Raw genomic sequence first — 57,671 nt, 5'->3', positions numbered from 1 at the left:
TGCCGACGGAAGTTTTTTAAACTTGAAAAATGTAAAATTCGATACACTTTTAAAAGAATTACCTGAAACCAATTTCTGCAGAATTAACAAAAAAGAAATCATAGCCGTAAAAGCAATAAAATTCTTCAACCACAATGAGATTGTTCTGCATCACATTGAAGAAAACAATAAAAATACAACCTTACTTTTAAGCGAAACTTATCGCTCTGATTTTTTGAAAAAGGTAAAATTATAAGCTCTTCGACTCCGCTCAGAGTGACAATACGGAATACTTAAGAATAAAATTTCAGCGATAATTGGAATTTGAAATTTCAGAATTTTGGATTTTATTTCATTGTCAGGCTGAGCGAAGTCGAAGCCCTTTTTAGTTTCACAAGCCTTCAATTTTGTTCAGAATAAAAGTCGTTTTTAGATGTTGTTATTAACTTATTACAAAGTTTTTCAGTCTTGTTACATAGATTGAAAATTAACTGTAAATTTACTTCATCACTTTGCTGTCAGTCCTGATATTTGCAGCAATAATTAAAAGAACGAGTTATGAATAACATTAAGAACTCTTTATTCTATGTTACAATTATTGGAGGATTTACAGCTCTGATATATTGGATAATTTCAAAAGGAGCAGCATTAGAAGCAGGTCAGAATATCATTAAAAAACAAATTGAAAGTAATCATTGGAATGATTTTCTCAATTCAATGGTCGAAAACTTACAACATCCGTTAGCTATTTTACTGGCGCAGATTGTGACTATTATTTTAGTAGCACGTTTATTTGGATGGTTCTTCAGAAAAATTGGACAGCCGTCTGTAATTGGAGAAATGGTTGCCGGGATTGTACTTGGGCCGTCTTTAGTAGGAATGTATTTTCCTGAATTCTCCGCAGCTTTATTTCCAAAAGAATCTTTAGGAAACTTACAATTTTTAAGTCAGATTGGTTTAATCCTTTTCATGTTTGTTATTGGTATGGAACTGGATTTGAAAGTGCTGAAAAACAAAGCGCACGATGCTGTTGTTATCAGCCACGCCAGTATCGTTATTCCGTTTGCATTAGGATTAACTTTGGCTTATTTCATTTATCAAACTTTTGCTCCAAAAGGGGTTGAATTCTCTTCTTTCGGATTATTTATGGGAATCGCCATGAGCATTACCGCTTTTCCGGTTTTGGCCAGAATTGTTCAGGAACGGGGAATGCAGAAAACAAAACTCGGAACCATTGCCATAACCTGCGCCGCTGCAGATGATATTACGGCGTGGTGTATTCTTGCCGTTGTAATTGCTATTGTAAAAGCGGGTTCACTTTCTAGTTCATTATACGTAATTGGTTTAGCGATTTTATATGTAATCATAATGTTGAAAATCGTTCGTCCGTTCCTGAAACGTGTTGGAGATTTAAATTCAACAAGAGAAAGTTTAAATAAACCAGTTGTTGCTATTTTCTTTTTAACACTTTTATTCTCGGCGTATGCTGCTGAATTAATCGGAATTCATGCTTTATTTGGAGCTTTCTTAGCGGGAGCAATTATGCCTGAAAACAATAAATTCAGAAACATATTTATCGAAAAAGTAGAAGACGTTTCGATAATTGTATTATTGCCTTTGTTCTTTGTGTTTACAGGTTTGCGTACCCAAATTGGTTTGTTAAATGATCCTGCATTATGGAAAATCACAGGATTAATTATTGCGGTTGCTGTAGTTGGAAAATTCTTTGGTAGCGCATTAGCAGCAAAATTCGTTGGACAAAGCTGGAAAGACAGTTTAGCCATTGGAGCTTTAATGAATACAAGAGGTTTAATGGAACTTGTTGTTTTAAATATTGGTTACGACCTTGGAGTATTGTCTACAGAAATTTTTACCATGATGGTAATTATGGCGCTGCTGACAACTTTTATGACGGGGCCGGCCTTAGACTTCATCGGATTTATTTTTAAAGATAAAATCACCGCCATTCCGCAGGAAATTGGAAATAAAAGTAAATACAAAATACTGCTTTCATTTGGAACTCCAGAAAGAGGAAAAAAACTGTTACAAATTGCCAATAGTTTAGTTAAAAAACAGCAGGATAATTCGATCGTAACGGCAATGCATTTATCCTTAAGTACAGAAATACATTCGTTTGACATAAAAGAACACGAACGTAAAATGTTGGTTCCGGTTATTGATGAATCTCATAAACTGAATCAAAATATGGTAAGCCTGTTTAAAGTTTCTAATGATATTGATACCGATATTATTGACGCGGCAAACCAAGGTGAATATGATTTGTTATTAGTTGGTTTAGGGCAGTCTATTTTTGACGGAACTTTACTTGGAAAAATTCTTGGTTTTACAACCCGAATTGTAAATCCGGATCGTTTAATTGACAAGTTTACCGGAAAAGAAGGTTTGTTCGAAAATAATCCTTTTGATGAAAGAACACGTCATATTCTTGCAAAAACCAAAATGCCGGTTGGTATTTTTATCGATAAAGATCTTGAAGAAGTAAATCAGGTATTCATGCCGATTTTTAGCCGTGAAGATGCTTTTTTAATTGATTTTGCTAAAAAATTAATCAATAATAATGGTTCGCAAATTACAGTTTTGGATGCCAGCGGTGAAGTAAAAAATACACGCGATATTCAGGAAACGATTAGATCTATCGAACAAATTGCACCAAATCATATTATGATTATGCATGACAGAACAATTAAAAAAGATTTTCTTGATGGTCAAAACTTAATGATTATAAGTTTAGACAGCTGGAAAAAATTAATTGAATCTCAAAGTACATGGCTGAATAATACACCTTCGGTTTTGATTTTGAAACCATAGATAGTTTTAAAATTTCAATATTTAAATTCCAAATTCCAATTTTTATGATTGGGGTTTGGGATTTTTTTTATGGGATTCTTTTGTCATTTCGAGGAACGAGAAATCGCACTAGAGAATCGACAAAGATTGGCGACATACTGTGTAGAGTTATGAGTGCGATTTCTCGTTCCTCGAAATGACAAACTTTGTCTGTAATTAAACTTTGCGGAGTTACGAGACGATCCTTCGACTTCGCTCAGGAAGACAAAAATATGAGAACTGCTTTGTGCTCTCATCAAAACTTGTTTTCTTAATAAACTTTGCGAAAAAACTTTGCGTCCTTTGCGGTTAAACTCGGTCTAATTGGAATTTGGAATTTTAAGATTTGGAATTTAAAATTTATAATCCCAAATCAAGAACATAAGAAATCTTAACTGCAATATTATCGTCAAATTCAGGTAATTGATTTGACCCATAACGATAGAATCCGCCGAGACCAAAACCTTTGTAGATTTTATTTAATTCAATTCCTGATTCGAAAAAGCCTTTGTCAAGAGTTTTATAAGTCGGGCCGACATGCTGTTCTGGTTTTTCCATATTTCCCCACGCCATTCTGGTAACTAAAACCAATGAAGGACGAACTTTTTTCATGATTTTAATTCTTTCAAAACCATGTTTAATTTGAAAAAACACATATTGGCTGGAGAAAAATTCATTAAAAAACATGGTTTCGAAACTGTTTCTTCCGGCAAAAGTAATACGCTGGATAATAGTTTCCTTGGTAAGGTTATTTGGCATGGTGTTATACAAATGCGTAAGCGGAACATCGTCTATTGCATAACCTCCCTGCAAAAGCAGACTTGTTTTTTGACCATTTAGGTATTTCTTTTCGTACTCCGTTTTGAAATCTATTTTTCCAAAACTAAAATCATTATCTAAAACATTTGGCAGCGATTGAGTGTACTGAAAAGTAAATCTTGGAAATCTTTTATCCGATTCGGTTCTTCCCGTTGGAGTCTGCATAAAATCGCTGAAAGGCGCCCAAACAATAGAAACCATTGCGGTTGTCATAATAAAACTTGAATACAACTGACCGTTGTAATTAAAAAGATAATCAAACTTAGGTTCAACATACGTCCTGGATAGTTCTAGAACCGCTTCTGTCTTCGGAATAATTTTCGTTTGTACATTCGCTTTCCAGCTAGTGTATTTGTAGAAAGTACTAATGTTGATTGGCCTCGGATCATAAATTTTAAAGACACGTTTATCAACAGCAAAAACAGTACTCGCAATTTCCCGAACATCATCTGTATAAGATCCGTTCAACCAAGTGTTCGTATTTTGGTCTAATAAAACTCCAGCGCCCAAATTATATTTAACAACACCATCTTTTGTACCGTACGCCGTATAACCTTCAATTCTAAAATCTTTAGAAAATTTATCATTTGTGATACCTCCAAGACCTAAACGAAAACCTTCGTAATTGTTGTAACTAATAATTTTCTTTAAATCTAAATCTACAGGCCCAATTGGAATGTAGCCATTAATGATTTTTCGGCCTAATCCTAAACGTTTTTCAATTCTTTTATTGATGGATAAACTGTCTAATAATTGATACGTTTTCTGGCTTTTTTGATCTAAAGTTTCTTTACGGTACTGGTTCCAGAATTCTTCCGGTTTTTTGCTTGCATCGTCTTTAATTTCAATATAAAGAGATGGGTTTTTTATTGGAGTTTCGGTATTGTAATGAATGTCGAAATTATTGCTTTCAGAAAGTAAATAGGTAAAATCTGAAGCGGCTTTTTTTCTCGGTTCAAAATCTTCGGCTACATCTCCGTCAAACTGAATTGTTCCGCCCAGAATTTTAATATCATCGTCATTTTTACCTTTTACAATTTTAAAAGTGGTGTTACTTTGAAACCATACTTTTTCATTCGGCACATAATCAAATTCGTGAATACCGCTAATATCTAAAACGCCTTTTATACGCATTACCGCTTTTGCAATAGCGAAATTTTGCGAATCGATATACAAAACACCTTCTAAGCCCGATGTTTTTCTTTTATGCTTATTTTTAAAGTAAATCATAAAGGTTTCACGGCCTTTTATGTTTACAGTATCAAGCAATTTGTAATTGTAGGTTCCCGGAGCTGTGTTCGAAATAGGATTTTCATATTTAGTTTCGAAAAGCTCATATTTGTTATCGTAAATCGAAATTGACTGTAAATTGAAAGCGATAACTTCGTAAATAGGATTTTTAAAACCGGCTATTTTGGTTCCCAGAACCGTTTCTTTAAGCTTGTTATTTCCGAATTGATATTGCGAAACTTTCTCGGTTTGAAATAAATGCTGTTTGCTTATTATTTCTTTGAATTTATAATCAGAAGAATCGATGTTGATTTTCTTTTTATTGAAATCCTTATAAACGGCAGATGAATCTATTCTTCCGTCAATCGAATCAGGATTGGCGGTAACAATAAGTTTGTTGTACGTTTTGTACTCAAAACTGCTTAATTTTTTCTGCGGATTATTATTGTTTTTATTGGCAATAACTTTTTTGATAATCGTTAAAGCAGGATTTTCATTAGAAACAATAACTTCTTTTAAATCATCTGTTTTTTGAGATAATGAAACAGAATAAAACTTTTTGTTTTCTACTATGGCAATAGTTTTAGTTTGAAAACCAATATAGGAAACAATAAAATTTCCGGATTGTGTAAAAGTTTTAAAAGTAAATTTCCCGTCAACATCCGTTATAGTATTGTTATTATCAAAAGTTTTAATAGTCGCAAAGGGAAGCGGCTTGTTGTTTGAATCTGTTACAATTCCGCTTATTTGAAATTGCGCCTGAATACTAAGCGTGAAAAATAAAGTCAATAAACAAAATAGCCTCATAGAGAATTATATAGATTCAAAAACGGAAAGAATTCAATTTTGGTATGCAAAAATAAGAATAAAAAAAATCCGTCTGATAATTTTACCAGACGGATTTTTTAATTTCAGTATCAAATACTTAAACCTTCATGATTTCAGCTTCTTTTGCAGCTAATAATTCATCAATTTTTTTGATATAAGTATTGGTTAAGTTTTGAACTTCTTCTTCTGCAGATTTACAGATATCTTCAGAAGTTCCTTCTTTTTCTAATTTTTTGATGTCAGTATTTGCATCTTTACGAGAGTTACGGATACCAATTTTTGCATCTTCAGCTTCAGATTTAGCTTGTTTAGCCAAATCACGACGACGCTCTTCTGTTAAAGGCGGAACGCTGATGATAATAACGTCTCCGTTATTCATTGGGTTGAAACCAATATTAGCAATTAAAATAGCTTTTTCGATGGCTTGTAACATGTTTTTTTCGAAAGGCTGCAAAGTAATTGTTCTTGCATCAGGAACACTGATTTTTGACACTTGAGAAAGTGGCGTTGCAGATCCGTAATAATCAACAAAAACACCTCCAAGCATAGCTGGAGAAGCTTTTCCTGCACGAATGTTTAGAAATTCTTTCTCTAAGTGGGCAATCGAACCGTTCATAGATTCTTCAGTACTTTCTAATATAAAATCGATTTCTTCAGTCATTTTTTTTATTTTTTATGTTTTTGAAGATTGTTTTAAAGAGTATTGTTTTTTAATAAATCTAATAATCTAGAATTCTAACAATCTAAGTAGTCTAAATATTTACTACAGTTCCGATGTTTTCTCCTTCGCAGATTTTTAAAAGGTTTCCAATTTTGTTCATATCAAAAACAACAATTGGTAATTTGTTTTCCTGGCTTAAAGTGAAAGCCGTTGTATCCATTACATTTAGTCCTTTTTTAAGAACATCATCAAATGAAATAAAATCAAATTTTACAGCCGAAGCGTTTTTTTCAGGATCAGAATCGTAAACACCATCAACTCGGGTTCCTTTTAAGATCACATCAGCATTGATTTCGATTCCTCTTAAAACTGCTGCAGTATCAGTTGTAAAATATGGATTTCCGGTTCCGGCACCAAAAATTACAATTCTTCCTTTTTCTAAATGACGATCTGCTCTTCTTTTGATATATGGTTCTGCAATAGATTCCATTTTTAAAGCAGTCTGCAAACGCGTTTTCATTCCCTTGTCTTCAAGTGCGCCCTGCAAAGCCATTCCGTTAATAACAGTAGCAAGCATTCCCATATAATCACCTTGTACTCGGTCCATTCCTGCGCTGGCACCGGCAACGCCTCTAAAAATATTTCCTCCTCCAATAACGATTGCAATTTCTACTCCCTTTGCATGGATCTGCTTAATTTCATCTGCATATTCGGCTAATCTTTTAGGGTCAATTCCGTATTGTAAATCACCCATTAAGGCCTCACCGCTAAGTTTTAGAAGAATTCTTTTATATTTCATATTTCGTGTTGCGTTAATTTGTGCAAATATAGACATATTCTGATTTTTAAAAATAATGTTGATAAAAAATTAATTGTACTTGAGATTTAATTTTATAACGACTTTTTTTATTTTTTCTTTCGAATGTGATAAAAGTCATTCGAGGTTCTTTTTAAAATCCGTAATTTTATAGTAAGCAAAATAAACCTCTATGAAAAGTACTGTAGCCAAAGCATTATTCAACAGTCATTCTTATGCTGAATATCGAAAATTAGTTACTGATTTATTATCTGAAGGAAAATCAACAGGAAGCGAACAGTCTGAAAGTCTGACTAATTATTCCAAATTGAACGAAGCCAGAATGAATCGATTAGAAAAAACAATCAAAATCTCTGAAGAAGTCATTTCAAAACTGCAGCATCTGGATAATCATTATATCTGGCTTGTAATTTCAGAAGGCTGGTGTGGTGATGCAGCGCAGATTCTTCCCATTTTAGATAAAATGGCGAACGAGTCTAATAAAAAAATTGATCTTCGAATTGTACTTCGTGATGAAAACGACGAATTAATGAGTCAATATTTAACAAACGGCGGAAGAGCAATTCCAAAAGTTATTGTGATTTGTAAAGAAGCCGGAATTGTTCGTACAGATTGGGGACCAAGACCAAAAGGCGCAACCGAATTAATGAACAATCATAAAAGAGACGTCGGTCCAATTGATGAAAAAATTAAAACCGATTTGCAATTATGGTATCTCGCTGATAAAGGAATTTCTGTGCAGGAAGAGTTGATCGAAATCATGGAAAATATCAAATATAACCGACTTTAATTGTTGATTACTTTTGTAATACTTGTCTGAAACCCTTTAGTGGTAAAGCGTTGATAGTAAATGCTATAATGTTTTTAAAAAATGTAAGAAATTATTTTTTTTATTAGAAAATTTTGTATCTTGCTATAACCAATCCCACTTCTATTATATATTTTTTGATTTACTCTTTTTATTGGTGTCTATTTTCTACTAACAATTAAAAATGCACTATTATGAAAAAGTTATTCGAAAGGTTTTATGATTTTTTCTCCATGTTCTTGTTTGGAGGTAAAAATGTTCCACACTATTGATTTGTAGAAAACAAATATGGTGTAACATTATTCTAGGAGTAGGCACATTACAAATTTCACATATGTAATGTGCTTCTTGTTTTATGAAGAAAGACTTTCTTCAAACAACGTAATATCAATCGCATTTTTTACGTCATAATCGCCAATCTTTGTTCTGCGTAAAACAGTTAAATGTGAGCCAGAATTCATTGCTTTTCCAAAATCGTAAGCAAGAGAACGAATATAAGTTCCTTTACTGCAAACTACTCTAAAATCAATTTCAGGCAATTCTATTCTTGTAATTTCAAATTCGTGAATCGTAGTTTTTCTGCTTTCAATTTCTATAGATTCTCCGGCGCGCGCATGTTCATATAAACGAACACCATCTTTTTTAATAGCCGAAAAAATAGGTGGTTTCTGGTTGATTTCGCCTAAAAACTGTTTTACTGTTTCGTGAATCAAAGCTTCATCGATATGTTCCGTTGGAAAAGTCTGATCGATTTCGGTTTCTAAATCATACGATGGAGTAGTGGCTCCAATATAAAATGTTCCCGTATATTCTTTTGCCTGACCCTGAAGTTCAGAAATTCTTTTGGTAAATTTTCCGGTACAAATTAATAATAAACCTGTTGCCAGTGGATCTAAAGTTCCGGCATGACCAATTTTAAACTTTTTTGGAAGTCCGACTTTATTAATTAAAAGGTATTTTAATTTATTGACCGCTTGAAACGAACTCCATTTTAAAGGTTTGTCTATCAATAAAACCTGTCCGTTTAAATATTCTTCGGGTGTCATTATATAATGGTAAGCGGGTGAATGAAAAAGTGAATCAGCAATAAGATGATTCCGGCAAGAATTCGGTAATAACCAAAAACTTTAAAACCGTTTTTAGTCAAAAATCCAATAAAGGTTTTAATAGCCAAAAGTGCTACAATAAAAGCAACTATATTTCCAATAACTAATATGTTGATTTGATCGTGAGATAATTCAAATCCGGCTTTATAATAATCGTAGCATTTTTTTACTGTTGCGCCCAGCATAGTTGGAACGGCAAGAAAAAACGAGAATTCGGCAGCCGTTGTTCTTGATAGTTTTTGAGACATTCCGCCCACAATACTCGCGCCGCTTCGTGAAACTCCCGGAATCATCGCGACACATTGAAATAATCCAATTTTTACGGCTTGTAAATACGTGATTTCTTGTGAAGTTTCGGCAGTATTTGGGTTGTTGAACCATTCGTCAACTTTCAATAAAATTAATCCTCCAATTAAAAGAGAAACCGCAACTGTAATTGGATTTTCTAATAAACCATCAATAAAGTCACTCAGTAATAATCCTAAAACTACGGCCGGAATAAAAGCAACTAAAAGTTTAAAGTAAAAATCAAGCGTTTGAAAGAAACGTTTAAAGTATAAAACAACAACCGAAAGGATAGCACCAAGCTGAATAACAATTGTGAAAAGTTTAGTGAAATCTTCGTGTGCGATCCCAAAAAAAGAAGAGGCAATAATCATGTGACCAGTTGAAGAAACAGGTAAAAATTCTGTAATTCCTTCAATAATGGCAAGAACGATAGCTTGTAATGTGTTCATTAGAAATTTTAGATTTCAGATTTTAGATTTCAGATTGTTCTTTTCGCTGCGCTCAAAGTTTTAATTGAAATCTATAAACCTAATTTATTTAGATTTTTTGAAAATAGAATAAATCGTGATTCCAAAACCAATTAAAACAGTAGTTGGAGCTAAACGAATACGTCTAAAACTAAAAACATCCTCATTAAAAACATTCGGATTATCGCTTCCACCGCCAGACATTAAAATAAATCCTAATGCAATTACAGCAATACCAATTAATAGAATTTTGTAATTGATACTGTCAAAAAGGAATTCCTGTTTTTGCTGTTGTTCTTCTTTAATATTGTTGTTTTTCATTTTGTCATTGCGAGGAACGAAGCAATCTTATCCTCTGTTTTATATGAGTTTATTTTTAAATCTAAAATCTACAGTCTGCAATCTAAAATTAATAAAGATCGTCAGTTCTCAAATTAAGGAAACGCTGTGTTGCAAAGTGCGTGCTTACCCAAGTAATTAAAACTCCTAATCCGAAAACGGCCAATAAAACCAATCCAATTAAAGCTTTATCTTCTAAAATTCCTAAACCAGGGAAATTAGTTTCTACATAGAATAAAAGTCCAATTAAGCAGATAATTGCCAATAAAGCGCCAAGCATTCCTAATTTTACGCTGCGTGTTACAAAAGGCTTACGAATAAACGATTTTGTAGCACCTACCATCTGCATGGTTTTAATAATAAAACGGTTGGAATGAATAGACAAACGCAGCGAACTATTGATTAATAAAACAGCAATTACAGTAAGGAAACCACTGATAATCAAAATCCACATACTTACTCTTTTTATATTGTCGTTTACCAGATTTACTAATTGTTTGTCGTAAACAATGTCTTCAATCATAGTGTTTTGACGTAATGCGCTTTCGATTTTAGAGATACTGTCTCTTTCAACATAATCCGCTTTCAAGTGAATGTCGTATGAATTCAATAAAGGATTTTCGCCTAAGAATGTCAGGAAGTCTTCTCCAATAATATCAGTATGTTCTTTTGCTGCTTTTTCTTTGCTTACATAAACATAAGAAAGCGCAAAAGGAGCTCTTTTTAATTCTGAATCAAATGCTTTGATAATACTGTCATTCGCTTCGTTTTTAAAGAAAACCGTCATAGCGATTTTTTCTTTAAAATCATCTGCCAGTTTTTTAGAATTGATAATGAATAATCCCAGTACTCCCAAAAGGAATAAAACCAAGAATACACTTAATACAACCGAAAAATAAGAGGAAATTAACCTGCGTTTTTGAAATTTATCAAAATTAGAACTCATAGATACTTAAATTATGTGGTAAAAATAATAAAGAATTTCTTTATTTAAAGTTAATAACAAACTTTTATACTATAAATGTACGATTTGATATTGAATAGTTAAGGGAATTTAACCGCAAAGTTCGCTAAGGTTTACGCAAGGTTCGCAAAGTTTAAAGAGAATGGCCACAGATTAAAGGATTAGCACAGATTAGAAAAAATCATTTTAATCCTTTTAATCTGTGGCAAAAAAATGCTCAATGTTTGCAAGGTTATTGCGTTTATAACCGTATAACTTAGATAAAAATCTTTGCGAACTTTGCGGTTAAATATTAGATTTTGCTGGTTTCCCAAACTAGAGATAAATAATACAATCCGCCAATTGACGGTCCGCCAAGAATAGAAGTATAAGGTTTATTTAAAATATTCGTTCCGCCTAATTTTGTAGTAAGACCAGTTTTTTTGAAATTGTAATTGATTTGTGCATCCATTGACCAATAAGCCGGAACAGTTCCGCTGACTAAAAAAGAAACATAATCAAAATTGTTTTGATAACGCGCCGTAGCACTTGCGCTAAGATTTTTCCAGATGTTTTGAGCCATTAAAGTTCCGTTTACATTAAATTCCGGCGTGTTGAAGCCATCTTCTAAACCATCTTTATCATCAGTTCTGTCGAGTTTGGTGTAAGTAAGATTGGTTAAAGCCGTAAAAGTTTCATCAATTCGATATTTTAAACCTAAACTTCCACCATAATTGTAAATCTTACTTTTAGAATTAGTCCACAAGCGGTAACGATTTTGCGTGTTTTTTGAATATAAAGCAGTCGGAATTTGATTTGGATCTGTAGTATTTGGAATACTGGCTTCGACCTGAGCGATGAAATTTTTATACGAGTTATAATAGAAATCGGCATCAATAAAAAGATTTCGGTTTAATGTAATTCCTCTAAAACCAAATTCAAAAGACTTTACAAATTCAGGCTGTAAATAGGTATAAGGATTTTTTTGAATTGTATTTTTATTCTTTTCAATAGCCTGCGCCTGCGTTAAACCGTTTGTGTTCACATCGCTGTTTACCTGCGCCTGAAATTTATCGATAGAAGCTTTTGTGTATGAATTCTCAAAAATACCATCAGACATAATTCGTAAACCGCCAACACGTTTTACGCCGCCGGAATTCACGTTAGAAAACCCTTCGAAAATACTCGGAAATCGATATCCGTTTTGATACGAAGCTCTAAAATTAAGCGCTTCTTTTGGAGAATAAACAGCCGTGAACTGCGGTGTAAATTTAGCATCAAAATAATCAGCTTTATCAATTCGTATTGTTGCGCCTAAACGTAATTTGGAACGAAATAAATCTTTTGTCAATTGAGTAAAACCTCCCGTTTTTTGATACGTCAGGTTTTCATCAGCATGAACAGGATTTATAAAATAATTTCCATCGGGAACAATAATATAATTTCTATAATCGAAACCGCTTAAAAGTTTAGCCTCGATTTTTTCGAAGAAACCAACAAAAGCTTTGTCCCAATTGAACAAACCTTCACCATGAACTAAAGTCGATTTTACACGCAAAGCCGCGCCAATATCCCAGTTATTGATATCGATTAGTTCGTTTTTTTTGTTTTCATAAGCCTCAGTTCCCGGTTCAAATCGACCTTGATCAGACTGCGTTCTGGCAATTCTGTGAGCATCAGCAATTGAAGCGCCATTTGTAACCGCATTTTTATAAGCAGTGCTGTAATCAGCAAACCATTTATCATCAGATTTATAAGCGCGATCCATGTTTTCGGCTAAAGAACGCATGTTGTATGAGTTTCCGGTATTTTCGGTTGTAGCATACGCTTTTACCTGAAAAATAGGAGTGTGATAATCTACCGCAAACTGGTTTAAAGTATAATCGTCAAGCCTAAAACGGTTCGAACGCTGATAAATAGTATTGATTAAAGCGGTTTTATACGTTACAGAAAGTTCATTTCCTTGCTTTGGACGAAAATAAAATCCAACATCAGCTTTATAGTTTTTGATATCATAATTAGAAATTTCTGTTTCGCGATAACCCGTTCTGGCAACAACATAATTTTTACCGTTTAGGTTTAATGTTTTTCGGTTTGCTGATTCATTTCCGTAACCATTTACTTCATCGTAAGCCGGATTATCGGCACCAAATAAATTGGTAGAAGCATTTGCATTTGGAGCTAAATCGGTTCTGTCATCCGCAGCCCAATCTGTTCCTCCAGTTGAAGAAGCATTAATCTTAAAAGCGAATTTTTCATTGAAAGCTTTTGCCAATCTCAAATTAAACTGCGAATAAACTTTTGGTGAAAACCGGTCAATGTTTCCAACATGATTTACACCAGTTAATTGCTGCACAGCGATTCCCTGATACTCAAAAGGATTTTTAGTCTGGATATTGGCCAATCCATTAATAGCATTCATTCCGTACAAAGCCGCGGCAGTTCCCGGAATAATTTCAATTTTATCAATATCAAGTTCATTGGCACCCAGCGCATTTGCAATTGGTGCGCCCAAATGCGGAGCCTGATTATCAATTCCGTCCACTAATTGTGCAAATCTAACATTGGTCGAATTCGCAAAACCTCTAGTATTAATCACTTTAAAACCCAAACTTGGCGTAATAATCTGAACGCCTTTTACATTTTCCAACGCTTCATAAATACTTGCCGATCCCATATTTTTGGCTTCCGCCGATTTTAATTGTTCAATTGTTATGGGCGAACGCATTAAATTTTCAGGACGTCGGGATGCTGTTATTACAACTTCGTTTAATTCTTCTTTTTTTATACTGTCTTGTTTTGCTTTAGAATTTTCGGTTTGAGAAAAACTTTTCAGGCTTATAATTAGAAAAAACAGAAATAGTTTTTGGTTCATGTTTTTGGTTTTATTTCAGTATGTTTCAAAATGAATACTGATGGTTAAAAAAAATGGTCTTGGTTAATTTGTTTTTTTTAATGATAATAATTGAGATTAAAATTTCAGATTTTGAGTTTCTTTTTCAGCAAAATCTTTAATACGTTTTTCGAGTTCGTAAAAAGTAATTATCGCTCTTTCTCCGGCTTCTGTCAATCTTGCGCCGCCGCCGCCTTTTCCTCCCAATAGTTTTTCAACAAGCGGACTTTCGGCACGCTGGTTCATTTCTTCAACTAATTGCCAGGCTTGTCGATACGCCATTTTCATTTCTTTTGCAGCATTTGTAATCGAACCTGTTTTTCGAATATTTTCTAAAAGCCAGATTTTACCAATACCAAGAAAGGCGCCTTCTGCTCCTTCAATCCAAACCCGAACTTCGATATTGTATTTCTTATTTTCTACCATAGATTTCAGTGCAAATAAGTATTTGTAATTGCAATAATACGTATTTTTACTTAATTGTAAATACGTAAAACGTAAATTTATTTGTTTGTCAATGAAATAGCTTTGGTACAAACGACAATAAATGTAAATTTGCGCCTAATAATTAATTTAGTGAAAAGCCTTAGAACCTTAGTAACTTAGAATTTTAGTCACTTAGAAATGAAGTACAATCCAAACGAAATTGACGCCAAATGGCAAAAATATTGGGCAGAAAATCAAACTTTTGCAGCAAAAAATAACTCTGAAAAACCTAAACATTATGTTCTCGATATGTTTCCTTATCCATCTGGAGCAGGATTACACGTTGGGCATCCGCTGGGTTATATAGCTTCAGATGTGTATTCTCGTTTCAAAAGACATCAAGGCTTCAATGTTTTACACCCAATGGGTTACGACAGTTTCGGATTGCCGGCAGAGCAATATGCAATTCAAACAGGGCAGCGTCCTGAAGATACAACACGTGTAAATATTGACGGTGGAGTAGATAAAGAAGGAAAGCAGATTGCCGGATACAGAAAACAATTAGATAAAATAGGATTTTCATTTGACTGGAGTCGTGAAGTACGAACTTCAAATCCTGATTATTATAAACACACACAATGGATTTTTATTCAGTTGTTCAATTCTTGGTATTGCAGAAAACAAGGACAGGCATTTGAAATTTCAGAGCTTGTAAAGGTTTTTGAAGAAAGCGGAAATGCATTGGTTGAAGCAGTATGCGATGACAATGTTGCGATTTTTACTGCAGAGGAATGGAATTCTTATTCTGAAGATCAAAAAGAAAAAATCTTGTTGCAATACAGAATGACGTATTTGGCAGAAACCGAAGTAAACTGGTGTCCTGGTTTAGGAACTGTTTTGGCAAATGACGAAATTGTAAACGGAGTTTCGGAACGTGGAGGCTTTCCTGTTATAAGAAAAAAAATGACACAATGGAGTATGCGAATTTCTGCTTATGCCGAACGTTTGCTTCAAGGTTTAAATGATATTGACTGGAGCGAATCTATAAAAGAATCTCAAAGAAATTGGATCGGGAAATCAGTTGGTGCTTTGGTGACTTTTAATGTGAAAAATCACGATGAAGTAATTGAAGTTTTTACTACAAGACCTGATACTATTTTTGGAGTTACTTTTATGACTTTGGCGCCAGAACATGATTTGGTGGCTAAAATTACAACTCCAGAACAAAAAGCTGCTGTTGAAGCGTATATAGAAAAAACAGCAAAACGTTCTGAACGTGAGCGTATGGCCGATGTAAAAACTATTTCGGGAGTATTTACAGGAGCTTATGCGGAACATCCTTTTACAAAAGAAGCTATTCCAGTTTGGATTGGTGATTATGTTTTAGCTGGTTACGGAACGGGTGCTGTAATGGCGGTTCCTTGCGGAGACGAAAGAGATTATGCTTTTGCTAATTTCTTTAAAGGTCAAAACGGAATGCAGGAAATCAAAAATATCTTTGCTAATGTTGATATTTCTGAAGCGGCTTACGGATCAAAAGACAATGTTAAAATCGCAAATTCTGATTTCTTAAATGGATTAAATTACAAAGATGCAACAGCAAAAGCGATTTATAAATTAGAAGAAATAGGGCAGGGAACAGGAAAAACAAATTACCGTTTGCGTGATGCAGTTTTCTCTCGTCAGCGTTATTGGGGAGAACCGTTCCCAGTTTATTATGTAAACGGATTGCCGAAAATGATTGATACGCAGCATTTGCCGATTATTTTACCGGAGGTTGAGAAATATTTACCAACAGAAGACGGTTTGCCTCCTTTAGGAAATGCAGCTGTTTGGGCTTGGGATAGTGTTAAGTGTTCAGTAGTTAGTACGCAGTTGATTGACAATGTGACTATTTTTCCTCTGGAATTGAATACAATGCCAGGTTGGGCAGGAAGTTCGTGGTACTGGATGCGTTATATGGACGCACACAATGAAAACGAATTTGCAAGCAAAGAAGCTTTGGCTTACTGGGAAAGTGTAGATTTATACATTGGAGGTAGCGAGCACGCAACCGGACACTTATTGTATTCTCGTTTCTGGAACAAATTCTTAAAAGACAAAGGTTTTGCTCCAACCGAAGAACCATTCAAAAAACTGATTAATCAGGGGATGATTTTGGGGACTAGTGCTTTTGTTTCTAAGATTGGATTTAAAATTAGTGCTTTTAAAAAGCCAAAAGAATTACTTGAAGGAGAGAAAAAGACTTTAGCTCATCAAGTAAGTACTCAATTGGCGAGTGGAGATGAAGATTTTGAAAAATTTAATCAAATAGTAGAAAAAGTTGAAATTATAAACGATACTTATCTATCTACTGATGTTATTCAATATTTTAACATAACTTCTCAAAACGAAAATGACAAAGATTTTATGGAAATGCATCATAAACTTCTTCACCATTTTTTAGATGATGTTTATAAAGAATTGAGTGAAAATGGTTTTGATAAAAAGTATGATATAAAATTAAGCCCATTAAATGGAGTTAGATTATACAGATTGCATGTTCCTGTTAGTTTTGTTAATGGGAATGATGAATTAGATTTTGAAGACTTAAAAAAATCAGACTTTCAATATAAAGATGCTAAATTTTTAATGAAAAATGATAAGTTTTTTGTTTCTCGCGAAGTCGAAAAAATGTCAAAATCAAAATACAATGTGGTAACGCCAGATGATATTTGTGATGAATATGGAGCTGATACATTACGTTTGTACGAAATGTTTTTAGGGCCATTAGAGCAGGCAAAACCTTGGAATACTGCTGGTATTTCGGGAGTTTTTGGTTTCTTAAAAAAATTATGGAGATTGTATTTTGATGATAATGGTTTAATCGTAAACAACGACGAACCAACAAAAGACAACTTAAAATCATTACATAAAACAATCAAAAAAGTAGCAGAAGATATCGAGAATTTCTCTTTCAATACTTCGGTTTCACAGTTTATGATCTGTGTAAATGAATTGTCTTCTCAAAATTGTCATTCAAGAGCGATTTTAGAACCATTAGCTATTTTGGTTTCGCCTTATGCACCGCATATCGCAGAAGAATTATGGTCGCAGTTAGGACATACAACTTCAATTTCTGAAGTTGCTTTCCCAGCTTTTGATGAAAAACATTTAATTGAAACAAATAAAGAATATCCAGTTTCTTTCAACGGAAAAATGCGTTTCACAATCGAATTGCCTTTGGATTTAACCGCAGCACAAATCGAAGAAATCGTTATGAAAGACGAAAGAACGCAAAGACAATTAGATGGAAGAACTCCAAATAAAGTGATTATTGTTCCTGGAAAAATCATCAATTTGGTAGGGTAACCGAATTAGATTTCAATATAAAAATTCCAAATTCCAATTCTTGTTGGGGTTTGGGATTTTTTTTTGTGCTTATTTTTTTTGCCACGAATTGCACGAATTTTCACGAATTATTTTTTAGGGCAACGTTAAGTCTTTGCGAGGAACGAAGCAATCTCATATGCTGGATCAAGCTTCGTGTCTTAATTATAGTGAGGTTACTTCGTTCCTCGCAATGACAAAAATGTGAAAAAGCTTTGTGCTCTTTCTCGATAACTATCGGAATTACAAACAAAAAAACTTCCAAACTTTGCGAAAAACCTTAGCGCACTTTGCGTTACAAACCCACACCAACATTGGAATTTGGTCCCAATAGCTATAGGGATTCATTGAAGTTTTAAAAACTTTTGTAACATTTTAATAGTTCTCGTATCCAAAGAACGGATCCGATTATTTAACAACTTAAAACTATTAAAAATGAAAAAGTATATCATCTTAATTATCGCATTCTTATTCTCAGCATTATGTCTAAATGTTTTTGCACAAACAAAATCATATCCTTTCGAAGTTCTTAAAACCGGAAAAGGAAAACAATCCATTATATTCATTCCTGGATTTGCTTCTTCCGGCGAAGTTTGGAGCGAAACCAAAACCGCTTTCGAAAAAGATTTCACTTGTTATACACTTACAATGGCCGGATTTGCCGGAGCAAAACCACAGCCAAATCCTTCATTCGAAAACTGGAAAACAGGAATCGCCAATTACATCAAAGACAATAAAATAGAAAAACCAATTATAATCGGTCACAGCATGGGCGGTGGATTGGCGCTTGCCATAGCAGCAGATTACCCGGAATTAATTGGGAAAATTGTTGTTGTGGATGCTTTGCCTTGTTTGGCTGCTTTGACAGATCCTTCTTTTAAATCAAAAGAAAATAACGATTGTTCATCAACAGTAAATCAAATGACGGCAATGACCGAAACACAGTTTTATGATATGCAGAAACAAGCCATGCCGAGACTTTTGCAGGATATTTCAAAACTAGAAACGGTAATAAATTGGAGTGTAAAATCAGATAGAAAAACCTTTGCTCAAATGTATTGCGATTTCTTTAATACCGATTTGAGAGATAGAATCTCAACGATAAAATGTCCTTCGCTAATTTTATTAGAATCTTATTTTATAAATTTAAAACCGGCAATCGAAGGGCAGTATAAAAACCTAAAAACGGCTAATTTTCAATATGCTGATAAAGGTTTGCATTTTGTCATGTATGATGATACAGAATGGTATTTGGCACAATTAAACACTTTTTTAAAATCTTAAAATGGAATTCGAAGAAATCTATAAAACATATTGGGATAGAATTTTCAGGCTTTGTATGGGATTTGTAAACGATTATGACGCTGCACAGGATTTAGCTCAGGAAACGTTTATAATTGTCTGGCAAAAGCTGGAAACCTTTAGAAACGAATCTTCTATTGGAACCTGGATTTTTAGAATTGCGTCTAATAATTGTCTTCGACAGATTGAAAAACAAAAACGTTTTCCAAAATCAGATTTGCCAATTCATCTTTCAGAAGAAAAACAAACTTCATTAGAACCTCAAATTCAGTTTTTATACAAATGCATCGCTGAACTGCCCGAAACGGAACGTATCATTATTTCATTAGAATTAGAAGATGTCAGGCAGGCAGAAATTGCTAAAATTATTGGACTTTCTGAAGCCAATGTGCGAGTGAAAATTCACAGAATAAAAGAAAAACTGACTCAAAAATTTAAAGAAAATGGACAACGATAACAATATAGATTTTAAAGATTTATGGAAAAAACAATCCGTAAGTCAGCCCGATATGCAGGATTTGCTGGCACGAGTAAATAAGTTTAAAAGAGCGGGTTTAAGAAGTTTGTGGATTGCTAATATTTTGCTTTTCGCAACAACTGCGTTTATTGTTTTTGTATGGATCTATTATCAGCCGCAATTTATTTCGACTAAAATTGGAATCATTGTGACGATTCTGGCAATGATGATTTATTTATTTGTTTACAATAAATTATTGAGCAGCTATAAAAACATCGAAACAACGCAAACCAATCAGGAATACCTGCAAAATTTAATTCTGATTAAAAAGAAACAACAGTTTTTGCAAACCACAATGATGCGTTTTTATTTTGCCACGCTAACATTTGGGATTTGTTTGTATATGTATGAATATGCCAGCAGAATGACCTTTTTAGGAGCAAGTCTGGCATATGGCCTAACATTATTGTGGATGGCGATTAACTGGTTTTTTATTCTTCCTAAACAAATCAAAAAACAGCAGGCAAAAATAAATGCTCTGATTGAAAAGTTTGAAGAAATAAATAAGCAATTGTTATAAAGATAGATTTGTAGAGACGCACTTCAGTGCGTCTTTTGTGTTTTAATATGGTGTTTTTGTCTGAAAAAATGCCAAAATGACATTTTGTTAAAATGGTTCATAATTTGCAGTTTGTTTTGTAAATTTAAATTCAATCAAAAAGATAAAGATATGGGATATGAATATTTAATACTTGCCGGAGCGATAATGCTGTTTAGCTGGATGGTGAGTGCAAAACTTAAAAGTAAATTCGAATTATATTCTAAACTGCAATTACGAAACGGAATGAGCGGCGCAGAAATCGCTGAAAAAATGCTTGCTGATAACGGAATTAGAGATGTTCGTGTTATTTCGACTCCGGGTCAGCTAACAGATCATTATAATCCGTCAGATAAAACAGTAAACTTAAGTGAAGCGGTTTATAATCATCGAAATGCAGCAGCGGCTGCCGTTGCAGCTCACGAATGTGGACACGCTGTTCAGCATGCTATTGGTTACGAATGGTTAACGATGCGTTCTAAATTAGTGCCAATTGTAAATATAGCCTCAAGCTATATGCAGTGGATTTTATTGGCTGGAATTTTAATGATCAGAACTTTTCCGCAGTTGTTATTAGTTGGAATTATAATTTTTGCAGTAACAACATTATTTTCGATCATTACATTACCGGTAGAATACGATGCGAGTAACAGGGCTTTAGCATGGCTTGAAAATAAACACATGCTGACACAAGAAGAACAGGCCGGTGCAAAAGACGCCTTAAAATGGGCCGCAAGAACGTATGTTGTTGCCGCTCTTGGATCGATTGCAACGTTGTTGTACTATATCTCAATTTATTCCGGAAGCAGAAGGAATTAATGTGATAATTAGATAATTAGTCAATTAGATAATTTATAGCAAACCCGACAGGTTTTTAAAACCTGTCGGGTTTTGTTTTTTTTATCTATTTATTTTTTTAAATGATCTAGTCCATTCCGTGTAAGAGTATAAAAAACAAGGCCCACATAATTGTTAATACATAAATACAGTTTAGATATTTGGTTTCTTTAGATTCGTATAGTTTGAAGAATAAAACTATAACGCAAATTATACTTATTGGGACCGAGAGAAAAAATAAAATAGTACCAGAGCTAAGTCTTGAACGATTTCCAGGATCTAATAAAGTCAAGATGAAGGCTACTATGAAATAAATAACAAAACATAAAACGGTTTTAATCTCAAGTCTAATTTTTGGGATCATTTTTTTTGATATGAGCACGTTGGATTTTATTTTTAGGCTAATCGTCTGTCAGGCTGAGCGAAGTCGAAGCCCTCACATGCAATTAAGCCTTCGACTTCGCTCAGGGTGACAATTGTTCTTTAAGAAACTATCTAATTATCAAATTGCCACATTCTCTATTTACAATTGAATCTGTCTGTCAATCTGCTGATCTAGGGAGATAAAGGTTTCCGTTCTTGAAACACCTTCTATAGCCTGAATTTTAGTATTTAAAAGCTGCATTAAATGTTCGTTGTCGCGGCAGATAATTTTAATTAAAACCGACCAGTTTCCGGTTGTATAATGACATTCCAGAACTTCGGGTATTTTTTTTAAATCTTTTACGGCTTCAGAATTTCGGGAAGCTTTGTCAAGATAAACTCCCACAAAAGCCATAGTATTGTAGCCTAAAACCTTTGGATTTACAGTAAACTTCGAACCAGAAATAACACCAGACTGTTCCAGCTTTTTTAATCGCTGATGAATCGCAGCTCCCGAAATACCAATTTTATTGGCAATTTGTAAAATAGGTTTTCGAGCATCGTCCATAAGATATCGAAGGATTTCTTTGTCGATACCGTCAATTTCGATTAAAAGGGAGTTGATTTTCATAACTTATAATTTGAAACTATTTATTGTGATTTGGGTTTAGAATAGAAATCAAATATAGTTAAAAGGAAGGAAAAATAAAATTCAAACTTTTTAAATCCCAAATTCCAAATGGATTATACCTAGATAGTTATTCGAAATTCAAAATATAACCCGTGATTTCAACCACGGGGAGACAGATTGGGGATAATGGATTGCGTTCCAACGGTTGAAACTGTTGGCTATGTTGAAATAGATCTAAAACAAAAATTCCAAATCCCAACATAAAATTGGAATTTGGAATTTTAAAAATTTTAATATTTGTAAAAGGATTATTTTCCTTTGTTTGCTTCTGCAATATATTTTTCTAGAGCCATTGTCATAGAAGGCGTTTCAGGAGTTGGAGCAAGAATATCAATTCTTAAACCATGATCTAAAGCTTCTTTTTGAGTTGTGCTTCCAAAAACAGCAATTCTGGTGTTGTTTTGTTGAAAGTCCGGGAAGTTTTTAAATAAAGATTTAATTCCGGTTGGGCTAAAAAACGCTAAAACATCATAATAAACATCAGCAAGATCAGACAAGTCACTCATTACAGTTCTGTAAAAAATAGCTTGAGCCCAGTCTACTTTCAGGCCGTTTAATGTTATAGGAGCATCAGCATTTAACTGGTCAGATGCAGGAAGCAAAAACTTCTCGTCTTTGTACTTTTTGATAAGAGGAGATAAATCTGCAAAATCTTTTGCTCCAACGTAAATTTTACGTTTTCTGTACACAACATACTTTTGAAGATAAAACGCTACTGCTTCAGATTGACAAAAATATTTCAATCCTTCAGGAACTTTGTAACGCATTTCATCAGCCACTCTAAAAAAATGATCTACAGCATTTCGACTTGTTAAAATGATCGCAGTGTAATGATTAAGATCGATTTTTTGTAATCGAATCTCTTTTGCGCTAACCCCTTCCACATGAATAAATGGTCTGAAATCAATTTTTATTTTGTGTTTTTGTTGGAGCTCAAAGTAAGGAGAATTCTCCACTTTAGGTTCAGGCTGTGACACCAAAATTGTTTTCACTTTCATATTATAAACATTTTCTAAGCACTCCCTTTTGTTATCCAATAATAAAGAAAATAATAAGGCGCTATTTCAAGAGCGCAAAGATATAAAATAAAATAAAATAACTTACCGATTATTACGTTTTGATATGTTTTAATTGAAATAAAATAAGAGTATAGACTGATACAGAGCGAAATACCTATAGTTGCTAGCGGTACAATCGTTGAAATATTATCATAATAAAACAAAATTGCATTGATTGGAAGGATTAAAACGCCAATATAAGTTCTGTAAGTAACTTTTTGCAAATTAAAAAGCTCCACAAAGTCGTCAATGTTGAATGCTGCAGCTACAATTTTCTCAACTAAGTATTTTGCCAGAATAAAATAAAGCAGAAAAGTTGCGATTTGAATGAACAAAATATAATCGGTTTTTGAAGCTTTATCATAAATGTTCATCGTTAGCAAAATAAAAAAGGCAAACGAAATAACCTGCACAAAAAATAAACCAACCGTAAAGCTGCTTTTCATGTGGCTGTTATCCCGATAAATTTTTGCATACTTATCTGAAAAAATAAGCTTACTAAATTCTGAAAAACGAGTTTCATAAGCAGATTTTGTCATGGCAACAACAGCAAAGGTCAGGACAAATAAAGCCGTTGCCCAGTCTTTGTTTTCAATAATTCGTGGATGAAGGTGTTCAATCATAGCGCCACAAAATTAGTAATTTTTTGTATCAATAGTTTTATTATGTATTTATTATGAACCAAATGCTATAAAAAGTTTACTTTTGCGGTGAAATTACCGAGAAAAAAATGAGTGATAGTATTGTCATAATCCCTACTTATAACGAAATTGAAAACATAGAAAGTATAGTGAGAGCTGTACTTTCGCAGCATAAATCTTTTCACCTGCTAATAATCGACGATAATTCGCCGGACCATACCGCCGATAAAGTTGTCGCATTACAGGAAGAATATCCGGGAAGATTATTTCTTGAAAAAAGAGCTAAAAAAGCCGGTTTAGGAACCGCTTATGTTCATGGTTTTAAATGGTCATTAGAACATAAATATGATTTTATTTTTGAAATGGATGCCGATTTTTCGCATAACCCAAATGATCTTGAAAAATTATACGATGCCTGCCACTTCGGAGGTGCCGATTTAGCCATTGGATCCCGTTATGTTACAGGCGTAAATGTGGTAAACTGGCCTTTAAGCAGAGTTTTAATGTCCTATTTTGCATCTGTTTATGTAAAATTTATTACCGGAATGAAAATTCACGATGCAACAGCCGGTTTTGTTTGTTATAAAAGAGAAGTTTTAGAGAAAATTAACCTGAACAAAATAAAGTTTGTTGGATATGCGTTTCAAATCGAAATGAAGTACAGAACTTATTGTGCTAAATTTGAAATAAAAGAAGTGCCTATTATTTTTACAGACAGAACAAAAGGAGTTTCAAAAATGAGTAATGCCATTATTAAAGAAGCAATTCTAGGTGTAATTTCTCTTCGATTAAAAAAATTAGTCAATACATTATAAAGATAGAACATGAATAGGATTTTAATAAAAAATGCCAAAATTGTAAACGAAGGATCTATTTTTGACGGAGATGTTTTGATCGAAAATGACTTAATCGTTGAGGTTGCAGACAGCATCAGTCTAAAAACATCAGATTGTATTGTTATTGATGCCGAAGGAAATTATCTAATGCCGGGTGCAATTGATGATCAGGTACATTTTAGAGAGCCGGGATTAACTCATAAAGGCGATATTGAATCAGAATCGAGAGCTGCAATTGCAGGAGGAATTACTTCTTTTATCGAACAGCCAAACACGGTTCCAAATGCGGTTACTCAGGAAATTTTAGAAGATAAATACCAAATTGCTGCCGAGAAATCATTTGCGAATTATTCGTTTATGATGGGAGCAACAAATGATAATCTGGAAGAAGTTTTAAAAACAAATCCAAAGAATGTTGCAGGAATTAAGATTTTCTTAGGTTCATCAACAGGAAATATGCTGGTTGACAAGGAAGAAACTCTAGAAAGAATCTTTTCAAGTACTCCAATGTTAATTGCGGTGCATTGCGAAGATGAAACTACGATTCAAAATAATTTAGCAGAATTCAAGGAAAAATACGGTGAAGATATTCCGGTAACGGCACACAATTTAATTAGAAGTGCCGAGGCTTGTTATCTTTCGTCTTCAAAAGCGGTGGCTTTGGCGAAAAAAACCGGAGCACGTTTGCATATTTTTCATCTTTCTACAGCAAAAGAAATGGAGTTGTTTACTAATAAAATTCCATTAGAAGATAAAAAAATCACCGCTGAGGTTTGTGTACATCATCTTTGGTTTACCGATGAAGATTACAAAACAAAAGGGAATTTCATCAAATGGAATCCTGCTGTTAAAACAGAACACGACAGAGCTGAACTTTGGAAAGCTTTAAATGACGGCCGAATTGATGTTATTGCAACAGACCATGCGCCTCATACTAAAGAAGAAAAATTACAATCATATTTAAAAGCTCCTTCTGGAGGGCCGCTTGTGCAGCACGCAGTTGTGGCAATGTTTGAGGCGCATCACCAAGGAAAAATCACTGTGGAGAAAATCGTGGAAAAAATGTGCCACAATCCTGCTAAGATTTTCAAAATTGAAAAAAGAGGGTTTGTTAAAGAAGGTTATTTTGCCGATTTAGTGATTGTAAACCCAAGTTTGCCGTGGAGTGTAAATTCAGATAATATTTTGTACAAATGCGGCTGGTCTCCATTTGAAAATATGGCTTTTAAATCTAGAATTACACATACTTTTGTAAACGGAGAATTGGTTTACAATAACTTTAAAGTAAAAGATGTCCGCGCCGGAAAACGATTATTGTTTGATAGATAAAAAGCTGAAATGAAGAATTGTTTAGTAATACTATTGGTTTTGTTTCTTTCTGTAAGTTGTAAAAAGGAGGTTGTAAAACAGCCTGCAAAACTTATTGAGAAAGATAAAATGATTGATATTATGTATGATTTGTCTCTTCTGGAAGCAATGAAATACCAACATCAGGAATTGTTAGATTCTACAGAAACGAGCCCAACGAAATTCATTTTAAAAAAATATAAAGTCGACAGTCTTCAGTTTGCTCAAAATAATATGTACTATGCTGCAGATTATGAGAACTACAAAGATATGTTTGATGAAGTAGGCAAGCGGTTAAAAGTAGCCGAGCGAGCTGCAGATTCTCTTGTTACAATTGAAAATAAAAAAGCAGCGAAAGAAGCCAAAAAGAAACTTAAAGAGACTCCAAAAACTCCGAAGGATTCAATCAAAAAAACTTCAAAACAACAAATAAATCTCGATTCGATAAGACGACAGATGAAAAAACCACCTAGAAGATAAGGTTTATAACTTCGAAATGTCTTTTATGTATTGATGTACATCTAAAAAAACTGTTCCCAGAACGGTTTTTATTTTTTCATTCGAATACAGATTTTTAGAATAAGATGCTTTTGCAGTCGCTTTTGTAATGGTTCTTTTTTGAAAAAATAAAGTCGAAAATATTCCGTCAGCAATCCAAAGGAAATTCATTAAAAAAGGTTTTGCATGAAGATGCGGTTTTTTGACTTTTAAAACATCGGCAATGGTGTTCAGAATATCTTTAAAAACAACATTGTCTGTAATTAAAGTAAAACGTTCGTTTTTAATATCGCTTTTCATTAACTGATACATTGTTTTTACAACATCATCAATAGAAATAAAACCAGTGCTTCCGAGTGTATAAAAAGGAAGTCCGTTTGCGACTTTTACATACAATTCTGCACTTCCCTGCTGTTTACTTTTCGTTTTCGGAATTGGGCCTAAAATAACACCCGGATTTACGATAATTACATCTAAACCTTCCTGATGCGCACGCCAGACTTCCATTTCGGCACCATATTTAGAAATGGCGTAATCGCTGTGTGGTTTTTCGGGATTCCAGTCGGTTTCTTCAGTAATATAAGTTTCATGTGGGGCTAAATCGCCAAGAGCGGCAATAGAACTCACAAAACAGAATTTCTTTATTCCTCTGGCAAGAGAAAAATTAACCATATTGGCTGTTCCTTCAATATTGGTTTTTCGGAGTATTTCTTCATCTGTAGGATCAAAAGAAATAAATGCGGCACAATGGTAAACGTAATCAATAGTATTAAAAGCAATTTCTAAAGAAGGAACATCTAAAATATCGGCTTCAAGCCATTCTATTTTTTCAAATAAATCAGCTTTTTGATACAATTCAAAAACCGATTTTGTTTTTTGAATATTGCTTTCGGTTCGGTAAATAGCCCGGACATTTTCTCCATTTTCAATTAAATGAAGCAATAAATGTGAGCCTACTAAACCTGTTCCGCCAGTTACTAATACCATTTTGTAAAGATAAGTTTTTTGGGTTTTGCCACAAAGGCACAAAGGCGCAAAGTTTTTTTGTTTTTTAATAATATTTGCGCCTTTGTGCCTTTGTGGCATAAGTTTTTGATATTGCCATTGTCATTGATTATATTTGCGCAAAATATTTTAAAAAATGAAGAATCTAGTTGAAGAATTAAAGTGGCGCGGTTTATACCATGATAGCATGCCAGGAACGGAAGAACAATTGCTAAAAGAGGTAACGGCGGCATATATTGGTTTTGATCCAACGGCAGATTCGCTGCACATAGGCAGTATGGTTCAGATTATTTTATTGGTTCATTTAAAGAATTTTGGTCATCAGCCAATTGCTCTTGTGGGCGGCGCGACCGGAATGATTGGTGATCCTTCTGGAAAATCTGACGAAAGAAATTTGTTGAACGAAGAAACTTTGGCTAAAAACGTTGCCGGAATCAAAAGTGTCCTGTCTCGTTTCTTAGATTTTAATTCAAAAGAAGCAAATGCTCCAATTATGGTAAACAACTATGACTGGATGAAAGAATTCTCGTTTATTGATTTTGCCCGTGAAGTTGGAAAACGTATTACGGTAAACTATATGATGGCGAAGGATTCTGTTAAAAAGAGAATTAACGGAGAAGGTGAAGGAATGTCTTTCACAGAGTTTACTTATCAATTAATTCAGGGATACGATTTTTATCATTTATATAAAAACAATAACTGCCTTTTGCAAATGGGAGGTTCTGACCAATGGGGAAATATTACCACGGGTACAGAATTAGTACGCAGAATGGGTGGAGAAAGTGCAAAAGCTTTTGCATTAACAACGCCATTAATTACAAAAGCAGACGGATCTAAATTCGGTAAATCTGAAGGTGGAAATGTTTGGCTGGATGCTGATAAAACTTCTGTTTACAAATTTTACCAGTTTTGGGTAAATGCTACAGATGTTGATGCAGAGAAATATATTAAAATCTTTACTTTCTTAGATAAAGAAACTATTGATGGTTTAATTGCTGAACATCAGGCAGCGCCGCATTTAAGAATTTTACAAAAGAAACTGGCTGAAGAAATTACGATTTTTGTTCACAGTAAAGAAGAATTAGAAAAAGCAATTCAGGCTTCGAATATTTTATTTGGAAATTCTACTGCCGAAGATTTGAAACAATTAGATGAGGCTACTTTCTTAGAAGTTTTTGATGGTGTTCCTCAGGCTGAAATCGCAAAAGCAGATTTAGAAAACGGATTGGATATCATCTCAGTTTTAAATGAAAAAACGGGTTTCTTTAAATCAAACGGAGAGGCGAGAAGAGCTTTAACAGCGAATTCAATTTCTGTAAACAGAGAAAAAATTAAAGAAGATTTTGTGTTGAGTGCAAATGATTTGATTAACAATCAGTTTGTGTTGTTACAAAGTGGAAAGAAAAATTACTTCGTGATAAGAGTGGTTTAAGGTGAATTTTAAATCTAAAATATCAAAAAATGACAAAATTAATAATTAGAAATATAGGTCCGATTTCAGATATTGAAATTGAATTGAACAAAGTGAATGTTTTTATGGGACCTCAAAGTAGTGGTAAAAGTACTATTGCTAAAATTATCAGTTATTGTCAATGGGTTGAAAAAAGATATTTATTGGATGGACAGTATGAAGATAAAATTGAATACCAACTTTTAGATTTTCATAGACTTAGTGAAGCTTATTTTTCTGAAAAGTCTTATTTCAAATATAGTAGTGATTTCATTGAAATTTCATATAAATGGCGAGACAATAAAGAAAATATAATTGAGAAAGAAAATAGTAGAGATTATCTAAAAACAAAAAATATTTACATTCCGTCCGAAAGAAATTTTGTTTCCGTTATTCCAAATCTTAGTAAATACAAAGAAACTAATGATAACATTATGAACTTTGTCTATGATTGGTATGCTGCTAAAAAAAATTTTCAAAAAGGTGAAGGGATTTCCGTGTTGAACTTAGATGTTAACTTTCATAACGATAAGATCAACGATTTAGATGTAATTACCTTAAAAAACAAAGAAGAGCTATATTTGAGGGCAGGATCAAGTGGTTTACAATCGGTTATCCCGCTTGTGTTATTAGTCGAATATTTGACAAATGGTTTTTATAAAGAAGATGTGTCTCCATCTGTTGCAGAATTGAATTATTTAAGTCAGAAATCAGAGAATTCCGGAAAGATTATAAATGTTACTTATACGGACAATAAAGGAGTTAGCCGTAATGGTTGGGTTTATCCAGACGGTAAAGACGCTTTGCCAATTCACTATCATAAAACTCAATTCATTATTGAAGAACCAGAGCAAAATCTTTTTCCAGAAACACAAAGAGATTTAATCTATTATTTATTTAATAAAATACAAGGAGAAAGAGATCATTCTTTGATTCTTACGACACACAGCCCATATATACTTTATGCAATCAATAATTGTTTGATGGGGAGTGTTATTTCAGATAAATTAACTGAAGAAGAAAAAAAGGAATTTTTAAGTTTTAATTCTTGGATCTCACCATCACAGGTTAATGTTTTTGAAATAGATAGTAAAAATGGTGCTTTGAAATCTATTAAAAATTCAAAAACAGGTACTGTAGATAAGCATTATTTTAATACAGTAATGAATGATATTATGAATGAATATTATGAAATGTTAAATCATTTTGAATATGAAGAGTAATATTCAAGCCCATTTGCCAAAACAGATAATAGTAGAAACGTCTTCTGAAAATTTATATATTGTTGATTATAAAAAAATTAATGGAGGAGATGTTGAGGTTTTAGAAGATGAGCCTGATGTGAATTATGTTCATTTGAAAAATGCAGAAGGTGTTTGTGTTTGCTTTACAGGTTTTAAAGATAATGCTTTAGAAATCGAAGCTGGTTTTTACAGTCAACAATGTGAATGTGTTGTGTTTCCTGAAAGTTGTATTGAAACGGATTGGGTTTTATTTATTGAATGTAAATATTCGAAAGATTTAAAAACAGCTTCAGATGTTAAAAATGGCTACCCTAAAAAAATGATAGATCAAGTTGTTGAAAGTGTTAAATATTTTAGAGGAAGAGAAATTATAGGTAGCAATAAACGAGTTAATGGAATTTTAGCAATTCCTACTCTAATGGAAGAGTTTAGTGCTTTTATGTTTTCTCCAGATTTGTTTCTTGAGATACTTTTACAACATAAAGTAAAAATTAGAGCTACAAACTCAGCGATAATAAAGAGCGAAAAAAGGATTACGATTTAAAGAACCATTAAGTTACAGCCGCGAATATCAGAATTATCAAAACGTCCCAAAACTTCAAAAGAATTGTTGGGATTTTTTTTGCCTAAATCCTGCGTTGCAATAAAAGAACATGAATTGATATTAGCTAAATCAATTACGTTTATTCCTCCGGTTTTTCCATCGTTTACATAAGTGAGAGCATCTTCTGGGTCACGAACTAAAATATGCATCCATGACGGACATTCAAAAATGCCTTCGCCCAGAGAGTAAGCTTGCGCTAAAAGCTCTGTCATTCCGTATTCTGAGTGAATAGAAGAAACACCAAAACCTTTGCAAAGTATTTCATGAAGTTCTTCACGAATCATTTCTTTGCGTTTTCCTTTCATTCCGCCGGTTTCCATAATAATGGTATTTTGAAGGTTGAATTGATGTTTTTCAATTAAATCTAATAAGGCGTATGTAACACCAATTAAAATCACATTTTGACCCGCTTCGTCTAATTCAGTCAGCTTTTTAATTAAATCGTCGTGATTGTGTAAATAAAAGCCGCTTTCGGGTTGATTGGATAGGTTTATCAAGTCTTCGACCATATAAATAAGCGAAGATCCCTCGCGTTCTAAATAAGACGGCAAAAGCGCTAAAACAACATAATCTTCGATGTTGCCGTAAAATTGAGAAAATCCCTTGCGGTAACTTTCCTCATATAAGGAAACATCGGTCACTAAATGTCGGCTGGTAATCATTCCGGTTGTACCGCTGCTGGTAAAAGTTACCTGTGCAGGATTTTCGTTAGAAACCACATTGTGGCTTTTGAAAAACTGAATGGGTAAAAAAGGAATTTGCTGTAATGATTTTACCTGCTGAACATCTGTCTTTAAAAAATTACAAAAATCACGATATACGGCATTGTTAGCGTATTGAAAGCGAAACACTTTTAATGCTGTTTTTTCAAATTGTTTATGGCTTGAAATCGTAAATATATCGCTGGCTGTAATCAAAACTTTTTTTGTGCAAAGATATTTAATTTTTAGTGTTCAGTGTTCAGTTTTTTGGTGTTCAGCCTAATTTCACGTTTATAAGCTTTTATAAAAACTCAATACTAAAAAACTGAACACTGCAAACTATAAAAAAAGCTCCCAAGTAGGAGCTTTTTTATATTTATCTAATAATAAGTTTTCGGGTTGAGGAGGCATTTTGTTCACTTATCTTTATGATATAAACGCCTGGAACTAAATCTGCAACACTAAGTTCTCTGGAAGCTAAATGCGTCTGCAGTACTTTTTTTCCTAATATATCAAAAACGATTATTTCTTTCTCCAGATCATTTTTAGAAGAAATATATACTCTTCCGCTGGTAACTGGGTTAGGGTACAAGCTTAGTCCCTCAATGCCCGCAGCGTCTTGAGTTTTTGGTAATTGCTTACTGTCTTGTGCCGAGACACTTACAGTAAAGAAAAAAGCCAATAAGAATGTAATATAAAAGTAGTTTTTTGCCATCGCATTTGTTTGTGTAAGTAAATATACAAAAAAAATTACAAAAACTACGCCAAAAAAAAACATCCTAATAATTTAGGATGTTTTTAACATTTTTATATGTGTGAAGAACTTATAGTTTTGCTAATAAGTTTACACCATCAACTGTAGCCCAAGCACCACCAGTTAAAGTAGCTCCTGTAGCATTAGTACTAGTTGTCCAGTTTGATGCAGGAACAAAACTAGCTGCAGTTACTGTGAATGAAGCAGGAACTCCTGAAATGAAAGTAAGAGGAGAGTTTGTGATTTTCACGTTGTTTAATTTGATTTTTCCTGCAGCAACTTGGTGATCATAAGTAGCTTTGTCTAATATTTGAATTACACCACCGTTGTAAGCAGCTGGAGTAGTTTGGCTAACATAACCATCAACTACGATGTTGCTGTAATCACCATTTCCTTCTTTTTTAAATTGGATAGCGTCCAATTGAATTTCGCCTTGTGCTTCTGTAGTTGTACCAGCAGCTCTTTTAAGAGTGATGTTAGTAACTTTTGGCCAGAACGCATTGTCAACACTTTTTGCTTCTACCTCTAAACCGTAGTTAGCAACTCCTGTTTGGTATGCAAACCAGTTTGTATTGTCTTGACCTCTCCATCCGTCTTGCCAGTCAAAAGAGTCATCAGAGTTTCCGTAAGAAATTGAGTTTTTCAAACTTACTGTTCCTCCATAAAATTCAAAACCATCGTCATTACCTTTATAAGAAACTAAATTTTCTAATACAGTTCCTGAACCAACAGAGTAGAAAGAGAATCCGTTATTTTCTTTACTGTTAGATGTGATTACTTGTCCAGCATATTCAACTCTTACATATTTTAATGAACCTCCATTGTGTGTTGGATTTGAACCTCCGTATGTTAATCCTAAACCATCTTCTGAAACTGCTGTTTGTGGAGCAGGAGCAGTTGCTGAATTTACAATTGGAGCATCTCCATACATAATAATACCAGCCCAAGCACCTCCTATTTTTGATTTTTCAGTAAAAACGATTGGAGCATCAGCAGTACCATTAGCAATTAATTTTCCTCCATTTAATATTACAAGACCATTTTGTCCAGTAGATTTATCGCAAGTAATTGTAGAACCAGCTTCGAAAGTAAGGGTTGCACCGTTGCTAACTTTAATCATTCCTTTTAAAGTGTAGTTACCATATGCATAAGTTTTGCTTACTGTAATATCTGAAGATATTTCTCCGGTTACTGGTTGTTTTATAGGTGTATCATTATTGTCGTCACTAGAACATCCTGTAAAGATACTTCCCAAAACTGCTAAGCAGAATACTAATTTTTTCATAAGTTTTGTGTTTTGTTTTATTTATTTTAAACCTAAACAAATTTAATTCGAGCCCCATTCAATCTATTTAAGAGAATGTTATGAAATTATGACTCGTTGTTTAAGTTTATGTTTTGTAATTGTTAAGTGCTTTTTTAAAATGTATAAGATATATTCATAGAGAAACCAACTCCTTTTTTATATTCTCTTACCGTTAAATCACTTTCGGTTATCTCAAGTCTACTCTTTTCACCCATTTCAATTTTGTAGGCTGGATTTAATAGATTGTCTACTGATAATTTAACATCGAATTTGTCTGAAATTTTGTTTTGCCAAATAAAGTCAAGTTTACCAAACGGCATTTCATAATAATTATCTAATTTATTTGTTCCCACAGCATAGATTCTTTTGCTGTAAAGATTGTATACCATAGTCATAGAACTTTTCCATTTTTCACTAAACTCAGAATCGTATCTAAGATCAGCATTTACTATCCAAGGTGATGCTCCTTGTAGTTTTCGAGTTGGATCAGCATCCTCGGCAATTGTTTCTGGATTGTTAACACCATTTTTAAAAACTTTTTCAATAGTTACTTTTGAATCCATTAATGAGGCATTTGCACCAAATGAGAAATTAGATAATGATTTTGAAATTCTTTCTAATTGGAATAAGAATTCAAATTCAGCACCATAAAGAAAGGCTTGTTTAGAATTGCCGTATGTCATAATCTGACCGCCGCTTCCTGCTGAATTTGTAAATAATCTTTCAATAGGATTTTCTATTATTTTAGTAAAAATTGTAGCAGAAATTAATTCCTTATTGGTTGGGAATAACTCGTATTTCAAATCAAAATTGTAATTGTCGCTATTGATTAATAAAGGGTTACCTTGTTCTATAGTACCATCTGGATTTACAAACTCAAGAGGGTAAGACTCCATAATTACAGGCCTTGTAATTGTTTTTGAGGCTGCAAATCGTACGTTTGAATTTGGATTTAAGATATATTTTGCATTCAGAGACGGTAAAAAATCTGTTTTATCAACAGTTATTGTTTTATACGGATCTTCAAAACTTCCTGCATCCTTGTATTCTGTTTCTCTATGAGTCTGTTCAGCTCTTACACCTACATTTAATTCTATTTTTTCGGAAAATTTAAAGGCTAAATCTAAGTATCCGGCGTTAACAAACTCTTCTAACATTGCTTTGTAAGTTGGGTTTGTTCCATCATTATAGGTGAAATTATTGTTTAAGATTTCATCTCTTAAAATTGCATCAGGAGTATTAGTTGGGAAAGTAATACTATTTGAGTTTAGTCTTTGTGATACTAAAAATCTATATTCAGATCCCATTTTATTCATATAACCGTTATAACCTGTTGTAAGCTTGTGCGATTTGCTAATGTCTTCATTGCCAAATTTCCAACTGTATTCAAGTAAACCGGAGATATGTTCATCGCCTTTGAAATCAAGATATTGTCTAACTATACTATTACCACTATACGATATTGAAGTTGTATTGTCGTCAATCTTAATACCACTGAAAGATTTTCTATCAGGAAGTTCGTATTGTGTTGTAGAGTATGAAACACCAGATTTTATTGAGTGTCTTCCATCCTCAGTTATTTTGTAATTACCAAACAATTGTGTGTTGAAAAAAGTAGACTCTTGCAATTGGTTCATTCTTATAAAACCATTTGGCTGGTTTACATTAGAATTCGTATAACCTAACTGATCTTGTATTGAATTTTCGGTCGATCTTAAATAGGTGGTGTTTGATGTAAGAGAAAATCTGTTTGTTTTATAAGTTAATGCTGCTAATGCAGATGAGTTTGTTATAAACTTGTATTGTGTTGTAACTAGATCATTAATATAGTTTCCTTGCCCCGGATTGAAAAATCTATCTGCACCGGTTCTAATTTGATATTTATTATCATAGTTAAGTGATAACAAATATTGAAATACGTTTTGATTTTTACCTATATTGAATTTTTCTGAATGAGTAATTCCAAAACTTGTGTTTAAAGGAGATACATCACTTTTAACGTCAAACCCTGAACCAAATCCGTTTGCAGCTTGGTCCGCAGTTAATGTTTGAAAACTAGGGTTTTTGTTTATTGCAGATGGTAAATCTCTTTCGTTACCTGAAAATCCAAAAAAATCAGATGTTGAAGTTGCGTCTTGAGAAATAAGGAACTTTTTCAGGTTATTATTGATAGTATAACCAGCTCCAAAATTAATTTTCGTTTGGCTTTTTCCAGTAGCAGTTGTTATGATATTGAAAGTAGCTCCTGCAAAATCACCATATAAATTAGTATTGAAAGTTTTGTATGTTTCTAAAACACTTACAATATCGGTTGGAAAAATATCTAAAGGAATGATTTTTTTAAATGGATTGTTTGATGGAACAGCCAAGTCATTAAGTAAAAGACTATTGTAACGATCCTCTAAACCTCTTACGAATAAACCTCTTCCGTCTACCTTAGTGATTCCTGTTATTTTAGTTAAGCCCTCTTCAACGTCACTAACACCTTTTCTAGACATTTCCTGTGCACCAATACTTTGTTTGATTACAACAGCATTTTTTTGTTCTAATAAAAGAGCAGTTTCTTTTTCTTTACTTGCTGTAGATTTTACAACAACATCTTTTAGGGTAAAACTTCCTGATGATAGTACTTGATTAACTGTAACAGTTTCGCCTGCTTTTACAGTAACTGGAGCTTCTTTTGTTTCATATCCTACAAAACTAAAAACAATAGTATAGTTTCCAGGATTTACATTCAACGAATATTTTCCGTCAATGTCAGTGTTTACGCTAATATTTGTACCTTTAATTAAAACATTAGCAAAAGGTAACGCCGCATTGTTCGTTTCTTTGTCAGTCAGAACTCCAGAAATCGTACCTTTGTTTTGCGCGATCGAAATCGTACAGATAAATAATGCAATAAATAGAAATCTTAAATTGAATTTCATTTGTGTGTTGTGTTTAATTTATTTTTGTGCAAAGAAAGAACCGCCCTGTAAAGTTCATGTTACGGACTTGTTATGTTTTTGTGTTGTTAAGATTATGAAATTGTTACCAGATTAAATTACGGTTAACACCAATTTTTAACCGTTCATTTGTTAGTATATTTACCCTGTGAAATAAAAAACATCGGATAAATAAATAAGAATATTTGATGTAAAAATCTCAATTTTTGCTATTTATGAAAAAAACACAAACTAAGATTTTATTAGTTGACGACGAACCGGACATTTTAGAAATCGTTGGCTATAACCTCGCTCAGGAAGGCTACCAGATTGTTACAGCATCTAACGGAAAAGACGCTATAGCAAAGGCTCAGAAAGAATTGCCGGAATTAATTATCATGGACGTGATGATGGCAGAAATGGACGGGATGGAAGCTTGTGAGCACATCAGAAAAATTCCTGAGTTAAATAATGTTATCATAACATTTCTTACCGCAAGAAGCGAAGATTATTCGCAAGTAGCTGGTTTTGACGCAGGTGCTGACGACTATATTACAAAGCCAATCAAACCAAAATTATTAGTGTCTAAAGTAAAGGCTTTGTTAAGAAGGTTAAAAGAACAAGAAGTCGTTACAGATACTATAAATGTTGGCGGAATCGAGATTAACCGCGAAGAATACAAAATCATAAAAGGCAATGTCGAAATTGCTTTACCAAGAAAAGAATTCGAATTATTTTATTTATTAGCTTCAAAACCAGGAAAAGTTTTCAAAAGAGACGAGATCCTTGATAAAGTTTGGGGGAATGAAGTTGTAGTAGGAGGAAGAACAATCGATGTTCACATCAGAAAACTGCGTGAAAAAATAGGAGAAGACCTTTTTAAAACCATAAAAGGTGTTGGTTATAAATTTGAAGTTTAAACATTCTATAAAAGTTTACACCATATAAGTGATATAAGTTCATTTAAATTATAGTGTATATACTTTTTAAATCTAATTTTATCTTTGTCAAAGTTCTGAACTTTGACAAAGATTTACTTTTTTAAGTTCGTATGTAATTCTTAGAAATAAGTTTTTATCTTTAAATGAACTTATATCACTTATATGGTAAAAAAAGCAGCCTTATAAATGGTTTTATTATTTTAAAAATATCAATGAAAATTAATTTTAAAAAAACATACAAATTTGCTATAAAATCGGCATTGTATATCAGTCTTTTCTCGACAGGATTTGTACTGATTCTGATGTCGTTATTGTATAAAAATCAGTTAAAACACCAAATTGCATTTGGAATCATTTTCATAATATCCATTTATATATTCTCCTTTTTGGTTTTGCAATATCGCGTCGAACGTTTTATTTATCGAAGAGTAAAGAAAATATACGATGAGGTTTCGTTATTAGAATCCACAACACTAATTAACCAGCCTATAACAACCGACATGGAAACGCTTTCGCGAGAAGTGAAAAAGTTTGCAACCGATAAAAAGCTCGAAATCGAAATGCTCGAAATTCGTGAACAATACCGCAGAGAATTTCTGGGTAACGTTTCGCACGAATTAAAAACACCTTTATTTACCGTTCAGGGCTATGTTTCGACTTTGCTTGATGGTGCAATGGACGATAAAAACATTCGAAAAAAATATTTAAAACGTGCCGAAAAAGGAGTAGAACGTCTTATATATATAGTCGAAGATTTAGATATGATTACCAAACTGGAGTCTGGTGATTTAGATTTGAATATGACTGATTTTGATATCGTTGAACTGATTCAGAATGTTTTTGATTTATTGGAAATGAAAGCCGATAAAAAGAAAATCAAACTGGCTTTTGAAAGTAAAAATGTACAGTCCGTAATTATTCGCGGAGATCAGGACAGGATTCAGCAAGTTTTAGAAAACCTAATTGTGAATTCAATTAAATACGGAAAAGAAGGCGGTTTGACAGAAGTTGGCGTTGTAAACCTAACCAAGAAAAAAGTCTTAATTCGTATAAGTGATAATGGAGAAGGAGTTGAAAAACAAAACATTCCAAGACTTTTTGAACGTTTTTACCGAGTTGACAAAAGTGGAACACGTTCTGAAGGAGGTTCTGGTTTAGGTTTGGCCATTGTAAAACATATTATTGAAGCTCATAAAGAGAAAGTTTATGTAGAAAGTGAGTTCGGAATTGGTTCAGAATTCTCTTTTACGCTCGAAAAAGCATTTAAAATACAAAAAGCCGACGTTAAAAAATTGTAAGTTCATTTTTGCTGAAAGCCCTAAAACAAGGGGTTTAACAATAAATCAACATACGCTTTTAGTCGATAACATTAAATTTTTATTATAGTAACATCTTGTTAATGATTTCTTAACATAGGTGAGTCATCTTTGCATCCTGAAATTAAGGGAATTAAAGAACTAATGATAAAAAGAAAAATATTAGCCGTTTTAATGCTGCTTACTTGTGCTGCAAATGCACAGGAAATAAACAAACAAGAAGTAAAAAATGAAGTACTTCGTATTTTAGATTCCATCAATAAAGCAAAACTTCCGGAGACTAAATCCGGAGGAGGAATTGAAGAACACTGGTACGACAGAATCTCTTTAAGAGGTTATGCTCAAATTAGGTACAACGGACTTTTTTCTACAAATGACAAAGTTTCCTGTGATCAGTGCGATAAATCCTGGGGAACAACTTCAACAGCTCCAGACGCAAAATCAAATAACGGACTTTTTATTCGCCGTGCGCGTTTAATATTTTCAGGTCAGGTTCATCCAAATGTATATTTCTATTTTCAGCCCGATTTTGCCAGTTCACCCGTAACCGGAATTCAGAATTTCGTGCAGATTCGAGATCTTTATTTTGATCTTTCTTTTGATAAGAAAAAAGAATACCGCGTTCGTATCGGACAAAGTAAAATTCCATACGGCTTCGAAAACATGCAGTCAAGCGGACAGCGTTTAACTCTTGATCGTGCCGATGCCATAAACAGTTCAATAGCAAATGAGCGTGATTTAGGTATGTTCTTTTACTGGGCACCAGCCAAAATAAGAGAACGTTTTGAAATGCTGGTTAAAGATGGATTCAAAGGATCTGGTGATTATGGAGTTTTTGCTTTTGGAGTTTACAATGGGCAAATCGCCAATAAAATAGACGGAAACAGAGATATTAATGTTGTAGCCAGAGTAACTTATCCATTTGTAATAGGAAGCCAGATTATCGAACCGGGAATTCAGGCTTACACAGGAAAATGGGCTTTTACCGGAGAAATTTCTAATGGAGTAAGTGTTGACGATCCGCAATATGTAAAAGACCAAAGACTTGGAGCAACTTTTGTTTTATATCCAAGACCATTCGGAATCCAGACAGAATATAATATAGGTAGAGGCCCGCGTTATAATACATTAACCAACCATGTTGATGAAACCGATTTAAACGGAGGTTACGTTTTACTAAATTATAAATGGGATCTTAAAAAACAGCGTATTTATCCTTTCGCCAAATTTCAATATTATGACGGAGGAAAGAAATACGAAAAAGATGCCAGAAGTTATGTCGTAAGAGATTATGAATTTGGTGTCGAATGGCAGCCCATTAAAGCTTTTGAACTAACGGCAGAATATGTAATCGCCGACAGAACTTTTGAAGACAGTGCGCTTCCAATAAACAGGCAACAAGGAAATTTATTGCGATTGCAAGCGCAGTTCAACTTCTAAAAAAATAAAAATAAAATCCGTGTTAATCAGCGACTTTGCGAAAGCAAATCAGTTTAATCGGTGTCTAATTTTCGACGCAGATTATACAGATTCACTATCGTGAAAACGCTGATTGACACGGATTTTTTATTTTTTATAAATGATCTTCAAAAACACTAAATAATAAGTCCCAGTCTATTTCATTTTTAAATTGGGACAAACCTTTAAACGACTTTACCTTTGATAAATCTTCAATCGTAAAATCGTCTTGCATTGCATACGGTACAAGATTTTCTTCCTGAAGTTTTATCGCCAGATATTCCTGTTCATACTGTCCCGGTGTAGGAATAAAAAAAGCTTTCATTCCTAATTTAGCCAAATCCATAACAGTGGTATAACCAGAACGGCAAAGCACAAATTCACTTTCGTTAAAAGTTTGTTCCAGCTGTTTTGAGTTCATGAAATTGTAATAGGTAACATTTCCTGCTTCCCATTTTTCCTGGGTTTTCTCAACAATTCCCTGTACAAAAACAACCTTTCCATTAAATTTAGCAGCTTCTTTTTGCAGTTTTTCATCCAGAAAAGTACGCTGAGGTTCGGGCCCAGATAAAATAATCATCAAGTCATAAATCTTTGGCGTTTCCTTTTTCTTCATTCTGCTCAAAGGCCCAATATATCGCAGGTTCAGTTCATCTGTTTTAAGATGTCCCAAATCTCCCGTAAGATTCACTTTATCATTAGAATCAGGAACCCAGCATTCTGTATACTTTTTTATAAAATGCTGATGACATTTACTGGTAAACCAAGTCGTGTTTCCTGTCATCACATTCAACTGATGCGTCATAAAAACAGAAGGTACTTTTTTGCTGAAAACACCCAGTCGGTTATCCGAAATAATTCCGTCAATACCATGTTTTTTAATCCAGCCATTCACCATTTTCTTTTCATCTAAAATGGCCGTAATCATTTTCGGAAGATTTTTAATCAGCTTCCATTTAAAGTTTTTACCATTCTTAGCATATTCAATATGATAAGAAGGCAGTTCCAGAGTTTGAATGTATGGAAATTCCTTTCGTAATAAAGCCAGCGCAACACCGTCAGAAGCAATAATCGGAATAAAATTATTTTCTTGAAGCGCCTTAATTATAGGGATACATCTAGTGGCATGCCCAAGTCCCCAATTTAACGGAGCAACTAATATAGTTTTGTTAGCAGAATAATCAATGCTCATAGTTTTTAACGCTTTTAAAAAACGAAGATAGATAAATATGTTTTTTATGTTATTTCGCACACATTACTAAATTATTAACTCTACAGGCGTTCTCAGGCTTTGTTTTTCGTTAAAAAGAAGAAGAAAATATATCAATTCAAAAAACAAAGTTACTTGTATGTTAAGTTGCTAAGGTACTGAGATACTAAGGTTCTAAGTTTTTTCTCAGCAAATAAAAAGCCGAACTTATGTTCGGCTTTAAAGTCTCGTATCTTAATATATTAGAATTTCAGCATCTCAGTACCTTAACAACTTAGTACCTTAGCCCCTTTTCTTTAATCCTGAATATAAGTTTTGTTTCCGTTTTTGTTAATATAGTATTTTCCGCCTTTTGGACCAGTGTACACTTTTTTACCATTGTATTCTCCAGTAACCTTATCCGGTGTTTTTGGAGCTTTTTCGTTAGTTTCTTTTACAGTTTTTGTAGCTGATTTTTTAGCTGCAGCGGCATCTTTCTTAGCAGATTTACTTGCTGCGTCAGCATCGGTTTTTGCTTTTTTGGCGTCAGCTTTTGCCCCTTCAGCTTTATCAGAAGCTTTTTTTGCCTTAGTCGCTTCTGTTTTTGCGCTTGCAGCTTCTTTTTTAGTTTTTGCAGCTTCTTTGTCTGCTGCTTTTTTAGTTTTGGCTGCCGCATCTTTTTCCGCTTTTGCAGATGCGTCAGTGGCTTTTGATGCTTCTTTTTTAGCTTTAGTGGCTTCTTCTTTAGCATCGGCTTTTGCTTTGTCAGCATCAGATTTTGCTTTTTTGGCCTTAGCCTCTGTTTTAGCCTTAGTGTCTTTAGTAGTTTCCTGCGCGTAGAAATTAGTAGATAAAACTACTATAAAACAAAGTAATAATAATTTTTTCATGGTGGTTTAGAGTTTAAATTTCATTTAAAATTAAGCAATTAATTCTTATGTTTTTCGTAAAGTGTTAAAAATAAGCACGAAGCTGAACATTTCCTGTATGTATCGTATTTCCAGTCTCGCTTTTACGTCCCTGATAATTTAAATTAACATCTAAAAAAGAAGTAATGTTTTTTTGCAAAAGCAATTTCCAGACTAAATTCTGACCCGCCTGCAATCCTTCCAGCATTTGAAAACCAACAGAAGAAAACTCATTTCCCGTAAACTTATTTTCATAAAAAGAAAACTCGCCATTTACCGTTACTTTCTTTTCGCCCGCAAAAGAAAATGAGGTTCCAAGCCTGTTTTGGACTAAACTCTCCTGATTTCCAATTTTGTTTTCCTTGTTCTGAAACTCATAAAAGAAATCCAGACTTGTATTTTTTGAAAACAAATAACTAATTTTTGGCGCAACCTGATACCCTTTTAAATCATAATTCTTTTCGACAAAATCCTCCGAAATCAAATCTGTTTTTATCGTTTTGGTAAACAAATTAAACAGCCAGCTTTTTTGGTACAAATGCGTATACTGCAATTGATGCGAACTGTTTTTGACATTTTGAGAACCAATAGAAAGCAAATTTTTACCGTTATTAATAAGGTAAGAATATGTAACAGAATGTTTTTGCTTACCGCGATTGTAAAACAAGCTATTTCTGAAACTTGAATTCAAACCCAGAATATTTTCCTCAGAAGAATAAAACGGATTCAGTTCTAAACGATCTCCATTGCTTCGCACTTTGCGATCCATAATAAACGAAGTCTGATTGTAGAAATAAGAAAGCAGTTTTTTCCAGCCCTTTTCGTTTTGCCATTGCAGCGGATTCAGATTAACCGATTGCGAAAATTTATTCTGATTCGTTTTAATGTAAATCTGATTCGGGAGAAAAATTCGAATATATTTCGCCTGATCCGGAAAAGCAGCAATTTCAAACTCTTCCAGTTCCTGAATTCCGTTTCCGTTATAATCGTTCCAGGTATAAACGCCTTGTCCCGTAGGAACTTCAACATAAGTAAATTCCTGCTGAGCAATAGTTCCCGAACTTGTTTCATAAGCCGTTCCTATTTGCATAAACTGATTAAAAAATCGGTCGTTATACAAAATTCTTGAATTTAACGAAGGCTCATTTTTTCGGCTCGAATCTGTAAAATCAAGGTTTCGGTAACTGGCATAAACCGCTAAATCAGTCGTTTTATTTTGGATTAATTTTGACTTTAAAAAGTACGTCTGCGAATTGTTTACGTGCTGCAAAAGACCATTTTGCAAACTATCGTTTCTACGATGTAAATATCCCAATTCAACAAAAACTTTTGTACTGTCGCCACGCCCAACAAAAACACCGTATTCAGAAAACCTTTGGCTTAAAGCCGAAAACTGATTCGTAACTTTATCTTTTTCCTGATTGTCTTCAAGCTGTAAACTTCCGCCAACCCAGTTTTTACCAAAATGATATTTTGCCCGGGTTTGGTTTCTGATAAATTTTGAAGTCGAAGCTGTTGCATCAGAATTTAAAAAACTGCCCTGATTTTGAATTGTCCATTTCTTCAATTTAAACAAAGCCGTTGTAGTATGACGCGCTCCCGAATAACTTTCGGTAAAATCTAATTTCTCAAATTGATACGTAAACAAACCAATATTTGAAGTTTCTTTTTTTGCAAATAAATCAAAATTAACGCCCGTAACCAATAAACTCTGATTCCCTAAAAGTGTCGAATTTAAATTCCAGTCTCGGTTAAACTCAATATTGTACAAACGCTCGACCGATCTAAAATCTTTCTGCACAAATTGATAATTTGCAAAACCGTCCAGAGTCCAGTCTCTGGTAAAAAGGCGTTTTTTAATATTCGTTTTAAAAGCAATTCCTTCATTGTCAGAATCGTCAATTCCGGAAAATAAATTTTTATCGTTATTACTCATTGCGATTTCAAAATCAACAAGCGTTTTTTCGTCAGGATTGTATTTTCCTAAAAAAGTCGCAACCTGAATTTTCATAGGCGCAACCAGCTGCACAATTGGTTCATAATTTCCCTGTGGAATACTGCCAACAGGCGAAACATATTCATAAATTCTTTCGACAGAATTCGTGTTCTGAATAATATAATTCCCCAGATTATTGCCAACAAGACTGAACTTTACATTGTACAAAACATCGGTAGAATTGTTGGAATACTCATAAACTTCAACCCCGTTTACAATCGTTTTTTTATACAATATTTTATTGTCGGCATATTTATCTTCATAAGCAGAAGGAGCCGTCATTAAACTTGGATCATCTCCGGCCTGACTCAAAATCTGAACTTGTTCTGTCGATAAATTTTGCTGTAAAGGCTGATTTTTTAAATCATTTTCAGAATATAAATAACCGCCAAAACTCCAGCTTTTATTTTCGGTTGTTGCTCCAGCGTAGGTAACTAATCGATTATAATTTCGTTCAGAATATTGATATTCAACATTAATCCTCATTTCTGAAGTAATAGGAAAAAGCGAAGTAAAAACAATTTCGCCCGCATTGTAATCAATAACATAATCATTGTTTTCGCCGCGTTTGAGCAAAACACCGTTTACATAAACACGCTCAGAACCAGAAATAACCAAAACATACAATTCGCCATTTTGGCCTTTTAATTTATACGGTCCCTGATTTCCTTCCTGACCCGTAAAAGTACTTTTGGCATATTGCCCTTTTACAAACGAAACCGAAGCAAAAACATTGGTTTTACTTTTTTCCGTATCAAAATCAAAACTGGCAGAAAGTCCCTGAACTTTTTTATTGAAACTCAGGAATTGTGTTTTCCGATTCTCCAAAAAAACATCTCCCGCCCGAATGTTCCAGTCATCCGTAAAAAGTTCCATAAAGATATTATCAAACTGATCCAATTTTTGGGAATAACCGCCATCTTGAAGCGGAATATTATTATCCTGAAGTGAAGCCCGCAAGCTCACTTTATCTGAGATTTTTCCCGTAATCTGCAAATCCAGATTAGAATTCAAAACCGTACTTTGATTATTTCCAATCGTAACGCCGCGGGTAATACTTCCGGAAGTGTTTAAACCATCAAAAGGCGTCACTTTTTTAGCATTGGCATTATCAATTTTGTATAATTTTTCAGTCCCAACATCATTGCTCACAACCTGACTGTCTTTATATAGACCATATTCTTTAGTTAGAAAATCAGGATAATTAAGATAATTGACAATTAAAGTATCTGAAATAGAAGTGAATTTTTCGTTTAAAAGAAGCGTTCCTTTTTGAAAATCAATTTTGTAAAAACTCGAATCAATTGGTTCATTTTTACTGTTTAAAAGTTCAAAAAAATTGGAGTTTATACTGAATTTTTCAAGATGAATTGTGTCTTTTACCGCAATTACTTTTTTTGTTTTGTACAGCGATTCCGTATCCTGCGCCATAAGCCCGGAATAACAAAAAAGCACCGCAAAAAACAGTAATTTTTTCAACATAAAGATTTTAACTCTAAAAATTCAAAAGTAGTATATATAATCAAGAAATTGCGAGGCTTTTATTTATTGGGAAACCAGCTGATTTTGAACTCAATCTCTCATTTTATATATGATATTTAATTATAATTTGAAGTAGAATTCTCATCACACATCAATCTTTTTTTTAGCTTTGTTCAGTATAAAACGAATTTAAAACATGGATACCGGCAAAGAACTTTTATTCTTTTTTAGTGCTTTGGGAGCTTTCAACGGAATAATTCTTGGGATTTATTTTTTCTTTTTTACCAAGAAAAAATACCTGACCAATTACTTCCTTGGTGCACTTTTGTTTGCTTTAAGTATCCGAATTGGAAAATCGGTTTTTATTTATTTTGATCCCGAACTTCCAAAAATGTATTTGCAATTAGGACTTACAGCTTGTTTTTTTATTGGGCCGTGTCTGTATTATTTTTTAAGATCGGCAGTTGAAGAAATCAATATATTGCCCAAATCCTGGAAGTTTATTCTTTTGTTTTGGGGAATTCTCATTCTTGGAGTTGGAATGCAATATCCGTATCAAATTTATCCAACACTTTGGAGTTTCTATTTAATAAGAATCATTTACTTTCAATGGCTCGTATATCTTATCTTTTCAGCGTTTACAATTAAAGGAATTCTCAAGAAAATTTTAAGCACAAAAGAAAAAGCGACTCCAGCCGAAACATGGTTTGGAATGCTGTTTCTCGGCAATTTTCTATTATTTCTATTTTACTTTTTAGCCATTATGGGCGCTCCGGGTGCAACCTATATAAGTGGAGCTGTTGTTTTTTCTTTTATTTTATATCTGATAATTTCCATTCTTTTATACCGAAAAAAGACCGACGATTTGTTTTTATTGAATGCCCAGAAAATTTCGGGTAAAAAGATAGAAAATGCCGAGGCGGTTATCATTGCCGAAAAACTGGAAAATATAATGAACGATAAAAGTTTGTATAAAAACCCGAATTTAAACCTGCAGGATTTATCCAAAGAAATTAATATTTCAAGCCATCAATTATCGCAATTTTTAAATAACAATCTCGGAAAGAATTTTACCAGTTTCGTAAACGAATTCAGAATCAACGAAGCTTGCAGAATAATCACTTCAAACGATAAACTGACATTAGAATCTGTGGGTTACGATGTGGGTTTTAATTCAAAATCTACATTCTTCGCCGCTTTTAAAAAACATACCGGAACAACACCGCTTAATTATCAGCTTCAGGCATTACAAACTTAGATATGAGTTTAGGGAAAGAAATATTATTCTTTTTTGGTGCTTTAGGCGCTTTCAACGGATTTATTCTAAGTCTGTACTTTTTGTTTTTTACCAGGAAAAAATACCTTTCTAATCTGTTTCTTGGAACACTTTTATTCGCCTTAAGTACCAGAATTGCTGTTACCGTTTTTGTGTATTTCAATAATAATCTGCACAAAAACTATTTGCAAATTGGTCTTTCGGCTGGTTTGTTCATTGGGCCGTTTTTATATTTTACTTTAAAATCAGGAATTCAAAATACGATTCCGGTAAGATGGAAATCGCATTTAGCCATTTGGATTTTGACTATTTTGATAATTGGTTTTGTATTTCCGTACCAAAATTATCCCCTTTTATGGAATGATTATTTTGTAGCTTTTGTTTTCCTTCAATGGTTCACTTATATTTTTATTTCAGGTTTTGAAATCAGATTATTATTGGAGAAAATAATTCAGAATTACCAAAATACACTTCCGTCAGAAAGATGGTTCGGAACAATTTTTCTGGGAATTGCTTTAGTATTTATTTCCTACTTTTTAGGATTTGTGAGAGTTCCGTTTGTTTCCTGTATTACTGGCGCACTCGCATTTACTTTTATTTTATACCTGATAATTTTGGTTCTTTTACACCGAACAAGAACTGATGATTTGTTTTTGCTCAATATTCAAAAAGAAAAAAAATTGAATGAAGAAGAAGCTTTCATTTTGTCTCAAAAACTGGAAAAAATAATGAACGAAAAAGCATTATACAAAAATCCGAATTTGAGTTTAAAAGATTTATCTGAAGAAATAAAAATTCCAAGCTATCAATTGTCGCAGTTTTTAAACAATAACTTAGGAAAGAATTTTACCAGTTTCGTAAATGAATTCAGAATCAATAATGCCTGCGAAATTATCACATCAAACGATAAACTAACTTTAGAATCTGTTGGTTACGATGTAGGTTTTAATTCTAAATCTACATTCTTCGCCGCCTTTAAAAAACATACCGGTACTACGCCATTAAATTATCAGATTCAGGCTTTACAGCCATAAAGCGGAGTATTAATTTATAAATCCGTACTCCTGATTTCGCTTTCTAAAACCTTATTCACAGATTTTCAGATGACTTTTGTTCAATAAAGTCAAACCGCTAATCTTTAAAGTTTATGAAATTTCTTATTGTTGTTGTTATTTCTATTTATTGCCTGATTTTTTCATCAATCGAAATAAAAGCACAAGCTGTAAAAAATAATCGGGATAAATCCTATGTTGAAGAGGATAAGCTAATAGAAAAAACAACATTATCAGAGCCTGCTCTGGATTCTATAGTCAAGGATCAAGATCATAATCAGTTAAATGAAGTTGTGATAAAAAGCAATCCGTCATTATTAAAATATGGTGCAAACGGAACAATCGATGTCAATGTTAAGGGAACGGTTCTCGCAACAAGCAGTTCTGTAAACGAATTATTGAGCCGCGTTCCCAATGTTGTAGTTGCCGAAGGACAAATCAGCGTTCTGGGAAAAGGCGAAGCAATTATTTACCTAAATGGAATCTTGATTAATTACGAACGTTTTGCAGCAATTCCTGTTTCTCAGATTGCTAAAATTGAAGTCATTTCAAATCCGTCTTCAAAATACGATGCCGAAGGAAAAGCAGTTGTGAATATAATTACCAAACAAAATATTGAAAGCGGTATAATGGGTTCAGCAAGTCAGCACGTTACCGTTTCAAAATTTGCCGGAACAAGCACAAACACGCTTCTTGATTTTAATTATTCAAAAGGAAAATTCTCTTTTATAACCAATTACGGTTTGCAATTAGGCAAAGGCCGTGAATTATTGTACACCACAAGAACGCGCCCAAATCCTGACGAATATATGAAGTCAGTTTTAACAACAGACTGGAGAAGGGAATATAATAATTACTCGAATTTTGGATTTGGGCTGCAGTATACTTTCTCTGAAAAAAGTTATGTTTCATTGGCTTACAGCGGTAACATTGAAGATTTAGGCGGAGTGGTAGAAAGCAGAAATTCAATTACGAATAATGCGAGTAATAATTTTTATGCCACAGATATTGCTAAAAATGATGTTTTGCTGAATCAGTTTGTAAACCTGAATTATAACCTTATTACAGATTCAAAAGGTTCATCGTTGTTTATAGGAACACAATATTCCAATTACAACGGAACAGTAAGAGATTTTATTGAAGAAAATAGTTTGGTCGAAGAAAATAACATCCAGAAATATCTTAAAAATAATGTAGGAAGTACCATAAACATCGTCGCCGCTCAAGCCGATTATTCAAAAAAAATAAAAGAAAATACCAAACTCGAAATGGGGGCAAAATACAGTTACGCCACCATAAAATCAGGAACAGATTTTTTAATCGCTAATGCCGATGATATGATTTTTGAACCGAATGACGAACTTTCGAGTGATTTTAAATACAATGAAAAAATTGCTGCAGCCTATTTTACTTTTGGAAGTACATTGGGCGAAAAAGTCAATTTTTCAATAGGAGCAAGGGCGGAAAGAACAAATTATGATTTGTACACAAATGCAAATGGAATTCAGAAATTCGGAAAAAGCTATGGTAACTTTTTTCCAAACTTACTTTTAAATTTTGATTTTTCAGAAGATTGGAAAGGACATTTTTCCTATGTTTCCAGAATAACACGGCCAAGATATCAGGCTTTGAATCCGTATGTTATTTATCAGGATCCGTTTACGACAATTGAAGGAAATCCGAATTTACTTCCGGAAAAAGTTCATGCTTTTGAAATAGGAACCATGTACAAGAAATTTGATTTTAAAATGGGCTACACTTATAAAATTGATCCAATTTCTGGAGCTGCTTTACGTGGCGACACGCCAAACAGCTATATTTTAAGATCTTTAAATATTGAGAAAGAACATACTTTTTTCACTTCGCTTTCAAGATCTTTCAATGTCAAATGGTGGACTTCTACCAATACCGTAAGCATGAGTTTAAGTAAGTCCATCGATAATTTTTATGAATATGCTTTGGGGCCGGTTAAACCGCAAATCTATTTATATTCAAATAATACCTTCACAATTCCGGATCTTTTTAAAGTACAATTGCTTGCCTGGTATTTAGGCGATAAAAGTTACGGACTGCGAAGCGAAAATGCGCGCTCAACAGTAACTTTAGGAATCGAAAGAAACTTTTTTAAAGATGCCTTAAAACTAAATTTTACCGCAAATGACATCTTTCACAAGTTTATGGTTTCGGGCGATTACGAAGTAGGCCAAACCCAAATTTATTATCACCGAACTTATACTACCAATTATTTTAAGCTGATTGCAACGTATAGTTTCGGGAATTCAAAAAAGACAAATTATAAAAAAACTGAAATTGAACAGTCAGAGAATAATAGGGCGAGGTAAATGGCACGCAGATAACGCAGATTAAACTGATTTACACAGATTTTATTTTTATATCTATTGTCATCCTGAGGGAAGTCGAAGGAACGGAAGAAGCTCGACAATCCTAGAATATCTAAATAAAAACAAAAAGGCTTCACAATTAAGTGAAGCCTTTTCAAAAATATCTGAATTTTAATAATTACCTTTTTTATCAAGTATTAATTTAGTTCTTTAGTAACAATCTGCATGGTTTCGCGGCTTACTTGTTTCAATAAAACTTCTTTGTTTTCTTCAACCGTTTGTGCAGCATTTTCTGTAAAGTGACGAATCGTATAAAGTGTTACATTTTCGCTGTAATCTACTTTGAATTTTTTAGAAAGAATCGCATTCAATTCATTGAAGTTTCCGAATTTATCTTCCACACAAACAGAAAAACTAATCGCAGAGTTCTGAATCAGGTTTACTTTGATTTTGAATTCGTGGAATAATCCAAAAATCTCACTAATGTTTTCTTCCATAATAAAAGAGAAATCAATAGATGAAAGCGAAATTAAAAGCTGTTCCCTTTTTACAATAAAACAAGGATATTGCGGTTCTAAATCAACACCTTTAGAAACACAAGTTCCTTTTAATAATGGATTGATAAATGATTTTACATACAACGGAATTTCTTTTTTCTGTAACGGCTGTAATGTTTTTGGGTGAATAACCGTTGCTCCGTAAAACGCTAATTCGATTGCTTCACGATATGAAATTTGGTTTAACAAACTTGCATTTTCAAAATAACGTGGATCGGCATTCATAACTCCCGGAACGTCTTTCCAGATTGTAACACTTTCGGCATTTAAGCAGTAAGCAAAAATTCCCGCAGTATAATCAGAACCTTCACGACCTAAAGTAGTGGTGAAATTATTTTCATCGGCACCTAAAAATCCCTGTGTGATATTTAGTTGTTTTCTAGGTACATTTTTGCTGATGTTTTGCTGTGTAGCTTCCCAGTCAACTTCTGCGTCTCTGTAATTTGCATTTGTTTTAATGAAATTACGAACATCAAGCCATTGCGTCTGAATTCCTCTGAAATTCATATAATGACTTAGAATATTTGTAGAAATCAATTCTCCAAAACTTACAACCTGATCGTAAACAAAATTGTAGTTTGGTGATTTATTATGTGCTAAGAAGTATTCTAATTCTGAAAACTGCTCATTTACCGCAGCAAATACAGCATTTTTTTCATCATCAAATAAATCTAATAATATTTGATTGTGGTATTTTTTTATTTCTTGTACAGATGAATTCAACTCTGCCGATTTCTCAAAATAATTCTTGATTACAACTTCAAGAGCATTTGTGGTTTTCCCCATTGCCGAAACGACCAAAATCACATCTTCATAACCCACTTTTTGTAAAACGTCGTATACGTTTCTAATTCCTTCGGCATCCTTTACCGATGCTCCACCAAATTTAAATACTCTCATTTTTAATTTTAGATTTTTAATTTTAGATTTCAGATTGAATGAAATCTGGTATTTTTTTATGTTTTTTCTGCTGCAGATTTATTTTTTGCCACAGATTAAAATGATTTTCACTGATTTTTTTGCCACGAATTCCACAAATTTCCACTAATTAATTCGTGCTAATTCGTGAAATTCGTGGCAAAAAATTATAATTTTTCTAAGAACGAATTAATTCCTGTTTCATCCATTTGAACAACCTGCCAGCCATCAAGAATTCTCGCGCCAGAATTCTTATAAAAATTAACGGCCGGAGTATTCCAGTCTAAAACATTCCATTCCACTCTTCTAACATTATCTCTTTTTCCCTGTTTCATTATTTCGGCATAAAGTGCAGATCCTAAACCGGTGCCGCGCATTTTTTCCTTTACAATTAAATCCTCAAGGTGTATTGTTTTTCCTTTCCAGGTCGAGTAGCGGTAATAAAACAATGCAATTCCCACTATTTCTTTTCCTGTTCCAGTTTCGTTTGAATCAATCTCAGCTACAAAAACCTGAAAAAGCGGTTTTTCTCCAAATCCGTCACGTACTAAATCTTCCTCTGTAATGACTACAGCATCAGGTTCTTTTTCGAATATTGCCAGCTCCTGAATTAACCCCAAAACCGATTTCATGTCCTCAGGATTTCCTTTTCTAATATTCATAATTTACTTATTTGTGCCTCATAAAATTGCTTTGTATTTTAAAACTATTCAAAGCAGACTTTCTTTAGAAGCAATTCATTTATTCTTATTATTAACTGCATATTAGCAAAAAAAAAATGTATTTACTGCATTCTTTTTGTCTTTAATTAGACAAATATACAATAGTAGCAAACTAACAAAATAATTTTTAAATCATTCTCACAAAATAAGCGATATTTGTGACTTAAAATTAAAACTATAACGATATAGCAATGGAAGAACGCAATAAAACACTGGGAGAGTTTATTATTGAGAACCAAAAAGCATTTCAGTATTCGTCGGGAGAGCTTTCCCGGATCATCAACTCAATTCGTTTGGCAGCCAAGGTTGTCAATCACAAAGTAAACCAAGCTGGATTGGTGGATATTATTGGCGCCGCAGGCGAACAGAATATTCAGGGAGAAGACCAGCAAAAATTAGATGTCTATGCAAACGAAGTATTTATCCAGACGTTAATAAACCGTGAGATTGTCTGTGGTATTGCTTCTGAAGAAAACGACGATTTTATAACTGTTCAGGGGAGCGACAACAGTCATAATAATAAGTACGTGATCTTAATGGATCCGCTTGACGGATCTTCAAACATTGATGTGAATGTTTCGGTAGGAACTATTTTTTCTGTTTTTAGAAGAATTACACCAATAGGAACTCCGGTAACAATCGAAGATTTTTTACAGCCGGGAATTAATCAGGTTGCGGCAGGTTATGTAATTTACGGAACTTCGACAATGCTGGTTTATACAACTGGTTATGGCGTAAACGGATTCACATTAAATCCTGCAATTGGTACATTTTACCTTTCGCATCCTAATATGAAATTTCCAAAAGACGGAAGTATCTATTCCGTAAACGAAGGAAACTATATCCATTTTCCGCAGGGAGTAAAAAACTACATCAAATATTGTCAGCGTGAAGAAGAAGACCGACCTTATACTTCAAGATATATAGGAAGTTTAGTGGCCGATTTTCATCGAAATATGATTAAAGGCGGAATTTACCTTTATCCAACAAGTTCAAAAGCACCAAAAGGAAAATTACGTTTATTATATGAATGTAACCCAATGGCATTTTTGGCTGAACAAGCCGGAGGGAAAGCAACAGACGGTTTTGGAAGAATTATGGAAATCCAGCCGACAGAACTGCACCAAAGAGTTCCGTTTTTCTGTGGAAGCTATAATATGGTAGAAAAAGCGGAGGAGTTTATGGCGACTGCTGAGTAAGTATTCAGTTTATAGTCGCAGTTTTCAGATAAAGCAAACCCGACAGGTTTTAAAAACCTGTCGGGTTTAAATTTTTTCACATTCTCACATGTCAAACCGGACTAAAGTCCGGCCCTACAATATGGATCGAGCCAAAGGCTCTTTTAAAGTTCCAAAGGAACAAATTATATTGTAGGGCTGGACTTCAGTCCAGTTGAATGAAGAAATGTATAACATTAATCATTTCGAAATTAAGCAAAACCAATTTGCATTACAGGTATGCTTTTAGCTAAAAAAAACAAAACCCGACAGATTTTTTAAAACCTGTCGGGTTTAAATTTTTTCGCATTCTCACATGTCAAACCGGACTAAAGTCCGGCCCTACAATATGGATCGAGCCAAAGGCTCTTTTAAAGTTCCAAAGGAACAAATTATATTGTAGGGCTGGACTTTAGTCCAGTTGAATGAAGAAATGTATAACATTCATCATTTCGAAATTAAACAAAACCAATTTGCATTACAGGTATGCTTTTAGCTAAAAAAAAACAAAACCCGACAGATTTTTTAAAACCTGTCGGGTTTAAATTTTTTCACATTCTCACATGTCAAACCGGACTAAAGTCCGGCCCTACAATATGGATCGAGCCAAAGGCTCTTTTAAAGTTCCAAAGGAACAAATTATATTGTAGGGCTGGACTTCAGTCCAGTTGAATGAAGAAATATATAACATTAATCATTTCGAAATTAAGCAAAACCAATTTGCATTACAGGTATGCTTTTAGCTAAAAAAGCAAACCCGACAGATTTTAAAAATCTGTCGGGTTTATAATTTGATGTAAGCATGAAATTTCAGTACAAACTGTAAACGGAGACTGAAAACTACAAACTAAATACTATTTATGCATGTGCTGCATTTCGTATACAAAAGTATCAGCATCTACTTTTTTATCAACTAAAGACAATGCTTTTGCAATAATATAATTTACGTTACTTGGTGTAAAACCTAAAGCAATTCCTAATTTTCTTAGCATTACTTCTTGTTGATCTTCTAAATGGTGATCAACGTGTACCATCCTCGTTAAATCGTATAAACGCTCTAAACGTTGTACGTGTAAATAAGGAGGGTTGATTGGATATTTTAAAGGATCGTTTAAAATTTCTTCGTATTCTGATTCTGAAATTTCTAAACGCGAAGCTAATTTATCCAAGAAACTTTTTTCTTCAGGGTGAACTATTCCGTCTGCTAATGCTACACGAACAATAGCTGAAAAATGACCTTTGTTTCTTTGTTTGAATTCGCTATCGAATAAATCTGAAAATGACATAATTATAAAGTTTTTTATCACGCAAAGATAAATCTTATTTTAATTTAACGATTTTAAATTTCTCATAAATTTAACTTATTTTTACTTATTGTTTTAAGAATCCGCATCGTAAATTCTTCAAAATAAATCGTAAGTTTACAACCCCTAATCATTTAATAGTATTACCCGTATGTCGCAATTTTGGATTTATTTTCAAATAGGATTAAAGCATGTATTAGATATCAACGCTTACGATCACGTTCTTTTTTTAATCGCATTAACTGTTCCGTATTCTTTTAAAGACTGGAAACGTATATTGCTTTTGGTTTCCGTTTTTACAATCGGTCACACCTTAGCCCTGATACTTTCTGTTTTCGGAATAATTGCAATAAAAGTAAATATCGTTGAATTTTTAATCCCTATTACGATTTTGATCACGGCATTGTACCATCTTTTTACTGCAGGAAAAGCAACTAAAAATGACGGCGTAAATGTGATATTTTTTGTGACTTTGTTCTTTGGAATTATACACGGACTTGGATTCTCAAACTATTTCAAAACAATTTTAGGAGGATCGCCAAGTTCAAAATTATTGCCTTTAGGAGAATTTGCTTTAGGAATTGAAGCCGCACAGCTGGTAGTTGTTTTTGTAGTTTTGGTAATCTCATATATTGTACAAACAGTATTTCGTTTTTCTAAACGCGATTGGGCACTGGTAATGTCAGCTTTTATTATTGGAGTTGTAATTCCGATGATTATTGAAAGTCCAATTTGGAACAGATAAAATAAATGGAAGTAAAAAAATTAAATAAATACGATAAAGCTTATTTGCGAATCGCTAAAGAATGGAGTTTATTATCCTACTGCAAACGTAAACAAGTTGGAGCGATTATCGTAAAAGACAGAATGATCATTTCTGATGGTTACAACGGTACGCCATCCGGATTTGAAAATTGCTGCGAAGACGAAGACGGATTAACACGCTGGGATGTTTTGCACGCCGAGGCAAATGCAATCCTAAAAGTAGCCAGATCAACGCAGTCATGCGAAGGCGCAACCTTGTATATCACACTTTCGCCTTGCAAAGAATGCAGTAAATTAATACACCAATCCGGAATAAAAAGAGTGGTGTATCAAGATGGATACCGAGATGATTCGGGAATTCAGTTTTTAATAAAAGCAGGCATCGAAGTCGAACATATTCCTGTTTTAGAAGAATAATGAAATTTAATCCAAAATATCTGCCAATGATTATCGGGGCGACACTTGCCCTCGGAATCGTAATCGGAAGTTTAACAAACTCTTCCGCAGATGATCAGCTTTTGGCCAAAAATTACTCCAAAACCAAGCTGAATAAACTGATTGATTTTATCAATACTGAATATGTTGACAGTGTTAATACAGATTCGATTGTAAACCTTACAGTCGATAATATACTCTCAAAATTAGATCCGCATTCTGTTTATATTCCGCCAAGCGAACAAGCTGAAGTTGCCGAAAGCATGAAAGGTGATTTCGTGGGAATCGGGATCAATTTCTATATGTACAAAGATTCTGTTGCGATTATAAAACCAGTCGAAAACGGACCTTCTGCGAAAGCAGGATTAAAATCGGGCGACAGGATTTTATATGCAGGAAAAACTAAATTGTATGGAAGAAGATTGCCTTCGGATAGTTTATTTTCAAAATTAAAAGGAATTAAAGGTTCTGAAATCGAATTGACCGTTTTTAGAAAATCCGAACAAAAGAAACTGAAGTTTAAAATTAAAAGAGATGTTATTCCGATAAAAAGTGTCGATGCGTCTTTATTAATTGGAAATAATACAGGTTATATCAAAATCAATCGTTTTGCCGAAACCACTTTTAACGAATTCAAAACAGGTTTAACACGGTTAAAACAAAAAGGAATTCAGTCGCTTGTAATTGACCTTCGCGATAATGGCGGTGGTTATATGGAAGAAGCGATTGCCATTGCCGATGAATTTTTAAAAGACAAACAGTTAATTGTTTTTACCAAAAATAAAAACGGAACGACTGAAAAAACATACGCCACAAAAGCCGGAAGTTTTGAAACCGGAAAAGTATATGTTTTAATTAATGAAAACAGTGCTTCTGCGAGTGAAATTCTGGCCGGAGCAATTCAGGACAGCGACCGCGGAACCATTGTTGGGCGTCGTTCTTTTGGGAAAGGTTTAGTACAGCGCGAAATGGATTTCAACGACGGATCTGCCGTTCGCTTGACTGTTGCGAGATATTACACGCCAACCGGAAGATCAATTCAAAAGCCGTATAAAAAAGGAAACGAAGAATATTTTAAAGAATCTGAATCAAGAATAAATTCTGGAGAATTGTATGCAAAAGACAGCATAAAAGTGGCCGATTCTTTAAAATTTAAAACACCAAAGGGTAAAATCGTTTACGGCGGCGGCGGAATCGTTCCGGATGTTTTTGTTCCGATGGAAGCAGAGCATGGAAATGAAAATGTGGCTTATTTGCTTCAAACCGGAATCGTGGGTCATTTTGTTTTTGAAGAATTAGATAAAAACCGAAATGCTTTTGCAGGACTTAAGTTTAATGAGTTTTTAGAAAAAATGAA

General features: G+C 33.6%; 47 protein-coding genes (2 of these 47 cut by a window edge). 24 read left to right on the top strand and 23 right to left on the bottom strand.

The window, feature by feature from the left end; translation table 11 throughout:
• Together BUE10_RS12225 and BUE10_RS12220 are read left to right on the top strand one after the other, a co-directional pair.
• Window positions 1-235 carry the final stretch of a LytR/AlgR family response regulator transcription factor gene (locus BUE10_RS12225; RefSeq protein WP_073485460.1) on the top strand. Its footprint begins 485 nt before the window's first position, so only the last 235 of its 720 coding nucleotides appear in the window; its start codon lies beyond the left edge, outside the window; it ends in the stop codon at window positions 233-235.
• A gap of 302 nt (window positions 236-537) precedes the next feature.
• The gene (locus BUE10_RS12220) at window positions 538-2,808 is read left to right on the top strand and encodes a cation:proton antiporter (RefSeq protein WP_073485458.1); all 2,271 of its coding nucleotides are present in this window, start codon (window positions 538-540) and stop codon (window positions 2,806-2,808) included.
• Window positions 2,809-3,186: 378 nt separating this feature from the next.
• Here BUE10_RS12220 and BUE10_RS12215 read toward each other — a convergent pair whose 3' ends face one another.
• From BUE10_RS12215 to pyrH, 3 genes are all read right to left on the bottom strand, one after another.
• Window positions 3,187-5,682: a DUF5686 family protein gene (locus BUE10_RS12215; RefSeq protein WP_073485456.1), complete on the bottom strand. Its 2,496-nt coding sequence runs from the start codon at window positions 5,680-5,682 to the stop codon at window positions 3,187-3,189.
• A gap of 118 nt (window positions 5,683-5,800) precedes the next feature.
• On the bottom strand, window positions 5,801-6,364 hold the full coding sequence (frr, locus tag BUE10_RS12210) for a ribosome recycling factor (protein WP_053472458.1): 564 nt from the start codon (window positions 6,362-6,364) through the stop codon (window positions 5,801-5,803).
• Window positions 6,365-6,455: 91 nt separating this feature from the next.
• Entirely contained in the window at window positions 6,456-7,163 is a 708-nt protein-coding gene (pyrH, locus tag BUE10_RS12205) for a UMP kinase (RefSeq protein ID WP_053472459.1), read from the bottom strand.
• A 190-nt stretch (window positions 7,164-7,353) separates the two neighbouring features.
• Here pyrH and BUE10_RS12200 point away from each other — a divergent pair, with 190 nt between their 5' ends.
• Window positions 7,354-7,971, top strand: a complete 618-nt coding sequence (locus tag BUE10_RS12200) for a thioredoxin family protein (RefSeq protein WP_073485454.1) — start codon at window positions 7,354-7,356, stop codon at window positions 7,969-7,971.
• A gap of 371 nt (window positions 7,972-8,342) precedes the next feature.
• Here BUE10_RS12200 and truB read toward each other — a convergent pair whose 3' ends face one another.
• The 6 genes from truB to BUE10_RS12170 all read right to left on the bottom strand — a co-directional run bounded on the left by truB (window position 8,343) and on the right by BUE10_RS12170 (window position 14,451).
• Window positions 8,343-9,035: a tRNA pseudouridine(55) synthase TruB gene (gene truB, locus BUE10_RS12195; RefSeq protein ID WP_073485452.1), complete on the bottom strand. Its 693-nt coding sequence runs from the start codon at window positions 9,033-9,035 to the stop codon at window positions 8,343-8,345.
• A complete protein-coding gene (locus BUE10_RS12190) occupies window positions 9,035-9,832 on the bottom strand; it encodes an undecaprenyl-diphosphate phosphatase (RefSeq protein ID WP_073485451.1) in 798 nt (265 codons plus the stop codon). Before BUE10_RS12190 ends, truB begins: the two co-directional genes overlap by 1 nt.
• 84 nt (window positions 9,833-9,916) lie before the next feature.
• Complete coding sequence (locus BUE10_RS12185) at window positions 9,917-10,171, bottom strand: DUF3098 domain-containing protein (RefSeq protein ID WP_073485449.1); 255 nt, start codon at window positions 10,169-10,171, stop codon at window positions 9,917-9,919.
• Between the two features lie 88 nt (window positions 10,172-10,259).
• Complete coding sequence (locus BUE10_RS12180; RefSeq protein WP_073485447.1) at window positions 10,260-11,135, bottom strand: cell division protein FtsX; 876 nt, start codon at window positions 11,133-11,135, stop codon at window positions 10,260-10,262.
• Between the two features lie 310 nt (window positions 11,136-11,445).
• On the bottom strand, window positions 11,446-14,007 hold the full coding sequence (locus tag BUE10_RS12175) for a TonB-dependent receptor (RefSeq protein ID WP_073485444.1): 2,562 nt from the start codon (window positions 14,005-14,007) through the stop codon (window positions 11,446-11,448).
• 96 nt (window positions 14,008-14,103) lie between these two features.
• Entirely contained in the window at window positions 14,104-14,451 is a 348-nt protein-coding gene (locus tag BUE10_RS12170; protein ID WP_073485442.1) for a winged helix-turn-helix domain-containing protein, read from the bottom strand.
• 198 nt (window positions 14,452-14,649) lie between these two features.
• On the opposite strand from BUE10_RS12170, the gene BUE10_RS12165 reads away from it, so the two are divergent.
• From BUE10_RS12165 to BUE10_RS12145, 5 genes are all read left to right on the top strand, one after another.
• A complete protein-coding gene (locus tag BUE10_RS12165) occupies window positions 14,650-17,802 on the top strand; it encodes a leucine--tRNA ligase (protein WP_073485440.1) in 3,153 nt (1,050 codons plus the stop codon).
• Between the two features lie 453 nt (window positions 17,803-18,255).
• On the top strand, window positions 18,256-19,104 hold the full coding sequence (locus tag BUE10_RS12160) for an alpha/beta fold hydrolase (RefSeq protein ID WP_073485438.1): 849 nt from the start codon (window positions 18,256-18,258) through the stop codon (window positions 19,102-19,104).
• Window position 19,105: 1 nt separating this feature from the next.
• A complete protein-coding gene (locus tag BUE10_RS12155) occupies window positions 19,106-19,579 on the top strand; it encodes an RNA polymerase sigma factor (RefSeq protein WP_073485436.1) in 474 nt (157 codons plus the stop codon).
• The gene (locus tag BUE10_RS12150; RefSeq protein ID WP_073485434.1) at window positions 19,566-20,159 is read left to right on the top strand and encodes a hypothetical protein; all 594 of its coding nucleotides are present in this window, start codon (window positions 19,566-19,568) and stop codon (window positions 20,157-20,159) included. Before BUE10_RS12155 ends, BUE10_RS12150 begins: the two co-directional genes overlap by 14 nt.
• A gap of 150 nt (window positions 20,160-20,309) precedes the next feature.
• A complete protein-coding gene (locus BUE10_RS12145) occupies window positions 20,310-20,996 on the top strand; it encodes a zinc metallopeptidase (RefSeq protein WP_073485432.1) in 687 nt (228 codons plus the stop codon).
• 541 nt (window positions 20,997-21,537) lie between these two features.
• Here BUE10_RS12145 and BUE10_RS12140 read toward each other — a convergent pair.
• The 3 genes from BUE10_RS12140 to BUE10_RS12130 form a co-directional block, all read right to left on the bottom strand.
• Window positions 21,538-22,008, bottom strand: a complete 471-nt coding sequence (locus tag BUE10_RS12140) for an Lrp/AsnC family transcriptional regulator (RefSeq protein WP_035681816.1) — start codon at window positions 22,006-22,008, stop codon at window positions 21,538-21,540.
• A gap of 308 nt (window positions 22,009-22,316) precedes the next feature.
• On the bottom strand, window positions 22,317-23,066 hold the full coding sequence (locus BUE10_RS12135; RefSeq protein WP_053472472.1) for a uroporphyrinogen-III synthase: 750 nt from the start codon (window positions 23,064-23,066) through the stop codon (window positions 22,317-22,319).
• A 14-nt stretch (window positions 23,067-23,080) separates the two neighbouring features.
• The gene (locus tag BUE10_RS12130) at window positions 23,081-23,749 is read right to left on the bottom strand and encodes a DUF4271 domain-containing protein (protein WP_073485431.1); all 669 of its coding nucleotides are present in this window, start codon (window positions 23,747-23,749) and stop codon (window positions 23,081-23,083) included.
• 107 nt (window positions 23,750-23,856) lie between these two features.
• Between BUE10_RS12130 and BUE10_RS12125 the strand changes: the two genes are divergently transcribed.
• Genes BUE10_RS12125 through BUE10_RS12115 form a run of 3 tightly spaced genes read left to right on the top strand, consistent with a single transcriptional unit; the run spans window position 23,857 to window position 26,430 of the window.
• Window positions 23,857-24,582, top strand: coding sequence for a polyprenol monophosphomannose synthase (locus BUE10_RS12125; protein ID WP_073485429.1), 726 nt, complete (start codon window positions 23,857-23,859; stop codon window positions 24,580-24,582).
• 9 nt (window positions 24,583-24,591) lie between these two features.
• Complete coding sequence (locus tag BUE10_RS12120; RefSeq protein WP_073485427.1) at window positions 24,592-25,932, top strand: dihydroorotase; 1,341 nt, start codon at window positions 24,592-24,594, stop codon at window positions 25,930-25,932.
• 9 nt (window positions 25,933-25,941) lie between these two features.
• Entirely contained in the window at window positions 25,942-26,430 is a 489-nt protein-coding gene (locus BUE10_RS12115; RefSeq protein ID WP_073485425.1) for a DUF4296 domain-containing protein, read from the top strand.
• A gap of 3 nt (window positions 26,431-26,433) precedes the next feature.
• On the opposite strand, the gene BUE10_RS12110 is transcribed toward BUE10_RS12115, so the two are convergent.
• On the bottom strand, window positions 26,434-27,435 hold the full coding sequence (locus BUE10_RS12110) for an NAD-dependent epimerase/dehydratase family protein (RefSeq protein WP_073485423.1): 1,002 nt from the start codon (window positions 27,433-27,435) through the stop codon (window positions 26,434-26,436).
• 154 nt (window positions 27,436-27,589) lie between these two features.
• On the opposite strand from BUE10_RS12110, the gene tyrS reads away from it, so the two are divergent.
• The 3 genes from tyrS to BUE10_RS12095 are packed head-to-tail and all read left to right on the top strand — an operon-like array spanning window position 27,590 to window position 30,691.
• Window positions 27,590-28,885 carry a tyrosine--tRNA ligase gene (tyrS, locus tag BUE10_RS12105; RefSeq protein WP_073485421.1) on the top strand — a complete coding sequence of 432 codons (1,296 nt, stop codon included), beginning with the start codon at window positions 27,590-27,592 and terminating at the stop codon, window positions 28,883-28,885.
• Window positions 28,886-28,914: 29 nt separating this feature from the next.
• Complete coding sequence (locus BUE10_RS12100) at window positions 28,915-30,126, top strand: ATP-binding protein (RefSeq protein ID WP_073485420.1); 1,212 nt, start codon at window positions 28,915-28,917, stop codon at window positions 30,124-30,126.
• Complete coding sequence (locus BUE10_RS12095; RefSeq protein ID WP_073485418.1) at window positions 30,116-30,691, top strand: hypothetical protein; 576 nt, start codon at window positions 30,116-30,118, stop codon at window positions 30,689-30,691. The genes BUE10_RS12100 and BUE10_RS12095 overlap by 11 nt, the downstream gene beginning before the upstream one ends.
• Here the strand turns inward: BUE10_RS12095 and BUE10_RS12090 are convergent.
• The 4 genes from BUE10_RS12090 to BUE10_RS12075 form a co-directional block, all read right to left on the bottom strand.
• On the bottom strand, window positions 30,688-31,668 hold the full coding sequence (locus tag BUE10_RS12090; RefSeq protein WP_073485416.1) for a LuxE/PaaK family acyltransferase: 981 nt from the start codon (window positions 31,666-31,668) through the stop codon (window positions 30,688-30,690). The genes BUE10_RS12095 and BUE10_RS12090 overlap by 4 nt on opposite strands.
• Window positions 31,669-31,828: 160 nt before the next feature.
• The gene (locus tag BUE10_RS12085; protein ID WP_056208428.1) at window positions 31,829-32,167 is read right to left on the bottom strand and encodes a T9SS type A sorting domain-containing protein; all 339 of its coding nucleotides are present in this window, start codon (window positions 32,165-32,167) and stop codon (window positions 31,829-31,831) included.
• 109 nt (window positions 32,168-32,276) lie between these two features.
• Window positions 32,277-33,491 (bottom strand): hypothetical protein, encoded by a 1,215-nt coding sequence (locus tag BUE10_RS12080; protein ID WP_073485415.1) that lies wholly within the window; start codon window positions 33,489-33,491, stop codon window positions 32,277-32,279.
• Window positions 33,492-33,625: 134 nt separating this feature from the next.
• Window positions 33,626-36,439, bottom strand: a complete 2,814-nt coding sequence (locus tag BUE10_RS12075) for a TonB-dependent receptor (RefSeq protein ID WP_083598066.1) — start codon at window positions 36,437-36,439, stop codon at window positions 33,626-33,628.
• Between the two features lie 233 nt (window positions 36,440-36,672).
• Here BUE10_RS12075 and BUE10_RS12070 point away from each other — a divergent pair, with 233 nt between their 5' ends.
• From BUE10_RS12070 to BUE10_RS12060, 3 genes are all read left to right on the top strand, one after another.
• Window positions 36,673-37,356, top strand: a complete 684-nt coding sequence (locus tag BUE10_RS12070; protein ID WP_012022635.1) for a response regulator transcription factor — start codon at window positions 36,673-36,675, stop codon at window positions 37,354-37,356.
• Between the two features lie 233 nt (window positions 37,357-37,589).
• Window positions 37,590-38,675, top strand: a complete 1,086-nt coding sequence (locus BUE10_RS12065; protein WP_073486109.1) for a sensor histidine kinase — start codon at window positions 37,590-37,592, stop codon at window positions 38,673-38,675.
• A 162-nt stretch (window positions 38,676-38,837) separates the two neighbouring features.
• A complete protein-coding gene (locus BUE10_RS12060) occupies window positions 38,838-40,133 on the top strand; it encodes a porin (RefSeq protein WP_073485413.1) in 1,296 nt (431 codons plus the stop codon).
• A 133-nt stretch (window positions 40,134-40,266) separates the two neighbouring features.
• On the opposite strand, the gene BUE10_RS12055 is transcribed toward BUE10_RS12060, so the two are convergent.
• From BUE10_RS12055 to BUE10_RS12045, 3 genes are all read right to left on the bottom strand, one after another.
• Window positions 40,267-41,343 (bottom strand): glycosyltransferase, encoded by a 1,077-nt coding sequence (locus BUE10_RS12055; RefSeq protein WP_073485411.1) that lies wholly within the window; start codon window positions 41,341-41,343, stop codon window positions 40,267-40,269.
• Window positions 41,344-41,657: 314 nt separating this feature from the next.
• Window positions 41,658-42,230 (bottom strand): hypothetical protein, encoded by a 573-nt coding sequence (locus BUE10_RS12050; RefSeq protein ID WP_073485409.1) that lies wholly within the window; start codon window positions 42,228-42,230, stop codon window positions 41,658-41,660.
• 64 nt (window positions 42,231-42,294) lie between these two features.
• A complete protein-coding gene (locus BUE10_RS12045) occupies window positions 42,295-45,726 on the bottom strand; it encodes a hypothetical protein (protein ID WP_073485407.1) in 3,432 nt (1,143 codons plus the stop codon).
• Window positions 45,727-45,922: 196 nt separating this feature from the next.
• Here BUE10_RS12045 and BUE10_RS12040 point away from each other — a divergent pair, with 196 nt between their 5' ends.
• From BUE10_RS12040 to BUE10_RS12030, 3 genes are all read left to right on the top strand, one after another.
• On the top strand, window positions 45,923-46,984 hold the full coding sequence (locus tag BUE10_RS12040) for a helix-turn-helix domain-containing protein (RefSeq protein ID WP_073485405.1): 1,062 nt from the start codon (window positions 45,923-45,925) through the stop codon (window positions 46,982-46,984).
• Between the two features lie 2 nt (window positions 46,985-46,986).
• Window positions 46,987-48,036: a helix-turn-helix domain-containing protein gene (locus BUE10_RS12035; RefSeq protein ID WP_073485404.1), complete on the top strand. Its 1,050-nt coding sequence runs from the start codon at window positions 46,987-46,989 to the stop codon at window positions 48,034-48,036.
• Between the two features lie 113 nt (window positions 48,037-48,149).
• Window positions 48,150-50,396, top strand: coding sequence for a TonB-dependent receptor domain-containing protein (locus tag BUE10_RS12030; RefSeq protein WP_073485402.1), 2,247 nt, complete (start codon window positions 48,150-48,152; stop codon window positions 50,394-50,396).
• A 197-nt stretch (window positions 50,397-50,593) separates the two neighbouring features.
• Here BUE10_RS12030 and BUE10_RS12025 read toward each other — a convergent pair whose 3' ends face one another.
• Together BUE10_RS12025 and BUE10_RS12020 are read right to left on the bottom strand one after the other, a co-directional pair.
• Window positions 50,594-51,853, bottom strand: a complete 1,260-nt coding sequence (locus BUE10_RS12025; protein ID WP_073485401.1) for an aspartate kinase — start codon at window positions 51,851-51,853, stop codon at window positions 50,594-50,596.
• 185 nt (window positions 51,854-52,038) lie between these two features.
• The gene (locus BUE10_RS12020; RefSeq protein ID WP_073485399.1) at window positions 52,039-52,533 is read right to left on the bottom strand and encodes a GNAT family N-acetyltransferase; all 495 of its coding nucleotides are present in this window, start codon (window positions 52,531-52,533) and stop codon (window positions 52,039-52,041) included.
• Between the two features lie 251 nt (window positions 52,534-52,784).
• Between BUE10_RS12020 and fbp the strand changes: the two genes are divergently transcribed.
• Window positions 52,785-53,792 (top strand): class 1 fructose-bisphosphatase, encoded by a 1,008-nt coding sequence (gene fbp / locus BUE10_RS12015; RefSeq protein ID WP_073485397.1) that lies wholly within the window; start codon window positions 52,785-52,787, stop codon window positions 53,790-53,792.
• An 872-nt stretch (window positions 53,793-54,664) separates the two neighbouring features.
• Here fbp and BUE10_RS12005 read toward each other — a convergent pair.
• Window positions 54,665-55,096 carry a tellurite resistance TerB family protein gene (locus tag BUE10_RS12005; RefSeq protein WP_073485385.1) on the bottom strand — a complete coding sequence of 144 codons (432 nt, stop codon included), beginning with the start codon at window positions 55,094-55,096 and terminating at the stop codon, window positions 54,665-54,667.
• A 169-nt stretch (window positions 55,097-55,265) separates the two neighbouring features.
• Here BUE10_RS12005 and BUE10_RS12000 point away from each other — a divergent pair, with 169 nt between their 5' ends.
• The 3 genes in view from BUE10_RS12000 to BUE10_RS11990 are tightly spaced (at most 5 nt apart) and all read left to right on the top strand, a layout consistent with a single transcriptional unit that may run on beyond the window.
• Complete coding sequence (locus tag BUE10_RS12000; RefSeq protein ID WP_073485383.1) at window positions 55,266-55,859, top strand: HupE/UreJ family protein; 594 nt, start codon at window positions 55,266-55,268, stop codon at window positions 55,857-55,859.
• 5 nt (window positions 55,860-55,864) lie between these two features.
• On the top strand, window positions 55,865-56,296 hold the full coding sequence (locus tag BUE10_RS11995) for a deoxycytidylate deaminase (protein ID WP_073485382.1): 432 nt from the start codon (window positions 55,865-55,867) through the stop codon (window positions 56,294-56,296).
• Window positions 56,296-57,671: the 5' portion of a S41 family peptidase gene (locus BUE10_RS11990; protein WP_073485380.1), read on the top strand. 202 nt of this gene lie beyond the right edge of the window; the window shows 1,376 of its 1,578 coding nt (coding positions 1-1,376); the start codon lies at window positions 56,296-56,298; its stop codon lies beyond the right edge, outside the window. Before BUE10_RS11995 ends, BUE10_RS11990 begins: the two co-directional genes overlap by 1 nt.

The sequence above is a fragment of the Flavobacterium sp. CF108 genome (assembly GCF_900129795.1).
Taxonomy (GTDB): domain Bacteria; phylum Bacteroidota; class Bacteroidia; order Flavobacteriales; family Flavobacteriaceae; genus Flavobacterium.
Note: the sequence above shows the minus strand (reverse complement) of the source record. Positions and strands in the feature narration are given on the sequence as shown.

What these genes read in the sequence shown, in the direction of transcription:
- BUE10_RS12175 (WP_073485444.1), bottom strand. Translation starts at nt 14,007, where the DNA reads ATGAACCAAAAACTATTTCTGTTTTTTCTAATTATAAGCCTGAAAAGT.
- BUE10_RS12125 (WP_073485429.1), top strand. Translation starts at nt 23,857, where the DNA reads ATGAGTGATAGTATTGTCATAATCCCTACTTATAACGAAATTGAAAAC.
- BUE10_RS12180 (WP_073485447.1), bottom strand. Translation starts at nt 11,135, where the DNA reads ATGAGTTCTAATTTTGATAAATTTCAAAAACGCAGGTTAATTTCCTCT.
- BUE10_RS12055 (WP_073485411.1), bottom strand. Translation starts at nt 41,343, where the DNA reads ATGAGCATTGATTATTCTGCTAACAAAACTATATTAGTTGCTCCGTTA.
- BUE10_RS12080 (WP_073485415.1), bottom strand. Translation starts at nt 33,491, where the DNA reads ATGAAAAAATTAGTATTCTGCTTAGCAGTTTTGGGAAGTATCTTTACA.
- pyrH (WP_053472459.1), bottom strand. Translation starts at nt 7,163, where the DNA reads ATGAAATATAAAAGAATTCTTCTAAAACTTAGCGGTGAGGCCTTAATG.
- BUE10_RS12220 (WP_073485458.1), top strand. Translation starts at nt 538, where the DNA reads ATGAATAACATTAAGAACTCTTTATTCTATGTTACAATTATTGGAGGA.
- BUE10_RS12120 (WP_073485427.1), top strand. Translation starts at nt 24,592, where the DNA reads ATGAATAGGATTTTAATAAAAAATGCCAAAATTGTAAACGAAGGATCT.
- BUE10_RS12060 (WP_073485413.1), top strand. Translation starts at nt 38,838, where the DNA reads ATGATAAAAAGAAAAATATTAGCCGTTTTAATGCTGCTTACTTGTGCT.
- BUE10_RS12095 (WP_073485418.1), top strand. Translation starts at nt 30,116, where the DNA reads ATGAAGAGTAATATTCAAGCCCATTTGCCAAAACAGATAATAGTAGAA.
- BUE10_RS12085 (WP_056208428.1), bottom strand. Translation starts at nt 32,167, where the DNA reads ATGGCAAAAAACTACTTTTATATTACATTCTTATTGGCTTTTTTCTTT.
- BUE10_RS12040 (WP_073485405.1), top strand. Translation starts at nt 45,923, where the DNA reads ATGGATACCGGCAAAGAACTTTTATTCTTTTTTAGTGCTTTGGGAGCT.
- BUE10_RS12165 (WP_073485440.1), top strand. Translation starts at nt 14,650, where the DNA reads ATGAAGTACAATCCAAACGAAATTGACGCCAAATGGCAAAAATATTGG.
- BUE10_RS12135 (WP_053472472.1), bottom strand. Translation starts at nt 23,066, where the DNA reads ATGAAAGTGAAAACAATTTTGGTGTCACAGCCTGAACCTAAAGTGGAG.
- BUE10_RS12000 (WP_073485383.1), top strand. Translation starts at nt 55,266, where the DNA reads ATGTCGCAATTTTGGATTTATTTTCAAATAGGATTAAAGCATGTATTA.
- BUE10_RS12030 (WP_073485402.1), top strand. Translation starts at nt 48,150, where the DNA reads ATGAAATTTCTTATTGTTGTTGTTATTTCTATTTATTGCCTGATTTTT.
- fbp (WP_073485397.1), top strand. Translation starts at nt 52,785, where the DNA reads ATGGAAGAACGCAATAAAACACTGGGAGAGTTTATTATTGAGAACCAA.
- BUE10_RS12215 (WP_073485456.1), bottom strand. Translation starts at nt 5,682, where the DNA reads ATGAGGCTATTTTGTTTATTGACTTTATTTTTCACGCTTAGTATTCAG.
- BUE10_RS12020 (WP_073485399.1), bottom strand. Translation starts at nt 52,533, where the DNA reads ATGAATATTAGAAAAGGAAATCCTGAGGACATGAAATCGGTTTTGGGG.
- BUE10_RS12160 (WP_073485438.1), top strand. Translation starts at nt 18,256, where the DNA reads ATGAAAAAGTATATCATCTTAATTATCGCATTCTTATTCTCAGCATTA.
- BUE10_RS12150 (WP_073485434.1), top strand. Translation starts at nt 19,566, where the DNA reads ATGGACAACGATAACAATATAGATTTTAAAGATTTATGGAAAAAACAA.
- tyrS (WP_073485421.1), top strand. Translation starts at nt 27,590, where the DNA reads ATGAAGAATCTAGTTGAAGAATTAAAGTGGCGCGGTTTATACCATGAT.
- BUE10_RS12155 (WP_073485436.1), top strand. Translation starts at nt 19,106, where the DNA reads ATGGAATTCGAAGAAATCTATAAAACATATTGGGATAGAATTTTCAGG.
- BUE10_RS12140 (WP_035681816.1), bottom strand. Translation starts at nt 22,008, where the DNA reads ATGAAAATCAACTCCCTTTTAATCGAAATTGACGGTATCGACAAAGAA.
- BUE10_RS12145 (WP_073485432.1), top strand. Translation starts at nt 20,310, where the DNA reads ATGGGATATGAATATTTAATACTTGCCGGAGCGATAATGCTGTTTAGC.
- BUE10_RS12075 (WP_083598066.1), bottom strand. Translation starts at nt 36,439, where the DNA reads ATGAAATTCAATTTAAGATTTCTATTTATTGCATTATTTATCTGTACG.
- BUE10_RS12065 (WP_073486109.1), top strand. Translation starts at nt 37,590, where the DNA reads ATGAAAATTAATTTTAAAAAAACATACAAATTTGCTATAAAATCGGCA.
- BUE10_RS12005 (WP_073485385.1), bottom strand. Translation starts at nt 55,096, where the DNA reads ATGTCATTTTCAGATTTATTCGATAGCGAATTCAAACAAAGAAACAAA.
- BUE10_RS12035 (WP_073485404.1), top strand. Translation starts at nt 46,987, where the DNA reads ATGAGTTTAGGGAAAGAAATATTATTCTTTTTTGGTGCTTTAGGCGCT.
- BUE10_RS12170 (WP_073485442.1), bottom strand. Translation starts at nt 14,451, where the DNA reads ATGGTAGAAAATAAGAAATACAATATCGAAGTTCGGGTTTGGATTGAA.
- BUE10_RS12100 (WP_073485420.1), top strand. Translation starts at nt 28,915, where the DNA reads ATGACAAAATTAATAATTAGAAATATAGGTCCGATTTCAGATATTGAA.
- BUE10_RS12050 (WP_073485409.1), bottom strand. Translation starts at nt 42,230, where the DNA reads ATGAAAAAATTATTATTACTTTGTTTTATAGTAGTTTTATCTACTAAT.
- BUE10_RS12115 (WP_073485425.1), top strand. Translation starts at nt 25,942, where the DNA reads ATGAAGAATTGTTTAGTAATACTATTGGTTTTGTTTCTTTCTGTAAGT.
- BUE10_RS12190 (WP_073485451.1), bottom strand. Translation starts at nt 9,832, where the DNA reads ATGAACACATTACAAGCTATCGTTCTTGCCATTATTGAAGGAATTACA.
- BUE10_RS11995 (WP_073485382.1), top strand. Translation starts at nt 55,865, where the DNA reads ATGGAAGTAAAAAAATTAAATAAATACGATAAAGCTTATTTGCGAATC.
- BUE10_RS12045 (WP_073485407.1), bottom strand. Translation starts at nt 45,726, where the DNA reads ATGTTGAAAAAATTACTGTTTTTTGCGGTGCTTTTTTGTTATTCCGGG.
- BUE10_RS12110 (WP_073485423.1), bottom strand. Translation starts at nt 27,435, where the DNA reads ATGGTATTAGTAACTGGCGGAACAGGTTTAGTAGGCTCACATTTATTG.
- BUE10_RS12185 (WP_073485449.1), bottom strand. Translation starts at nt 10,171, where the DNA reads ATGAAAAACAACAATATTAAAGAAGAACAACAGCAAAAACAGGAATTC.
- BUE10_RS12025 (WP_073485401.1), bottom strand. Translation starts at nt 51,853, where the DNA reads ATGAGAGTATTTAAATTTGGTGGAGCATCGGTAAAGGATGCCGAAGGA.
- BUE10_RS12070 (WP_012022635.1), top strand. Translation starts at nt 36,673, where the DNA reads ATGAAAAAAACACAAACTAAGATTTTATTAGTTGACGACGAACCGGAC.
- truB (WP_073485452.1), bottom strand. Translation starts at nt 9,035, where the DNA reads ATGACACCCGAAGAATATTTAAACGGACAGGTTTTATTGATAGACAAA.
- frr (WP_053472458.1), bottom strand. Translation starts at nt 6,364, where the DNA reads ATGACTGAAGAAATCGATTTTATATTAGAAAGTACTGAAGAATCTATG.
- BUE10_RS12200 (WP_073485454.1), top strand. Translation starts at nt 7,354, where the DNA reads ATGAAAAGTACTGTAGCCAAAGCATTATTCAACAGTCATTCTTATGCT.
- BUE10_RS12130 (WP_073485431.1), bottom strand. Translation starts at nt 23,749, where the DNA reads ATGATTGAACACCTTCATCCACGAATTATTGAAAACAAAGACTGGGCA.